Annotated in this window: 53 protein-coding genes, 1 rRNA gene and 1 pseudogene (1 of these 55 running past the window's edge); 18 read left to right on the top strand and 37 right to left on the bottom strand. The window is 68.7% G+C overall.

The genetic code is table 11. The features are described 5' to 3' along the window. From ACLJPX_RS31450 to ligD (ACLJPX_RS31440), 3 genes are all read right to left on the bottom strand, one after another. Nucleotides 1-221: the 5' end (the start) of a pyridoxal phosphate-dependent decarboxylase family protein gene (locus ACLJPX_RS31450; RefSeq protein ID WP_410604109.1), read on the bottom strand. The gene continues 1,144 nt to the left of window position 1, outside the view; the window shows 221 of its 1,365 coding nt (coding positions 1-221); it begins with the start codon at nt 219-221; the stop codon falls past the left edge of the window. 78 nt (nt 222-299) lie between these two features. Further along, nucleotides 300-845 (bottom strand): MarR family winged helix-turn-helix transcriptional regulator, encoded by a 546-nt coding sequence (locus ACLJPX_RS31445; protein WP_410604108.1) that lies wholly within the window; start codon nt 843-845, stop codon nt 300-302. A gap of 132 nt (nt 846-977) precedes the next feature. Next, nucleotides 978-1,895: a non-homologous end-joining DNA ligase gene (gene ligD / locus ACLJPX_RS31440; RefSeq protein ID WP_101605899.1), complete on the bottom strand. Its 918-nt coding sequence runs from the start codon at nt 1,893-1,895 to the stop codon at nt 978-980. Between the two features lie 46 nt (nt 1,896-1,941). Between ligD (ACLJPX_RS31440) and ligD (ACLJPX_RS31435) the strand changes: the two genes are divergently transcribed. The 4 genes from ligD (ACLJPX_RS31435) (at nt 1,942) to ACLJPX_RS31420 (ending at nt 5,884) form a co-directional block, all read left to right on the top strand. Then, nucleotides 1,942-2,898, top strand: a complete 957-nt coding sequence (ligD, locus tag ACLJPX_RS31435; protein WP_410604107.1) for a non-homologous end-joining DNA ligase — start codon at nt 1,942-1,944, stop codon at nt 2,896-2,898. A 142-nt stretch (nt 2,899-3,040) separates the two neighbouring features. Further along, nucleotides 3,041-3,862 (top strand): DUF4097 family beta strand repeat-containing protein, encoded by an 822-nt coding sequence (locus ACLJPX_RS31430; protein WP_410604106.1) that lies wholly within the window; start codon nt 3,041-3,043, stop codon nt 3,860-3,862. A gap of 53 nt (nt 3,863-3,915) precedes the next feature. After that, nucleotides 3,916-4,494: a DUF2625 family protein gene (locus ACLJPX_RS31425; RefSeq protein WP_410604105.1), complete on the top strand. Its 579-nt coding sequence runs from the start codon at nt 3,916-3,918 to the stop codon at nt 4,492-4,494. Nucleotides 4,495-4,627: 133 nt separating this feature from the next. After that, complete coding sequence (locus ACLJPX_RS31420; RefSeq protein WP_410604104.1) at nt 4,628-5,884, top strand: DUF222 domain-containing protein; 1,257 nt, start codon at nt 4,628-4,630, stop codon at nt 5,882-5,884. 393 nt (nt 5,885-6,277) lie between these two features. Here ACLJPX_RS31420 and pip read toward each other — a convergent pair whose 3' ends face one another. Beyond that, nucleotides 6,278-7,222 carry a prolyl aminopeptidase gene (gene pip, locus ACLJPX_RS31415; protein WP_410604103.1) on the bottom strand — a complete coding sequence of 315 codons (945 nt, stop codon included), beginning with the start codon at nt 7,220-7,222 and terminating at the stop codon, nt 6,278-6,280. 134 nt (nt 7,223-7,356) lie between these two features. Between pip and ACLJPX_RS31410 the strand changes: the two genes are divergently transcribed. Beyond that, on the top strand, nt 7,357-8,454 hold the full coding sequence (locus ACLJPX_RS31410; protein ID WP_410604102.1) for a glutamate--cysteine ligase: 1,098 nt from the start codon (nt 7,357-7,359) through the stop codon (nt 8,452-8,454). A gap of 12 nt (nt 8,455-8,466) precedes the next feature. Here ACLJPX_RS31410 and ACLJPX_RS31405 read toward each other — a convergent pair whose 3' ends face one another. Continuing rightward, nucleotides 8,467-9,072, bottom strand: a complete 606-nt coding sequence (locus tag ACLJPX_RS31405; protein ID WP_101605894.1) for a DNA-binding response regulator — start codon at nt 9,070-9,072, stop codon at nt 8,467-8,469. Between the two features lie 479 nt (nt 9,073-9,551). Between ACLJPX_RS31405 and ACLJPX_RS31400 the strand changes: the two genes are divergently transcribed. Further along, nucleotides 9,552-10,250: an AraC family transcriptional regulator gene (locus tag ACLJPX_RS31400; RefSeq protein WP_410604101.1), complete on the top strand. Its 699-nt coding sequence runs from the start codon at nt 9,552-9,554 to the stop codon at nt 10,248-10,250. A gap of 61 nt (nt 10,251-10,311) precedes the next feature. Here the strand turns inward: ACLJPX_RS31400 and ACLJPX_RS31395 are convergent, their stop codons facing one another. After that, nucleotides 10,312-11,307, bottom strand: coding sequence for a DUF1702 family protein (locus ACLJPX_RS31395; protein WP_410604100.1), 996 nt, complete (start codon nt 11,305-11,307; stop codon nt 10,312-10,314). A 446-nt stretch (nt 11,308-11,753) separates the two neighbouring features. Here ACLJPX_RS31395 and ACLJPX_RS31390 point away from each other — a divergent pair, with 446 nt between their 5' ends. From ACLJPX_RS31390 to ACLJPX_RS31380, 3 genes are all read left to right on the top strand, one after another. Next, nucleotides 11,754-12,359 carry a DNA-binding response regulator gene (locus ACLJPX_RS31390; protein ID WP_410604099.1) on the top strand — a complete coding sequence of 202 codons (606 nt, stop codon included), beginning with the start codon at nt 11,754-11,756 and terminating at the stop codon, nt 12,357-12,359. 168 nt (nt 12,360-12,527) lie between these two features. Next, complete coding sequence (locus ACLJPX_RS31385; protein ID WP_410604098.1) at nt 12,528-13,346, top strand: AfsR/SARP family transcriptional regulator; 819 nt, start codon at nt 12,528-12,530, stop codon at nt 13,344-13,346. Nucleotides 13,347-13,409: 63 nt separating this feature from the next. After that, nucleotides 13,410-14,096: a winged helix-turn-helix transcriptional regulator gene (locus ACLJPX_RS31380; protein ID WP_410604097.1), complete on the top strand. Its 687-nt coding sequence runs from the start codon at nt 13,410-13,412 to the stop codon at nt 14,094-14,096. A 71-nt stretch (nt 14,097-14,167) separates the two neighbouring features. Here ACLJPX_RS31380 and ACLJPX_RS31375 read toward each other — a convergent pair whose 3' ends face one another. After that, nucleotides 14,168-14,788: an L-threonylcarbamoyladenylate synthase gene (locus ACLJPX_RS31375; protein WP_101605888.1), complete on the bottom strand. Its 621-nt coding sequence runs from the start codon at nt 14,786-14,788 to the stop codon at nt 14,168-14,170. A gap of 286 nt (nt 14,789-15,074) precedes the next feature. Here ACLJPX_RS31375 and ACLJPX_RS31370 point away from each other — a divergent pair, with 286 nt between their 5' ends. Then, nucleotides 15,075-17,384, top strand: coding sequence for a sensor histidine kinase (locus ACLJPX_RS31370; protein WP_410604096.1), 2,310 nt, complete (start codon nt 15,075-15,077; stop codon nt 17,382-17,384). Here the strand turns inward: ACLJPX_RS31370 and ACLJPX_RS31365 are convergent. The 8 genes from ACLJPX_RS31365 to ACLJPX_RS31330 all read right to left on the bottom strand — a co-directional run bounded on the left by ACLJPX_RS31365 (nt 17,381) and on the right by ACLJPX_RS31330 (nt 22,313). Then, on the bottom strand, nt 17,381-17,989 hold the full coding sequence (locus ACLJPX_RS31365) for a DNA-binding response regulator (protein WP_410604095.1): 609 nt from the start codon (nt 17,987-17,989) through the stop codon (nt 17,381-17,383). The two genes, ACLJPX_RS31370 and ACLJPX_RS31365, sit on opposite strands and share 4 nt — an antisense overlap. A gap of 240 nt (nt 17,990-18,229) precedes the next feature. Beyond that, nucleotides 18,230-18,421, bottom strand: a complete 192-nt coding sequence (locus ACLJPX_RS31360; RefSeq protein ID WP_101605886.1) for a hypothetical protein — start codon at nt 18,419-18,421, stop codon at nt 18,230-18,232. 246 nt (nt 18,422-18,667) lie between these two features. Next, nucleotides 18,668-19,213: a carboxymuconolactone decarboxylase family protein gene (locus ACLJPX_RS31355; protein ID WP_410604094.1), complete on the bottom strand. Its 546-nt coding sequence runs from the start codon at nt 19,211-19,213 to the stop codon at nt 18,668-18,670. Continuing rightward, nucleotides 19,185-19,670 (bottom strand): DUF6187 family protein, encoded by a 486-nt coding sequence (locus ACLJPX_RS31350; protein ID WP_410604093.1) that lies wholly within the window; start codon nt 19,668-19,670, stop codon nt 19,185-19,187. The genes ACLJPX_RS31355 and ACLJPX_RS31350 overlap by 29 nt, the downstream gene beginning before the upstream one ends. Further along, nucleotides 19,654-20,973, bottom strand: a complete 1,320-nt coding sequence (locus ACLJPX_RS31345; protein ID WP_410604092.1) for an FAD-dependent oxidoreductase — start codon at nt 20,971-20,973, stop codon at nt 19,654-19,656. The genes ACLJPX_RS31350 and ACLJPX_RS31345 overlap by 17 nt, the downstream gene beginning before the upstream one ends. An 8-nt stretch (nt 20,974-20,981) precedes the next feature. Next, nucleotides 20,982-21,467, bottom strand: coding sequence for a DUF6423 family protein (locus ACLJPX_RS31340; protein ID WP_101605882.1), 486 nt, complete (start codon nt 21,465-21,467; stop codon nt 20,982-20,984). 274 nt (nt 21,468-21,741) lie between these two features. After that, nucleotides 21,742-22,050, bottom strand: a complete 309-nt coding sequence (locus ACLJPX_RS31335) for a DUF6235 family protein (RefSeq protein ID WP_410604091.1) — start codon at nt 22,048-22,050, stop codon at nt 21,742-21,744. Between the two features lie 113 nt (nt 22,051-22,163). Then, on the bottom strand, nt 22,164-22,313 hold the full coding sequence (locus ACLJPX_RS31330; protein WP_410604090.1) for a hypothetical protein: 150 nt from the start codon (nt 22,311-22,313) through the stop codon (nt 22,164-22,166). 291 nt (nt 22,314-22,604) lie between these two features. Here ACLJPX_RS31330 and ACLJPX_RS31325 point away from each other — a divergent pair, with 291 nt between their 5' ends. Then, nucleotides 22,605-22,796, top strand: coding sequence for a hypothetical protein (locus ACLJPX_RS31325; protein WP_410604089.1), 192 nt, complete (start codon nt 22,605-22,607; stop codon nt 22,794-22,796). Nucleotides 22,797-22,898: 102 nt separating this feature from the next. Here the strand turns inward: ACLJPX_RS31325 and ACLJPX_RS31320 are convergent, their stop codons facing one another. The 16 genes from ACLJPX_RS31320 to ACLJPX_RS31245 form a co-directional block, all read right to left on the bottom strand. Further along, a complete protein-coding gene (locus ACLJPX_RS31320) occupies nt 22,899-23,090 on the bottom strand; it encodes an acyl-CoA carboxylase subunit epsilon (RefSeq protein WP_410604088.1) in 192 nt (63 codons plus the stop codon). A gap of 11 nt (nt 23,091-23,101) precedes the next feature. Then, the gene (locus ACLJPX_RS31315) at nt 23,102-24,643 is read right to left on the bottom strand and encodes an acyl-CoA carboxylase subunit beta (protein WP_410604347.1); all 1,542 of its coding nucleotides are present in this window, start codon (nt 24,641-24,643) and stop codon (nt 23,102-23,104) included. Between the two features lie 158 nt (nt 24,644-24,801). Continuing rightward, a complete protein-coding gene (locus tag ACLJPX_RS31310; RefSeq protein ID WP_410604087.1) occupies nt 24,802-24,978 on the bottom strand; it encodes a DUF6222 family protein in 177 nt (58 codons plus the stop codon). Nucleotides 24,979-24,993: 15 nt separating this feature from the next. Continuing rightward, the gene (locus ACLJPX_RS31305) at nt 24,994-25,563 is read right to left on the bottom strand and encodes a flavin reductase family protein (protein WP_410604086.1); all 570 of its coding nucleotides are present in this window, start codon (nt 25,561-25,563) and stop codon (nt 24,994-24,996) included. A 22-nt stretch (nt 25,564-25,585) separates the two neighbouring features. After that, nucleotides 25,586-26,026, bottom strand: a complete 441-nt coding sequence (locus tag ACLJPX_RS31300) for an acyl-CoA thioesterase (protein WP_101605876.1) — start codon at nt 26,024-26,026, stop codon at nt 25,586-25,588. A gap of 1 nt (nt 26,027) precedes the next feature. Further along, the gene (locus ACLJPX_RS31295; RefSeq protein WP_410604085.1) at nt 26,028-31,865 is read right to left on the bottom strand and encodes an SDR family NAD(P)-dependent oxidoreductase; all 5,838 of its coding nucleotides are present in this window, start codon (nt 31,863-31,865) and stop codon (nt 26,028-26,030) included. A 489-nt stretch (nt 31,866-32,354) separates the two neighbouring features. Next, a complete protein-coding gene (locus ACLJPX_RS31290) occupies nt 32,355-33,308 on the bottom strand; it encodes a carboxymuconolactone decarboxylase family protein (RefSeq protein ID WP_410604084.1) in 954 nt (317 codons plus the stop codon). Between the two features lie 2 nt (nt 33,309-33,310). After that, nucleotides 33,311-34,963 carry a GMC family oxidoreductase N-terminal domain-containing protein gene (locus ACLJPX_RS31285; RefSeq protein WP_410604083.1) on the bottom strand — a complete coding sequence of 551 codons (1,653 nt, stop codon included), beginning with the start codon at nt 34,961-34,963 and terminating at the stop codon, nt 33,311-33,313. Next, nucleotides 34,960-35,517: a DUF5987 family protein gene (locus ACLJPX_RS31280; RefSeq protein WP_410604082.1), complete on the bottom strand. Its 558-nt coding sequence runs from the start codon at nt 35,515-35,517 to the stop codon at nt 34,960-34,962. Before ACLJPX_RS31280 ends, ACLJPX_RS31285 begins: the two co-directional genes overlap by 4 nt. A 5-nt stretch (nt 35,518-35,522) precedes the next feature. Further along, on the bottom strand, nt 35,523-36,875 hold the full coding sequence (locus ACLJPX_RS31275; RefSeq protein ID WP_410604081.1) for a cytochrome P450: 1,353 nt from the start codon (nt 36,873-36,875) through the stop codon (nt 35,523-35,525). Next, nucleotides 36,872-37,870, bottom strand: coding sequence for an enediyne biosynthesis protein (locus ACLJPX_RS31270; RefSeq protein ID WP_410604080.1), 999 nt, complete (start codon nt 37,868-37,870; stop codon nt 36,872-36,874). The genes ACLJPX_RS31275 and ACLJPX_RS31270 overlap by 4 nt, the downstream gene beginning before the upstream one ends. Further along, on the bottom strand, nt 37,867-39,834 hold the full coding sequence (locus ACLJPX_RS31265; protein ID WP_410604079.1) for a CRTAC1 family protein: 1,968 nt from the start codon (nt 39,832-39,834) through the stop codon (nt 37,867-37,869). Before ACLJPX_RS31265 ends, ACLJPX_RS31270 begins: the two co-directional genes overlap by 4 nt. Beyond that, nucleotides 39,831-40,808 carry a DUF1702 family protein gene (locus ACLJPX_RS31260; protein ID WP_101605869.1) on the bottom strand — a complete coding sequence of 326 codons (978 nt, stop codon included), beginning with the start codon at nt 40,806-40,808 and terminating at the stop codon, nt 39,831-39,833. The genes ACLJPX_RS31265 and ACLJPX_RS31260 overlap by 4 nt, the downstream gene beginning before the upstream one ends. Nucleotides 40,809-40,953: 145 nt before the next feature. Further along, on the bottom strand, nt 40,954-41,856 hold the full coding sequence (locus ACLJPX_RS31255) for a helix-turn-helix transcriptional regulator (protein WP_410604078.1): 903 nt from the start codon (nt 41,854-41,856) through the stop codon (nt 40,954-40,956). A gap of 121 nt (nt 41,857-41,977) precedes the next feature. Continuing rightward, entirely contained in the window at nt 41,978-43,423 is a 1,446-nt protein-coding gene (locus ACLJPX_RS31250) for a SagB family peptide dehydrogenase (RefSeq protein ID WP_410604346.1), read from the bottom strand. Nucleotides 43,424-43,464: 41 nt separating this feature from the next. Continuing rightward, entirely contained in the window at nt 43,465-45,741 is a 2,277-nt protein-coding gene (locus tag ACLJPX_RS31245; protein WP_410604077.1) for a TOMM precursor leader peptide-binding protein, read from the bottom strand. 221 nt (nt 45,742-45,962) lie between these two features. On the opposite strand from ACLJPX_RS31245, the gene ACLJPX_RS31240 reads away from it, so the two are divergent. The 4 genes from ACLJPX_RS31240 to ACLJPX_RS31225 all read left to right on the top strand — a co-directional run bounded on the left by ACLJPX_RS31240 (nt 45,963) and on the right by ACLJPX_RS31225 (nt 49,622). Continuing rightward, the gene (locus ACLJPX_RS31240) at nt 45,963-46,802 is read left to right on the top strand and encodes an AfsR/SARP family transcriptional regulator (RefSeq protein ID WP_410604076.1); all 840 of its coding nucleotides are present in this window, start codon (nt 45,963-45,965) and stop codon (nt 46,800-46,802) included. 43 nt (nt 46,803-46,845) lie between these two features. Then, the gene (locus ACLJPX_RS31235; protein WP_410604075.1) at nt 46,846-47,532 is read left to right on the top strand and encodes a winged helix-turn-helix transcriptional regulator; all 687 of its coding nucleotides are present in this window, start codon (nt 46,846-46,848) and stop codon (nt 47,530-47,532) included. Nucleotides 47,533-47,712: 180 nt separating this feature from the next. Further along, entirely contained in the window at nt 47,713-48,291 is a 579-nt protein-coding gene (locus ACLJPX_RS31230; RefSeq protein WP_101605864.1) for a hypothetical protein, read from the top strand. Continuing rightward, nucleotides 48,288-49,622: a copper resistance protein CopC gene (locus tag ACLJPX_RS31225; protein WP_410604074.1), complete on the top strand. Its 1,335-nt coding sequence runs from the start codon at nt 48,288-48,290 to the stop codon at nt 49,620-49,622. Before ACLJPX_RS31230 ends, ACLJPX_RS31225 begins: the two co-directional genes overlap by 4 nt. On the opposite strand, the gene ACLJPX_RS31220 is transcribed toward ACLJPX_RS31225, so the two are convergent. Next, nucleotides 49,623-50,318, bottom strand: coding sequence for a maleylpyruvate isomerase family mycothiol-dependent enzyme (locus tag ACLJPX_RS31220; protein ID WP_410604073.1), 696 nt, complete (start codon nt 50,316-50,318; stop codon nt 49,623-49,625). Between the two features lie 234 nt (nt 50,319-50,552). Here ACLJPX_RS31220 and ACLJPX_RS31215 point away from each other — a divergent pair, with 234 nt between their 5' ends. After that, a complete protein-coding gene (locus ACLJPX_RS31215) occupies nt 50,553-51,215 on the top strand; it encodes a M protein (protein WP_410604072.1) in 663 nt (220 codons plus the stop codon). Here the strand turns inward: ACLJPX_RS31215 and ACLJPX_RS31210 are convergent. Beyond that, the gene (locus ACLJPX_RS31210; protein WP_410604071.1) at nt 51,212-51,574 is read right to left on the bottom strand and encodes a YciI family protein; all 363 of its coding nucleotides are present in this window, start codon (nt 51,572-51,574) and stop codon (nt 51,212-51,214) included. The two genes, ACLJPX_RS31215 and ACLJPX_RS31210, sit on opposite strands and share 4 nt — an antisense overlap. A gap of 169 nt (nt 51,575-51,743) precedes the next feature. Between ACLJPX_RS31210 and ACLJPX_RS31205 the strand changes: the two genes are divergently transcribed. Next, the gene (locus ACLJPX_RS31205; protein ID WP_009081418.1) at nt 51,744-52,025 is read left to right on the top strand and encodes a metal-sensitive transcriptional regulator; all 282 of its coding nucleotides are present in this window, start codon (nt 51,744-51,746) and stop codon (nt 52,023-52,025) included. Here the strand turns inward: ACLJPX_RS31205 and ACLJPX_RS31200 are convergent. The 3 genes and pseudogenes from ACLJPX_RS31200 to ACLJPX_RS31190 form a co-directional block, all read right to left on the bottom strand. After that, nucleotides 52,025-54,184 (bottom strand): annotated as a pseudogene (locus tag ACLJPX_RS31200) (heavy metal translocating P-type ATPase); the annotation flags it as partial. The gene ACLJPX_RS31205 and the pseudogene ACLJPX_RS31200 sit on opposite strands and share 1 nt — an antisense overlap. Before the next feature lie 41 nt (nt 54,185-54,225). After that, nucleotides 54,226-54,402 carry a hypothetical protein gene (locus ACLJPX_RS31195; RefSeq protein ID WP_410604070.1) on the bottom strand — a complete coding sequence of 59 codons (177 nt, stop codon included), beginning with the start codon at nt 54,400-54,402 and terminating at the stop codon, nt 54,226-54,228. Next, nucleotides 54,399-54,605, bottom strand: a complete 207-nt coding sequence (locus tag ACLJPX_RS31190; RefSeq protein ID WP_101605859.1) for a heavy-metal-associated domain-containing protein — start codon at nt 54,603-54,605, stop codon at nt 54,399-54,401. Before ACLJPX_RS31190 ends, ACLJPX_RS31195 begins: the two co-directional genes overlap by 4 nt. Before the next feature lie 96 nt (nt 54,606-54,701). Here ACLJPX_RS31190 and cobF point away from each other — a divergent pair, with 96 nt between their 5' ends. Further along, the gene (gene cobF / locus ACLJPX_RS31185; protein WP_410604069.1) at nt 54,702-55,472 is read left to right on the top strand and encodes a precorrin-6A synthase (deacetylating); all 771 of its coding nucleotides are present in this window, start codon (nt 54,702-54,704) and stop codon (nt 55,470-55,472) included. A 281-nt stretch (nt 55,473-55,753) separates the two neighbouring features. Here the strand turns inward: cobF and rrf are convergent. Then, a 5S ribosomal RNA gene (rrf, locus tag ACLJPX_RS31180) occupies nt 55,754-55,870 on the bottom strand. Nucleotides 55,871-55,877 lie beyond the last annotated feature (7 nt).

Below are 55,877 nucleotides of genomic sequence, written 5' to 3'. Positions count from 1 at the left end.
CCCACCACCGCGGCCGGATGCGGCGGTTTGAGCATCTGGCCGGCGTACGACGGGTGGAAGAACGGGTAGTTGTCCTTCAACCGCTCGGTGAACTCCTCGAAGGCGGTCTCGAACCGGCTGTCGGAGATCTCCAGCGACGGATGCGGCCGCACGGGGGTGAACGTCTCCGCCCACGCCTCGTGCGACGTCAACGCCTGACCCAGCCAGTACCGGAAGTCCATCAAGGGCGCCCTTCGATCGTTCGGCTCCAAAAAACGTAGGAGTCGTCGGAGGTCTGGCGCAACCGTCTTCGGTAGGGCTCAGCGCCCCCGGGTCACCGCCGCCTGGCGCCGTTCCTCGCCTTTGTCCTCCAGTTGCTTGACGATCTCCCGAAGCGATACCGCCAACTCGGTGCACTCGGCCGGGCTGAGGCGATCGGTGACGAACGCTTCCTCCTGGTTGAACTCCGGGAAGAGCTCCCGCATCAGCCGTTCGCCTTCGGCCGTCAGCGCGAGCAGCACCAGTCGTCCGTCGACGGGATGTTTGCGCCGGGTGACCAGACCGTGCGCCTCCAGGGTCTTCATCACCCCGGTCAGCGTGCCCTTGGTGATCCCGGACTCCGCGGCGACGTGCCGGGTCTCCTTCTCACCGAAGATCCACACCACCCAGAGCACCACGAACGCGGTCCAGGTGAGCCCCGCGGTGCGCAGGACCGAGTTCTCGAAGTGCAGCCGCACCGCCGTGGCGGCACGGTGGAGGTTGGCCATCGCCTCCATCCGCTCCCACAACAGGGGAATTCCGCCCAGCTTCGCCCGTACGGCGTTTTCGGTTTCGGCAAGCGTGTGATATCCGGTCAACAGCCACATCCTCACCGGCACCGAGGGCGCCAGTACGGTGGGCGCGCACCCCCGCGCGCCCGATCCGCCGATGGTATGCGGAACGGACAGGAGTCCACAGTGGTCTTTCGGAGCGCCTGTCCTGTTTCTGACAATTTCGCCTCATCGGGCGGGAACGGCGGCGCGGTGCTCCGCGATGTCGCCGAACAGGTCGCCCATCTCCTCGACGCGCTCGATCACCTGGTCGGCGGTGAACAGCAGGTCGGCGGCCTTGCGGCAGGCCTCGACCTCCTCCCAGGTCACCGGGGTGGACACGGTCGGGATGGCGCGGCCGCGCAGGGAGTAGGGCGCGATGGTGGTCTTGGCGGTGTTGTTCTGGCTCCAGTCGATGAACACGCGACCGGGGCGGATCGCCTTCGTCATGCGGGCGACCACGGTTTCCGGTGACCGGCGCGCGAGCTCCTCCGCGACCGCCTTGGCGTACTCGGAAGTCCGTTCGTCGGACCGCGTGCGCACCGGGCAGTACAGCTGCATTCCCTTGTTGCCACTGGTCTTCGCGTAGACGGTCAGCCCGTCCTCGGTGAGCAGCTCGCTGAGCGTCTCGGCGACCCGGCAGCAGTCGACGACGTCCGCGGGCGGGCCGGGATCGAGGTCGAACACCAGCAGATCGGGCGATTTCCGCGCGCCACGCGGTCCGACGGTCCACTGTGGAACGTGCAGTTCCAGCGCGGCGAGGTTGGCCGCCCACATCAGCGTCGGGAGATCGCCGACCACCGGGTAGTCGAGCGTCTCCTCACCGCCCCGGCGGCCGCGGTTGGTGAGCCGCGCGGTGCGCACCCAGTCGGGCGCGTGCCGGGAAACGTTCTTCTCGTAGAACGGTTCGCCGTCGACACCGTCCGGGAAACGGCGGAACGTGGCTGCCCGGTCTCGCAGATGCGGGAGCAGAGCGGGGGCGATCCGGCGGTAGTAGTCGAGCACCTCGCGTTTGGTGAAACCGTGCGCCGGGTAGAGCACCTTGTCCAAATTGGACAGCCCGAGCCGCCGCCCCTCGACCTCGACCGTTATCCGCTCTTCAGGCACCCTTCGACGATAGATCACGGGCGGGGTTTTCGGGGTACCGTGAGGCATGAGTACCGTGCCGGACGCGATCGCCCCGATGCTGGCGACCGACGGCGACCTGCCCACCGGCGGGTGGGGGTACGAATACAAATGGGACGGCTACCGCTGCTGCCTGCGCGTCGCCCGCGACGGCGAGACGCGCCTGACCAGCCGTCGCGGCCTCGACATCACGGCGACGTACCCCGATGTGACCGGCGAAGCCCTCGATGGCCGCGAAGCCGTCCTCGACGGCGAGATCGTCGTCCTCGACGACCAGGGGCGGCCGAGCTTCCCGCTGCTGCAGACGCGGCATCTGCGTACGCCGGACGCGTCGCTGCTGGAGCGCAGCCCGGTGCACTTTTTCGCCTTCGACGTGCTGGTTCTCGACGGCACCGCCCTGCTCGACGAGCCCTACGCCGCCCGTCGCGAACTCCTGACGTCCCTGGGTGGCGGTGGCCGCTTGGTCATCCCACCGGGTTACACCGACGAGGACATCTCGCCTGACCAGCTGCTCGAGGTCGTCCGGCAGCACGGGCTCGAAGGACTGATCGCGAAGAAGCTCGACAGCCGGTATTACCCCGGCAAGCGGACCAGGCAGTGGATCAAACGGGCGCTGTGGCACAGCCAGGAGGTCGTGATCGGCGGCTGGCGCCCCGGTGAGGGACGGCGCTCGGGGACGCTCGGCGCGCTGCTGCTGGGCGCGCATGACGAGTCCGGCGGACTGCGGTACGTCGGCGATGTCGGGACCGGGTTCAGCGACAAGGTCCTCGAAGACCTGCATGCCCGGCTCACCCCGCTGGAGCGGAAGACACCGCCCTTCACCTCGGAGGTCCCGCGCGATCGGGCGCGGCGGGTGCACTGGGTGGCGCCGGAGCTCGTCGGGGAGGTCGTCCACCGGAACTGGACCCCGGACGGACGGCTGCGGCACACGACCTGGCGGGGACTGCGGGCGGACAAGACTCCCGAGGACGTCAAGGTGCCTTGAACGCACCATCGCGGGCACGGCGGAGGTGCGGGCTGACGCGATGTCCTCGGCGGGTGTCAGCGCCGTGGCGGTCCGGTGTCAGGCCGGTCGGTGATCGTTGCTTCACCAACGCAGAATCACCACCACCGAGGGAGTTTCCACCATGTCTGTTTTCACCACTCCGGAACCGATCACCGCCACGCTGACCACCGCGGGTGCCCGGGTGCGCCTCGTCGCGAGCGAGCGCGCGGACACGGTGGTGCGCGTCGAGCCGATCGACGCCGCCAGCAAGTCGGACGTGAAGGTCGCCGAGAAGACCAAGGTCGGCTTCACCGGCGGGGAGCTGTCGATCGAGACGAAGAAGGCGGGCGGCAAGGAGGGTTCGGTCTCGATCACGATCGAACTGCCCGCTGGATCGCGGCTGGCGCTGAACACCGCGTGGTCGGACGTGCGCGGCGAAGGGCTGTTCGGCGAATGTGTGCTGGAGGTGGGGTCGGGCCGCATCCAGGTGGACCGCGTCGCGGCGGTCCGGGGAAACCTGGCGGCGGGCGAGGTCGAGATCGGGCACGTCGCCGGGACCGTCGACATCGAAGGCGGCAGCGCCGGGGTGCGGATCGGCGAGGCCGCGGGCACCATCAGGTACGTCGGTTCGAGCGGGAAGGTCTGGATCGGGCACGCCCTCTCCGACGTCGACCTCTCCGGCGCGAGCGGGAGCTTCGACATCGACCGCGCTGACGGCGCCGTCGCCGCGAAGGCGGCCAACTGCCCGATCCGGGTCGGACGCCTGTCGCGCGGCCAGGCCGAGCTGGTGAACGCGTCCGGAGGCATCGCCGTCGGCATCGACGGGGACACCGCGTCGGTGGACGCCAAAAGCACTAAGGGCTCGGTGCGCAGCGCCTTCACGACCGACGGTGGCGAGAGCGGTGTCAAGATCTACGCCCGCACACGCCTCGACGACATCGTCATCCACCGCGCGGCCGCCTGAGCTCCGGCCGCGGTGGCGCCATCGAAGGTGCTACCGCGGCCTAGAGTGCCGAGATGACGACCGCCTGGGACGAGTTGTCCGAAACCATCGCCGCCGCGCCCTGCCCGGTCGACGTTCTCCCGCCGGGCCCGCGCGCGGCGGAATGCCTCGACGGGCTGGGCGTCACGACGGCCTCGTGGCTCGGCGCCGTCGTCGACAACTCCGGCGGGCTCTTGGTGGACCACGGCTGGCTGCGCGTCCTCGGCGGCGGGACGGACACGCTTCCCGACATCCTCACCGCCCAATCCTTTGACACCGAACACTTTCTCGTCGCCTACGACGTGCTGGGCGGGAAATTCGCGTGGTCTCCCGCCACCATGCGGTACTTCGCTCCGGACGTCCTGGAGTGGGAAGACCTCGATCTTGGTTACAGCGCCTGGCTGCATGCGATGCTCGGCGGTGCGCTCGAAGGGCTTTACGAGACGCTTCGGTGGCCGGGCTGGCAGGACGAGGTCGCCGCGGCCAGGGCAGATCAGGGCATTCATCTGTTCCCTCCGCCTTGGAGTGCCGAAGGGAAGGACGTTTCGCGAGTGTCGCGGAAGGTCGTTCCGATGGGGGAGCTTCTTTCACCGCATGGGAATCAGGGGTCGTAACAGAACATCGCTCCGACTCAAGACCCACTCACTCCACTCGAAGCCATTAGTCGACTACTTGCGATTCTTCTGGTCGAAGTGTCACATAAACGTGTGATAGCACAGGTGTTCGACTGAGAGTATTGTTGATCCCGTGGCCAGCGACGATGCATCCCGGACGACACCCGCCGAGTGGTGGCGTGTCGATACCGCTGTGCTGCATGCCCGCAAGCAGGAACTTGAAGTTCTGAAGCGGCAATTGGATGCGGAGCAGAACGCGATTCTCGCGGAAATCAATATCCGCGGTGTTCGTGGGTGTTCGGGTCATGCGACGTTGTCGGCGATGATTTTCGAGGACTTCCACGTCACTGCCAAGGAAGCGGATGCTCGTGCTGATCGGGTACTGGCGTTGCATGCGGGCGTGGCGGTGGGTGGTGATCGAGTGCCGCCGCTGGCTCCGTTGACCGCTGACGCTGCCCGTGAGGGTGTGATCGGTGGTTCGCAGATCGATGCGATCATCCGCACCCTGGCGCGTATCCCGTCGTTTGTTCCGGAAGAGGAGGTGCGGGGTGGGGAGAAGATTCTTGTGGATCTGGCTAGGCATGCCGGGCCTCGCACGATCGCCCAAGCTGGACGGAGACTCCTGGACAAGCTCGATCCCGATGGGAAAGAGCCCCGGGACGAGAACCCGAAGGACGCGCGGCCGGAGTTGCGGTTCGTCAAGCACCGCAACGGCACCCTGGGTTTGAAGGGCACTCTGGATCTGGAGACCTACGCACGGTTGAAGTCCGACCTGGACCCGATGGCCAAACCCCACAAGGCCATCGACGGAATCCGCGACTCCCGCACTCAGGACGAACGGTACGGGGATGCCTTCACCGACTATGTGCGGTTGAAGACCACGAGCCGGAACCTTCCCGGGCAAGCAGGCGAGGCCACGCACATCCTCGTCACCATGTCGTATGAGGACCTGATCAGTGACCTCGGTGAGGCTCACCTCGATCTGGTCGGGCCGATCAGCGCCACCGACGCAAGGATCCTCGCCTGTGATGCCCGCGTCCGGCCCGGAGTCCTCGGCACCGCAGGGGAACCCCTCGACATCGGCCGCTCCAAACGAACGGTCTCGCTGGCACAAAAGTACGCGTTGACCATCCGCGATGGTGGCTGCGCCTTTCCAGGCTGTGACATGCCCGTGCCCCGTTGCACGGCTCACCATATTGTTTTCTGGCGGCACCACGGCGAAACCAAAATCGACAACCTCGTCCTGCTCTGCACCAAACACCACCGGCTGATCCACCACAGCGAATGGAAAGTCGCCATCGCACAGGACGGCCTGCCGGAGTTCACCGCACCCGCCTACCTCGACCCCACCGGCCAACCCCAACGCAACACCATGCACCTCAGGACATAGGCCGAACCCACGGTATTCGCCACCTACACCGCCACGAGCTCACCCATCGATGAGCTCGGTAGCTCCGGCTACCGTGATGGCGGGAGGCTTCAACCAATGGTTGTTCACCGCGGCCTCGATCGGTGCGCGTGATCGTGTCCTCGACATTGGTTGCGGGACCGGGCAGACCACCCTGCTCGCGAGCGACGGCCTCGCTGCGCCCCTTCCGCGACAGTTATCGTCGGCACAGCACGGCGTTGGCTCCCTCAACGAAGCTGGCTTCGCCGAGATAAGGCGCTGTCTCGGTCGAGGTACCCCTTTGCTCGGCCAAGCCGCCGCCGACGCCACGGACTTCCTCTTCGCCACCGGCCCTGTCCGGTGCAATTTCGGTTGGCCACGGCGTCCAGGAGTCACTCACGACACGCGTGAGCAGAAGCGGTCCAGCGCCTCCATCTTCCAGGCTCGTTTCACCTCACTCGACCGGTGCCCCGAATCGTCGTCGATCAGCAACTCAGCGCCGGGCCAGGCGCGGGCGAGTTCCCAGGCGGTGTCCACCGGGCAGCTCAGGTCACGGCGCCCGTGGATCAGCACGCCAGGGATCTCCCGCAACAGACCGGCGTCGCGGATCAGTGCGCCGGGTTCCAGCCAGGCCGCGTGGGAGTAGTAGTGCGTGACGAGGCGCGCGAACGCGAGCTCCCCTTCGCCGATCGGACCATTGTGGACGGTCGCGCCGGGCTCCAGGGACAGCACGGTGTCCTCCCAGGTGCACCATGAACGGGCGGCCTCGGTCCGCACTGCCGGATCGGGATCCCCCATGAGCCGTGCGTAGGCGGCGACCAGATCGCCGGAGAGATCACCGCGGAAGCGGGACCACTCTTCGGGGAAGAACCGGCCGACGCCGCGATACAACCAGTCGATCTCGGCGGGACGTGTCGTGCTGATGGCACTGACGATGATCTCCGTGACCCGCTCCGGAAAACGTTCGGCGTAGGCGAGCGCGAGCGTCGTGCCCCACGAGCCACCGGTGACGAGCCAGCGTTCGACGCCCAGGTGTTCCCGCAACCGTTCCATGTCGGCGACCAGGTGGTCCGTCGTGTTGTACCGCAGGTCGGTCGCCGGGTCGCTCGTGTGCGGGGTGCTGCGGCCGCAACCGCGCTGGTCGAACAGCACCGCGCGGTAGCGGGCCGGGTCGAACATCCGCCGCATCCCCGGCGTGCACCCCTGCCCGGGTCCGCCGTGGAGCACGACCGCCGGCTTTCCGGCCGGGTTCCCGCAGGTCTCCCAGTAGACGGCGTGGCCGTCACCTACATCGAGCAGTCCTTTGTCATAGGGCTCGGCGGGTGGATACAACTCGATCATGAAATCAGCCTAGACCGTCCGTGAGGCACGAATCACCTTCGCCGCAACGAAGTTCAGCACACCGGCCCTTTCCTCGCCGCGCCGGAAGGGGGAGATTCATTGGTGTCGGCGAAAATCACCAGAGACGGAGCGTCATGGCGGTTGACGGCACGAACTTCACCCTTGGCGTGGAAGAAGAATTCGTCCTGCTCGACCCGCTGGACGGTTCGGTCGCGTTGCGCGCACCGGATCTTCTCGAGCACCTCGCCCCCGAGCCGGACGTCACCGGCGAGCTGATGCGGTTCCAGATCGAGACCGCGACAGGCATCTGTCGCAGCCTGGACGAGGTGCGCGCCGAACTGAGCCGGCTGCGGCAGATCGTCGCGAAGGCGGCGGAGGCGGACGGCTGTCTGATGGTGGCGGCGGGGATTCCGCCCTGTGGCCTGCGGGAAGACGCGATCATGCCCGAACCCCGCTACCGGCGGATGGCCGAGGCGTTCCCCGAACTGATCGACGACGCGGGAACGTGCGCATGCCACGTGCACGTCGGCTTGCCGTCGCGGGATCTCGGCGCGCGGGTCCTCGCCGGACTGCGGCCGTGGCTCGCCCCGTTGCTGGCGCTCAGTGTCAACTCGCCGGTCGAGAACGGCATCGATTCGGGCTGGTCGAGCAGGCGCTTCCCGCTCTGGGACCGGTGGCCGACGGCGAGACCGCCCGAAGAATGGCCCGGTGCGGCCGCGTACGACCAGAGCATCGGGGACGCCCTGACGCGCGGCGCCGCGCTCGATCTGGCGGGCGTGTACTTCTACGCCCGGCTTTCCCCCAGTTACCCCACGGTCGAGGTGCGGATCGCCGACGTCTGCCTGGCCGTCGACGACGCCGCGCTCCTCGCGGCGCTGGTGCGGGGACTGGTCGTGACCTGCGCCGGGACGACCGAGGTTCCGCGAGCCCGCGGCGCCCGCATCGGCTCGGCGCTGACGGCCGCCGCGCGCCGTGGCCTCGATGGGCCGGGCATCGACGTCTTCACCGGCAGGGAGGCCGATCAGCGCGACCTTCTCGGCGAGCTCGTCGACTTCGTCCGGCCGGCGCTCAAGGCCGCCGGCGACCTCGACGACGTCGAACAGGGGCTGGATTCGCTGTTCGAGCACGGGACCGGCGCGGCCCGGCAACGCCGGTTGCTCGCGGAGGCGGCATCCCCGGGCGAGTTCGCCGCGGATCTGGCCCTCGCCACGATGAGCGTCCCGACCCGGTGAACCGGGCGGGCGTCACAGCCAGCCGGACTCCCGCGCGATCCGCACCGCGTCGACCCGGTTGCGGGCGCTGAGCTTCGACACGATCGTCGTCAGGTAGTTCCGCACGGTCCCGGCGGACAGGAACAGCTCGGCCGCGATCTCGGTCGGCTCGGAGCCGACCGACGCCATCCGGAGCACCTCGATCTCCCGCGCGGTGAGCGGGCACTCCTCGCTGTCCCACGCGGCGAGCGCCAGATCGCCGTCGACGACACGCCGTCCGGCGGCGACCCCGCGGACCGCGTTGGCCAGCCTGTCGGCGGGCGCGTCCTTGCGCAGGAAGCCGTTGACCTTCGCGGCCAGCGCCCGCCGGAGGGTGCCGGGGCTGCCGAGCGAGGTGAGGATCAGCGTGCGCACCCCGGGCAGTTGTTCGTGCAGTTCGGCGGCCGCGGTGAGCCCGTCCTTGCCCGGCAGGTCGATGTCGATGAGCGCGATGTCGGGGCGCGAGGACTTGGCGAGCGGGAGGATCTCGTCACCGCTGGCGCATTCGGCGACGACCTCGATGTCGGCTTCCAGTCCGAGCAGCGCGACCAGGGCCCCACGGACAATGTGCATGTCCTCCGCGACCAGGACCTTGATCATCGACCCCAACTGCCTTTCGCCTGCGCCTCGCCCCACGAGCCGACAACACTATCCTCACACACCCGTCCCGCGAAATGGAAACCGACCCTTGACCGCCGCGGGGGGACGCGGTCAAGGGCCGGTTCTGTGTTGCCGCGGGAATAGGTTCTTCGGACCGCGCCAACACGGCCGGGGTGGTTCCGGCGTGAATGCGCTACCAGGAATTTTGCGACCATCGGCCGCGGAGATCCAGTGTGGGCACCATCGGCGACATGTGGTTTTCGCATGCCCGGCCCGTGATCCCCGGCTGCCCGCGGTCACCGTGAAATTTTCACGTCGCCGCACACATGAATCCATATCCGGCGGTGAATCAAGCACTTCAGGAGAAGTGGCGGCGAACACTAGTGTCGAAACAGCAAAGCACGCCAGAATTTCTCGAGCGAAAGGACGGTACAATGGATGAGACTGTCCGGCGAGCCGTGGAGCGAGCCATTGGGGCCATGAACGAGAAACTGGGCGAAGAGCTCACTATCGACGACATCGCCCGCGCCGCCACCTTCAGCAAATTCCATTTCACCAGGGTGTTCCAGCAGGCCACCGGCGTCTCGCCCGGCCGGTTCCTGTCCGCGCTGCGGCTCGACGAAGCCAAGCGCCTGCTGCTGACGACCTCGATCACGGTCGCCGACATCAGCCACCGAGTGGGCTACAACAGCGTCGGCACCTTCAGCACGCGGTTCAGCAGCCGCGTGGGCCTCTCCCCCTCCGCGTACCGCCAGCAGCGCGGTTTCCAGCACCGTCTGGCAGGCGCCCCCCTTCCCGGCGCGAAGCAGGCGACCGTCCGCGGTTTCGTTTCGGCGCCGCCGGAGATCTCGCCCGGCCTCGTCTTCGCCGGCCTCTTCCCGACGCGCATCCCCGAGGGCGCTCCCGTGTGCTACACGGTCATCGACGTCCCCGGCCCCTACCAGCTGACCGACGTCCCGGAAGGCACCTGGCACCTCGTCGCGCACTGCGTGACCGGGCCGCTCACCCGCCGGGGCACCGGGTACACCGGCTATCACGGCCCGATCACCGTCGAACCGGGCGTCACCGCGCGGCTGGCTGACCTGCGGGTGCGCCCCAAGCGCCTGTTCGACCCGCCGGTCCTGCTCGCGCTGCCCGATCTGCGGTACCGGCCCGCACCGTTCAAGCACGCGGCCTGACCCGGTCGCCGGAAAGGGGCCTTCGAGACGCGATCCGTCTCGAAGGCCCCTTTCTCGCTGTCTACGCGGACAGGCGGCCCGCCGACGGGGCGAAACCGTCGCGGATGTTCCGCCGCCAGAGTTCGTAAGCGGGTGTCCCGTCCGAGGCGTTCTCGACGACCTCGGTCGAGTCGGCCAGGTCGACGGCCTCTTCGATGCTCAGCCCGGCGAGCGCCCGCGCGGCGCGGCGCGTGTGCGGCGGGACGAACGAGGAGAACGTCCTCGCCTTCACCGCGAACACGACGCCGAGGCCGAGGTGGTCCTGGTGCTCCCCCGCCGCCTCGCGCAGCCTGATCAGCCCCGGCTGATCGCAGCCGCCCGCGAAGGTCGCCGCCAGCCCGACCCCGCTCCACAGGTCCGGACGGCGGTCGGCCGGGAACCGGCCGACCGCCGCGGCGACCTTGACCGGGTCGGCGCCGTTGATGAACCACAGCGCCCGCCCGATGCCCTGGTCGCAGGCGCGCGGGAAGTACGCGGGCGCGCCCGCCCACGGGTACGGCTTGGGGACGAACTGCTCGTCGACCCACTTGCGGGTGTCGAAGTAGGCGCGGTCGAAGGCGTAGCCGTCGACGGCCAGCCAGCTCATCGTCGGGTGGAACGGGACGCCGTCGAGATCCGGCAGCACCTTCTTCCACAGTGGCCGGGGCAGCCGGGCCATCGCGAAACCGATGCCGATGTAGGTCAAGAACACATGCGGGAGACCGGGGCCGCTCATCAGCTCGGCCGTGCGGTCCTTCCGCCCGCCGGGCATGACGTCGAGGATGGTGAACGCCATCGCCGCGCCCTCGTAGGCGAACCCTCGCATCTCCGGCTCGACCATGTCCAGCCGCCGCTCGGCCTCCCACAGCGCCGGAGCTTCGATCCCCCACTCGAACCCGCACACCACCGCCTGCGGGATCGACTCCAGCCGGGCGGTCGCCGGCGTCGGCGGGATCCCGAAGCCTCGTCCCTCGAAGCCGACCGAAGCCAGCGAGGGTGCGAACAAGACCTTGCGTAGGGCACCCAGCAATGAGCTCATGATACGTCCTTTGTGGATAGTGTCGGCTTCGCGCGCGAACTCGGCTCTTGCCGAGGAGACCACGCCCCGATCGCCGCCCGCTCGACGGCCGGTCGAGGGGTCGCACGAGGTGACGGCCGATACCGCCGAACAGTCCAGCCGCCGTCATTGACAATGGTTAATTCACCCGTTCGCCGAGCGAATTCACCGGTTTGGAACGTACTCAGCGGGTAATGCAAGGCACCTTTGACGGCATTTTGCCGCTTATTATCCTGACACTCGGTAATCGATCGGTAGCGTTTTCAGTATCTGCGAACCTTTGACATCGTCGCAGCTCACCAAGGCCCTGATCACTTCAAGAGGCGCCCGGAAGCCGCTCGAACTCAAATCGTGCGATTTAGATTCACTCTTCCGGGGTTGCTATGTACACTGAGAGTTATCACCTTTGGGGGATAGAGGAGGTCGGAGTGATCCGAGTCCTGTTGGCCGAGGATATGCACATGGTCCGCGGCGCCTTGGTCGCATTACTGAACCTCGAACAGGACATCGAGGTCGTCGCGGAGGTCTGCTCCGGCGACAAGATCCTCCCGGCGGCCGCGGAGTACCTCCCGGACGTCGCGATCATCGACATCGACCTGCCCGCCAAGGACGGACTCGCCGCCGCTTCCGAGCTCTACCAGCAACTGCCCAGCGTCCGCACGCTGATCCTCACCTCGCTCGGCCGTCCGGGCACCGTACGCCGCGCGCTCGACGCGAAGGTCAACGGCTTCCTGCTCAAGGACGCGCCCGCCGACAAGCTCGCCAACGCCGTCCGCTCGGTCGCCATCGGCCGCCGCGTCATCGACAGCGAACTCGCGTTGTCGGCCTGGGAAACGGAAGATTGCCCGCTGACGCCGCGCGAGGTCGAGATCCTCCGGCTGGCCGCGAACGGGCGCACGGTCGCCGACATCGCGGCGGAACTGTTCCTGTCACCGGGAACCGTGCGGAACTATCTCGCCACGGTGGTCACGAAACTCAACGCCCGCAACCGGGTCGACGCCATCCGGATCGCCACCGATTCCGACTGGCTCTGACCCGCTCGCGCGTCTTCTGTTCTGCCATAACCGGTTCCGCGCTCCAGGTCGTGACGATCGCATATAGGGCAACGAAGAAATCTAGGTCCGCTGGGTGTCTCCGGCACTGTTCCGCGGGTTCCGCCTCTGTCACTGTCGCAGAGGGGGAGTCCGCCGGAGGGGCAGGGGATGCACGCGATGACCATCGAACCGGGAGACACGGCCGCCGGGCACCGGGTTCCGGACGCGGTGCGCGCGCGACTCCTCGGCCCGGTCGAACTGCACGCCGGCGGGGCCGATCGAGCGCCGACCACGCCGAAGCTCCTGCAACTGCTGGCGATGCTGCTCATCCGTCCCGGCAAGACGGTCCGCGTCGACTCGCTGGTCCACGAGCTCTGGAACGACGCGCCCCCGCGCAGCGTCCGCCGGACTCTGCACACCTACGTTCACCACCTCCGCCGTCACCTCGACCCCGACGGTGACCGCGGGGAAGGTCTGCTGGTCACCAGCGCGCCCGGCTACCGGCTGGAGATCGATCCGGCCGTGGTCGACGTGTCCGAGTTCGCCCGGCTGCACCGCCTCGGCCGCGACCTGCTGACCGGAGGCGACCACGCGGCGGCCGCCCACGCGTTCCGTACCGCGCTGGACCTGTGGTCCGGTCCCCCGCTGGCCAACATCCACTGTGGACCGACACTGGCGGCCTACACCGTCTATCTGCTGGAGCACCGCCGCAACGCCCGTGACCTGTGGATCGAAGCCGAGATCCTCGCCGGTCAGCACCGGGAGATGCTCGGCGTGCTGCGGTCGCTGACCACCGCGGACCCGCTCGACGAGACCCTCCACGGCCAGCTGATCCGCGCGCTGGGGCTGAGCGGCCGCCGCAGCGACGCGCTGGCGGCCTACCAGCGGCTGCGGACGCGGCTCGACGAGGAACTGGGGGTGGAACCCTGCGCCGAACTGCGAGAGCTGCACCGCGAACTGCTCTCCGAGCGACACCCGATCCGCTGATCGCCGTCCCGGCGAACCAGAACCACCCCGTCACCAGAGATCCAGGAAGTTGAGGAGTCAAGCATGACCGCTCGCACCTACGGCCAGTTCTGCGGCCTCGCCCGCGCGCTCGAGATCATCGGGGAACGATGGTCCATGCTCGTGATCCGCGACCTCGTGCTCGGCCCGAAGCGCTACGACGAGCTTCAGCAGGGCCTGCCGAAGATCCCGACGAGCATCCTTTCGACCCGGCTCAACGAACTCGAACGGCACGGCGTCGTCCAGCGCCGGGTGCTCTCGCAGCTCGACGCCGGGGTGGTCTACGAGCTGACCGAATACGGCAACGACCTCGACCAGATCCTGCTGCAGCTGGGCCTGTGGGGCGCCCGTTCGCTCACCGACCCGGCGGCGGACGACCTGTTCACCCTGGACGCGGCCATCCTGTCGCTGTACACGACGTTCCAGCCGGACGCGGCCCGCGGCGTCCAGTGCTCGTTCGAACTGCATTACGGCGACCAGATGATCGTCCACGCGGTGGTCGAGGACGGCGCGATGACGGCGGGCGAGGGCCCGCATCCGGACCCGGACATCGTCATCGAGCCGCGCGGCCCGGTCATGCTCAAGCTGCTGAACGGCGAGCTGGCCGCGGCGAACGCGCTCACCTGCGGCGCGGTGGCCGTCAAGGGCGACCCGGCGCGGCTGGAGCTCTTCACGCGGCTGTTCCACATCCCCTCGGCCCCCTCGAAGGCCGAAGGGCTCGTCACGCACTGAAGACGGTCTCGCGATTCGGCATCTGCTTGCTTTCCTCGTGTGCGACCAGCAGGAGCAGGTGCCGAATCGCGTCATTCGAAGCGGGTGGTGTCGCCGGCGCCACGCCGGACGATCTCCGGCTCACCCGACGAGAAATCGATGACCGTGGTGGGCTCGACCCCGCACTCGCCGGAGTCGATCACCGCGTCCACCACGTGCTCGAGCCGCTCCTTGATGTCCCAGCCCTGGGTCATCGGCTCCTCCTGGTCCGGCAGCAGCAGCGTGCTCGACAGCAGCGGTTCACCGAGCTCGCCCAGCAGCGCCTGCGTGACCACGTGGTCCGGGATGCGCACGCCCACCGTCTTCTTCTTGGCGTGCAGCAGACGGCGCGGAACCTCCTTCGTGGCCGGGAGGATGAACGTGTAACTGCCCGGAGTGGACGCTTTGACCGCGCGGAAGACCGCGTTGTCCACGTGCACGAACTGGCCCAGCTGGGCGAAATCCTGGCAGACCAGGGTGAAATGGTGGCGGTCGTCCAGCTTGCGGATGCTCCGGATGCGGTCGATGCCCTGTTTGTTCCCCAGCTGGCAGCCGAGGGCGAAGCAGGAGTCCGTCGGGTACGCGATGAGACCGTCTTCGCGCAGGATGTCGACGACCTGTCCGATCGCGCGCCGTTGCGGATTTTCCGGATGTACGTCGAAATACCTGGCCATGCGCAGAGCTTAGGGCCACCCGCGCCACCGCGCCGCGAGAGCCCGCCCCGGCGTGGTGCGAACGACCGACACCCGCGAGGGTGAGCGGCGGGGTTTTCCTGTCTCCGGCCGGGAAAACGTCACCTGCCGGGCAGGTATCCCTTATCCTCGAAGACCAATGCGGGTAACACGCATGGGATAGGATCCGAATATACCGCAATGGAGGGTGGTGCGACGCCCGGACCCGACCGTCGCGAGGGCGAAGCACAACCGAAAAGAGACTTCTTCTGTTACCACTGGGGTGCCTGTGCCGGACCAGCTCGCGGTGACCGCCGAACCAGCGGGGATCGACCGGCGGCCCCGGCGGGCGCTGTTCCTCGCCGGGCTGATCATCACGGTCGTCTTCGTCAACTCGTGCCTCTTCGGTCTCCTCGCGGTCCTGCTCCAGCCCGGGGTGGACTTCTGGCAGGGCGTGCTGGCGGTGCTGTACGTCGGGCCCGTACTGGCGATCCAGCTGCTGTACTTCTCCCGTCCGGCGGTCCGGCTGGACACCCGGCTGGCCAAGGGCGTCCTGGTCGTCCAGGCCTGCCTCGCCTACCTGCCGACCCTGCACTTCGACGCCGCGTTGACCTCGCTGACCACCCTCGCGGCGGGCAGCGCGCTGCTGCTCTTCCGGCCGCGGACGGGCTGGACGGTGTTCACCGTCTTCATGGCGGCCACGACGTGGATCCTGTGGGCCTACGACGACACCTGGCTCGGGGCGCTGTTCGACAGCATCACCGCGATCTTCTACGCGCTGGTCGTTTACCTGCTGACCTGGCTCGCGCGGCTGGTGACCGAACTGCACCAGGCCAGGACCGAACTGGCCCGGCGTGCGGTGGCCGAGCAGCGGCTGGCCTTCGCGAGGGACCTGCACGACCTGCTCGGGCTCAGCCTTTCCGCGATCGCGCTCAAGGGCGAACTGGTGCACCGGCTGCTGCGCAAGTCGCTGGACCGGGCACGCGAAGAACTCGCCGAGATCACCGGGATCGCCCAGCGGACGCTGTCCGACGTGCGGTCGGTGGCCAGGGGCTACCGGGAGCTTTCGCTCGACAAGGAATCACGGACCGCGGTCTCGCTGCTCTCGGCGTCGAACGTCGCGGTGCGGGTCGACCTCGAACAGGTCGAGCTGCCGGTGAAGCTGCGCACCCTGCTGGCGAAGGTGCTGCGGGAGGGTGTCACGAACGTGCTCCGCTACACCGGCGTCGAGCACTGCGAGATCACCGTGCGCGCGCACGAAGGCCGGGTCGCGCTGGAGATCGTCCACGACGGAACGGCGCACGAGGACGTCCCGGAGGAAACGGCCGAGAGCCTGCGTGAGGTCACCGCGGAGGTCTCCAGGCACGGCGGCACGCTGAGCGCCGGCCCCGAAGCGGCGGGCAAGTGGCGGCTGCACGCCGAACTCCCGGTACCCGACCAGGTCGAACCCGCCGACACGGCGCTGGAGCAGGGGCCGGGCCACTGGTCCGTGATCGACGCCAGGAACGTCCAGTGGACGCTGACGGTGGTCTTCATCCTCTTCGGTCTCTCCGCGATGACACGGGCCTTCATGCTGACCGACGACGGCTGGTACATCGCGCTCATCGCCGGTTACCTCACCGCGCTGATCACGCTGCAACTGTCCTATTTCGCCCGCCCGAACGTCCGGTTGCGCTCGCGGCAGAGTCTCGCGCTGCTGGTCGTCCAGGCCTGCCTGATCTTCCTGCCGCTGATCCCACTCGGGCACGCCTGGGTGAGCCTGCCCAGCCTGTTCGCGGGCACCGCCTTGCTGGTGCTGCCGCCGCTGGCGGGGTGGACGGCGTTCGCCGCGACCGCCGTCGGCGTGGTGCTGATCCGGATCGGGTACGGCACCGACTTCATCGGCGGCTTCTACAGCTTCGCGTCCATCCTGAACACCGGGCTGATGGTGTTCGGCCTCATCTGGCTGCTCCGGCTGGTGACCGAACTCGGCGAGACCAGGAAACGCCTCGCCGAGGTCGCGGTCGCGGAGGAGCGGCTGCGGTTCGCCCGCGATCTGCACGACCTGCTCGGCATGAGCCTGTCCGCGATCGCGCTGAAGAGCGAGCTGACCAGCCGGATCATGGACATCGACACGAAGAGGGCCTCCGACGAGCTGCTGGAGATCCTCGGGCTGACCCGGCAGGCGCTGGGCGACGTCCGGTCGGTCGCGAGCGGCTACCGGGAACTGTCGCTGGATCAGGAGTCCCGGTCGGCGCAGGCGGTGCTGGTGGCCGCCGACGTCCAGGTGCGGCTGGAGATCGAGCACGAGGACCTGCCGGCGACGGTGCGCACGGTGCTGGCCGTGGTGCTGCGTGAGGGCGTGACGAATGTGTTGCGGCACAGCAGGGTCGAACGCTGCGAGATCGCCGTGCGGCGGATCGGCAACGGTGTCGCGCTGGACATCGTCAACGACGGCGTCGAAAACGGGCGGCCGCGGGCGGAGAAACCGGTGAGGGTCGAGGCGCCGGGCAGTGGCATCACGAACATGTCCGACCGTGTCGCCGGGCTCGGCGGCGAACTGACCGCCGGTGTCGAACCCGACGGGCGGTTCCGGCTGCGCGCCGTGGTCCCGGTCTAGATCCAGCCCGCTTCTTTGGCGATGCGGATCGCGTCGACCCGGTTGCGCGCGTTGAGCTTCGAAACGATGGTGGTCAGGTAGTTCCGGACGGTTCCGGTGGAGAGAAAGGCCTTCGCCGCGACCTCCAGGGTGTCGCGGCCTTCCGCGGTCAGCCGCAGGACGTCGATCTGGCGCGGGGTCAGCGGGCAGTCCGCGGTGTCCCAGGCGGCGAGCGCCAGATCGCCGTCGACCATCCGCCGTCCGGCCGCCACGCCGCGGACGGCGTTGGCGAGTTTCTCCGCCGGGGCGTCCTTCAGCATGAAGCCGTTCACTTTGGCCGCCAAGGCCCGGCGGAGCGTGCCCGGCCTGCCGAGGCTGGTCAAGATGAGCGTCCTGACCTCGGGAAGCTGCTCGTGCAGTTCGGTCGCCGCGGTGAGTCCGTCCTTGCCCGGCAGATCGATGTCGATGATGGCGACCTGGGCGCGCGAAGTCCGCGCGGCGGGGAGGATCTCGTCGCCGGACGCCACTTCCGACACCACTTCGATGTCCGGCTCCAACCGCAGCAACGCCACGAGCGCACCTCTGACGATGTGCATGTCTTCGGCCACCAGAACCCTGATCACCATCGCACCGCCCCCCATGCACCGCCCCCGTGCCCACAAGATAAACACGCCCGGGCGGAACGCGTTCCACCGTTCGAGTGGTGAGTCCGGTGGGGCCGCCGCGGGTGGCCCGCCGGCAAAAGCGTTATGAGGCTACAAATCCGATAGTCGGTCGGTGACTTTCCGCCGTCACCGCCGGGAATCCGGCACACGAACCGGCCGCCCCTCGCGTCCGGATGCGAGAGGCGGCCGTCGAAAATGCACTCAACTCGCCTCGGCCATGGGCGGAGCCGTACAACAGGCGCCGGTGAAACAGTCGAAAACCTGACCACCCGGCCGGTTGGTCCAGTTGTCGAACCGGTCGATCACCAGGTCGACCTGATCGCCGGCGGCGCCGGTGTCGATTCCCCTGACGGCGAAGAGCGAACGGACGTTGTCGAGCACAGCGTTCTGCATCGCATGTCTCCCAGGCGTTTCAGTGGTTTCCTTCGATGAGGAAATCCTGCTGCCAGGGGTGGGTGCGCAACCAGTGCCAGGCATCATCGCACGGATGTGCTTTTCGCCTACGCCGGAAGGTTCTCCTCGACTGCTCCACTTCGGCGATCGCGACTACCGGATGGAGCAAGCGAGGTGGTTCCGGGCGCGGAGCGCGACAGTCCGGTCACCATCGGAGACAGTGTCCGGAGTGGACGGCCGGCGGCGTCAGGATTCGAGCAGCCGCGCCAGACCGGCGTAGCCGCCCTCCTTGAGCCGTACGCCCGAGGTCTTCGCGTACCCGGCGTCCGCCCGGATCCCGAGTCCCTCGACCATCCGGTTCATGAAGTTGAACAGGGCGCACACGAGTACGGCGTCGTGCAGCGCCGCCTCGTCCCAGCCCGCCGCGAAGACAGCCTCGGCGTCCTCCTCGGTCACCCGGGACGGCGTCCGCGTCAGCTTGCCCACGTAGGCCAGCACGGGCTTCATCCGGTCGTCCACGGGTGAGGAGTCCAGATCGGCCAGCGCGGCCGTCAGAAGCCCCTCCGGCACGCCGAAAGCCTCCGCGGTGACGGTGTGGACGCCGTGGCAGTACCGGCAATCGTTGACACCGGAGACGTAGGCCGCGATCAGTTCCCGCTCACCGGGGCCGAACGCCGACGGCGCCCGCATGACGAGTTCGTGGAAGTCCAGCAGCTTCGACGCCGGAGCGGGGAACTTCTGGAAGACCTGCAGCAAGGTGGCGTCAGTCGGCAAAGACCCGAGATAGGACATCGTGCGTGCCACTCCCCTTTTCCGGCGTCCGCCCGTGTTCGGCGAACTCGTCGATGTCGTCGCGGCGCAGCCAGCACGCCGCGAGGCAGGCCACCGACGCCGGTCCGAGCCCGGTCACCGTGGCGGTGACCCGCTTGGTGGTGTGTTCCCATTCTTTGCGCAGGGAACCGGCCGCCGTCATCTCCTGACCGGCTTCGATCAGCGGGCGGACCGCGCGCCAGCGAGCGATACCGGCTTCGATCAGCGCGTCGGTGTCCAGGTCGAGCGCGTCGTGCCGGGCCTGGTCCACGGCGAGGGCGACCAGCGCGGGCTCGTCGGCGATCCGCGCGAGCCCGACACCGGCGAGCAGCCGTCCGGCATCGAGTCCCATCAGGATCACCCCGGCCTCGGTCGCCGGGGCGTCGTCGATCGAGGGCAGGGTGAACCGCGAGTCGTAGGGCTCAGACACGGGCGACATCCTTCGCCGTCGCCCGCAGCGGGGCGTCCCGGCGCAGGTTCTCGGCGACGGCGGCCGCGACCCGCGCGGTGGCGACACGGTGGCCGTCGATGTTGCGGGCGGCCGGGCCCAGCGCCATCCCCGCGGCCGCGCCGACGGCGAAAACGCGGGGCGCGCCGACGTAGGCGAAGGTGCGCTCGTCCAGCCGAGGCCAGCCGCCCTGGTCGAGTACGGCGTCGTCCGGCATCAGGCCGTCGCCGATCGAGGGTGTCGTGCCGAGCGCCAGTACGGCGTGGTCCACGGAGACGCGCGAACCGTCTTCGAGGTGGAGGCCGACCCCCGGCGTCACCTTCGTGATCGCCTTGCCGCGATGCACGACCAGGCGCCCTTCGGCTTCGGCCGCCTCGAGCATCGGCCGGAACTCGAACATGATCGACGCGCGCCGGAAACGGCCCATCAGTTCGAGCCTGTCGGACCAGCTCACGCCGTCGAAGCGGGCACGGCCCTCGGGACGGAAGAACGACGAGTTGACGTCTGCGCATTGGTAGCGCTCGCCTGCTTCGCGGACGACCCAATGCACCTCGCGGCCCTGGGCGAGCCCGTTGGAGATCAGATGGGCGGCGGTGAGGCCCGCGCCGACGACGGCGAGCCGCTTCCCGACGGTGGGAACGGGTTCGTCCCAGTAGCTCACGCCGCGCGGCGGATAGCCCCCGCCCCACCAGGTGTCCGGGGCGGATCGGCGTTCCTCGCCGAGGCACAGGACCGCGTGGCGCGCGGTGACGGAGAACCGGTCGGCGCGCACGGTGACCGCGTCCGACGTCGGCAGCACCTCGCGGACCGAACCGCGCCAGGTCCGTTCGGTGACGTGATGGCTCGCGGCCAGATGACGGCAGTAGGCCTCGAAGACGTCGACGGGGACGACCGAGCGGTGCCCCGCCTGCGCCATGCGGATCTCGCGGCGCTCCACCGGGGTCAGCACCGACCAGTGCAGCCGGGCGAAGTCCAGCAGTTCGCAGTCGCGGTACCCCTCGACGCCGGGGTGGTGCTCGTACGGCGAACGCAGCACGCGCTGGCCTAGGAGGTCGACGCGGTCGAAGAACCGCCCGCAGGGGCGGCCGTCGCGGTCGACGATGACGAGGTCCCGGACGCCGTGGTGCCACAACGCGGAGGCGACCGCGAGCCCGGCGGGGCCGGCGCCGACGATGACCACGTCGGCACCGGACGGCGGTTCGGGGGTGACGGCCGAGCGGTTGGCGGGCAGGACCGGCCACTCCCGTCCGCGCGGCGATTCGAGCAGGTGGGGTTCGGGGACGAAGGTGATCACCGGCGTACTCAGCCGATCACGGTCACCGGGACGATCAGCTCGATCACCGGGCGCTGCCGCATCCCGTTGCTGATCAGCTCGTCCAGCGTCTGCCGGGACTTCTCGGCGGTGTCGGTCGCGATCGGGCTGTACCGGGAGTACGAGTAGGTCGGCTTCCGCCCGCCCGCGTCCAGCGAGTACACCTTCAGCACGGCCTCGCCGGGCCGGACTTCACCGTCGTAGAAGGTGAGGCGGCGCAGGTCCGGCGTCATGAAGGACTTCGAAAACTGACGGGAGAGCACGAGGGTCTCGGCGTCGTCGACGAAGGTCGAATCCTCGTCGGTGACGACCTGCATCGCGACCCAGGTCTTGTCGGTCAGGTTGGTCTCGGACTTGATCACCTGCCAGCGGCCCGGCTCCGGCAGGTTGACACTGACCGAAACGTCGTGCTCGGTGGTGTCGATCGCACCGGAGATCATCAGCACCCGGCGGCGGACGTCGGCCACCCCGGCCATCTGAATGTCACGCGCGCGTACCCGCGTGGAAACGTCCAATCCCGGAAATTCGGGTGATGACATCTTTCCCGCCTCCAGACCTCGACAACCGCAATTTCGCCCACAGAAATTCTTTATCCGCAAACACCCGAAGAATTTCATGCCCAAGTGGACGATGTCAAGATGAGGAAAGCATGATCCACTGGTGCGAAAGGCCGCCACCGCCGGTCTCGACACTGGGCCGTTCGGCGGTATGAATCCTGAAATCTCAGGCCTCACGCACCCGCTTGCCAGGTCAGGGGCTGTCGGAGTCCTCGGCCCAAGCCGCGGCGGGCGTACCCTGCTCCAGTGCGCCGATATAGACGATCTCGAATGAGGAATCGGTACGCCGGAGCCCTATTTTGATGACGAGGTCGTGTTTCACCAGAATGATGAACTGATGCGGATCCCGGCCATCTCCGAAAATGTCGTAGATGAGAAAAGCGGATCCATCGGCTACCGCGAAGAGGGCTTCGTAGATAACATTGCGGTCGGCCTGCGGTGCGTTCACCGCCCATTCTTCGAGCACCTGCAAACCCGACGTGAGCTGGAGGCGCATAGCCATCCGAAGGCCTCCTCGAGGTCTTGCCGGGTCGCGGACGATCTTCATTCTCCCGCGCGCGATACCCGGTGGTCTTCTCTGTCCGTGCTGTCCACGCTGGTCGCGGCTCATGTTCTTCAGTTGTAACCGAGGATGATGTGCTCGGCCGCGAAATCGTTTTCGACGGGCCGTCTCTGCTCCGGAACGAACACCGTGTCCTCGTTCTCGGCGCTCCCGCGCGGGTCGGAATCATCGGTCGCGACCCAAATTCGCACCTGTGCCGTCATGACGTTCCTCCTGGGCCGGGATGAAGAGCTCACTTGACAAACCCAGGATGGACCCCTCCGGTCGGAAGCCGATCGTGGTGCGCTCGAAGGTGACCGGAGCTCCCGATGAGCAAATAACGAGTCGCCGGTGAGGGGGTACCGGTAGTGCTCTTGTGGTACCCGGAAATCCAAGGAGCGCGCCATGACCGAACGCCTCGACCCGTACGAGATCTACGCCGACGACGAACTGGACGTCGACCTGCTTGGCCTGTCGTGGTCCGAGCCGGCCGTCCCGGAGCAACGGGACCGGCCATGAGCGCCGCGGAGCGTCAGCGGACCTGCGCGGCCTGCGGGGGCCCGTTCGCGCCGGAAGAGCGAACGGGGCTGGAGACCGTGATCGACGGCGAGGTCCGCTACGTCGCCGTCCACACGCGCCACAGCACGTATCCCCCGTTGCGGGACACCGAGGCGCACCGGCCCACGGACGCTGCGGCCGCCGCGTGAACGCTCACAAGCCCAAGTACGTGAAGGCCCCCTTCACTGCGTCTAGCGCAGTGAAGGGGGCCTTCACGTACTTGGGCTCAGCGGGCAGCGCTCGGTGACGTTTCAGCGCAGGATCGACGTGCGCCAGGTCGCCGGGGTCCGCGGTGACCAGGCCGACCGCGCGGGAGCGACGGGCGGGGGCGCCGCCGACGCGAGCGCGGTGAAGACGGCGACGAGCGCCGCCAGTTCGGCGTCTTCCGGGTCCCCCCGCAGGACCCGGAAGACCGGCGCACTGTCCTTTTCGGACGGTGACATGGTTCCCCCGTTCAGATCGGGTGGTTGCCGTGCTTGCGCTGGGGCGCCGCCTTCCGCTTGTCCTGCAGCATGGCCAGTGCCCTGGCGACGGCGGAGCGGGTGTCGGCCGGATCGATGATGTCGTCGACGAGCCCCCGTTCGGCGGCGTACTGCGGGTTCATGAACTCCTCGGTGTACTCGGCGACCAGGTGGGCGCGCAACGCGTCCGGGTCGGGAGCGGCGGCGAGATCCTTGCGGAACAGCACGTTGACCGCGCCCTCGGCGCCCATCACGGCGATCTGGTTGGTCGGCCAGGCCAGCGACAGGTCGGTCCCGATGGACCGCGAGTCCATCACGATGTACGCGCCGCCGTAGGCCTTGCGCAGGATGACCTGGATCCGCGGCACGGTCGCCTCGCAGTAGGCGTGCAGCAACTGCGCCCCGTGCCGGATGATCCCGGAGTGCTCCTGTTCGACTCCCGGCAGGAAGCCGGGAACGTCCACGAGCGTCACCAGCGGGATGCTGAACGCGTCACAGAACCGCACGAACCGCGCCGCCTTCTGCGAGGCCGGGCCGTCGAGGACGCCGGCGAACACCACCGGCTGGTTGCCGACCAGGCCGACCACGCGCCCGTCGATCCGCGCGAGCGCGCACAGCACGTTCCGCGCCCACCGCTCGTGCAGCTCGAAGAATTCGCCGTCGTCGGTGAGTTCGGCGAACACGTCCCGCATGTCGTAGGGCTTGTTCGGCTCCACGGGGACGAGTTCGGCGAACCGGGGCCGCCGGTCCTTGCCCGCGTCCCGCGACGGCTCGCCGGGCGCGGGTTCCAGGTAGTTCGACGGCAGCAGCGACACCAGGTAGCGGACGTCGGCGAGGCAGCTCTCCTCGTCGTCGTGCACCACGGTCGCCACGCCGGACGACGCGCCGTGCACGTCCGCGCCACCGAGTTCGTCGTGGCTGACGCGTTCCCCGGTCACGGTCTCGACGACGTCCGGCCCGGTCAGGTACATGCGGGCGGTGTCGCGCACCATGAAGACGAAGTCCGCCAGCGCGGGCGAGTACGCCGCCCCGCCGGCGCACGGCCCCAGCACCACGCTGATCTGCGGGATGACGCCGGACGCTTCGACCTGGCGGCGGAAGATGCCGCCGTAGCCGTTGAGCGCCATGACGCCTTCCTGGATCCGCGCTCCGCCGCTGTCGTTGAGCCCGATCAGCGGTGAGCCGGTGGCGATCGCCAGATCCATCACCTTGTGGATCTTCGCCGCGTGCGCCTCGCCGAGCGAACCGCCGAAGACGGTGAAGTCCTGCGCGTAGACGAACACGCGCCTGCCGTCGATGGTGCCCGAACCCGCGATGACGCCGTCGGTGTACGGCCGGTTCTCCGCCAGCCCGAGTCCGCTCGCCTGATGCCGCCGGTACAGCTCGACCTCGGTGAAGGAATCGGGATCCAGCAACAGATCCAGCCGCTCGCGCGCGGTGTGCTTGCCGAGCGAGTGCTGCCGCCGGACGCCGTCGAGCCGTCCGTCGACGATGTGCTCGCGCAGCTCGTCGCGCTGGGTGCGCAGCAACGGCATCGTCGGTTCCGGCGGGTGCACCGGTTCGGCGCCGCGGGCGAGCGGGATCACCTGCCCGTCCTTGCCCCTCGGGATCCGCGGGCGCCGCAGCCGGTCTTCCGGCAGCGGCACCACCTCGGAGTCCTCCGTGCGCTGAGCGCCCGGATCACCTTGCAGGGTCACGCCGCCTCCTTCATGCGGGCTTCGCGCTCGAGCTCGTCGAGTTCGATCTCGCGCACGATGTCGCGCCAGCACACCCCCCGTCCGAGCCGAGGCATCGTGGTCACCACCGGCGGACGGGGCGCCGGGGCGGGCGTCCCGTCCGGCCGGACGGTGGCGGATTCGTTGATGGTCATGACGATTCCTTTCTCTCAGGCGGATGCACGGACCCTGCCGTCGATCTGGTGGTAGCCGCCGCCGTAGAAGACCAGCGAGTCCTGGGCGGTGCCGCGGCTCGAGGCGACCACCTTGCCGAGGAAGATCGAGTGGTCACCGCCTTCGTAGACCTCGGCGAGCTCGCATTCCAGCCACGCCAGCGCGCCGTTGAGCAGCGGGGCGCCGGTCTGCGGGCCCGCCGTCCAGTCCACCGAGTCGAATTGCGCGAGCCCGGCGGGCCGTCGCCAATCCGCGAAGTACTTCGCCAGGTCCTTCTGGTCCGAAGCCAGCACCGTGACCGCGTACGAGCCCGCCGTCACGATCGCCTCGTGCATCCGGGCCGCGCGGGAAACGCAGCACAGCACCATCGGCGGTTCGAGGGACACCGAGGTGACCGCGTTGGCGGTCATCCCGTGGGCCCGCTCGCCGCCGGCGGTCAGCACGGTGACCCCGGTGGCGAACTGGCCCATCACCTCCCGCAGCCCGGCCTGCGCGGACAACCGGCGTCGTGTCGCGGGCGTCGGCAGGCGTTTCAGCACCGGCCGCGCGGGTTCCTGAGATCCCACCGCAGGGTCCACCGCGCCCACGTCACTCCCCCTTGCCGTTGACCGTGTACGGGGCCAGTGCCTCACGCAACTGCTCCGGGACCCGGCTGGGCACCGTCGCCGTGTTGGGCCCGCGCATGCACGCGATCCGCTGGCGTCCCCGCGCGACCAGCCGCTCACCCTCGTCGGTGAGGTGGACGTAGTCGAAGGTGAACTGGATCTGGGTCTGGGTCAGCTCTTCCAGCCGCAGCCGGATGGACAGCTCGTCGAACGCGGTGATCTCCGCGTAGAACTCGCAATCCACCTTGAGTGTGAACAGCTTGAGGTCGTGGCGGACCTCTTCGAGCACCGCGGGGGCCTTGTCCTTCAGGAACATCTCGCGGCACCGGCCCTGCCAGCGCACGTAGTTCACGTAGTAGACGTTGCCCACCAGGTTGGTCTCTTCGAACCCGACCGTATGGAGGATCTCGTAGTAGTCGGCCATGTCAGTCTTCCTCTCCCTGGAGCACCGCGAAGACGACGGGATCGGTCCGGTCGTTGACGGTCGTCACCCAGGTGGCGATGCGGGCACTGCCGTGGGAAAGCACCGCCCAGCCGTCCGGATCGACCCGGTGCACGGTGAGCGCCTGTGTCATGTCTCCGGTCTTGCGCACGCATTCCAGCGCGCTCCAGACCCTGGTGTGCGCGACCGAAAGCGGCTCGCGGGCGTCCGCGGCAAGCAGTTCGCCCACCGCGAGCAGATCCTCGCCGAGCAGACCGGCCCAGTCCTCGGGTGTCCGTTCGATCGCCGTCTCGACGTCGCACGCGACCTGGCCGGAGCCCGCGATCGCCAGGGTGAGGTCGGCGCTGTGCGACGCGCTCACCTCGACCCCGTCGGCCTCCGGTTTCCCGTCCGGGCGGTAGCGGATCTCGAGCGGGGCGTCGACGGCGCGGCCGGCGGCCAAGGCCGTCTGCGCCCGCCGTTCGGGCGTGGTCTCCACGGAAACGCCCACCGGATCCGGTTCGACGACGATCGCGCGGGACGAACCGAGCAGCCGTTCGACGGAACGCTCCAAATAGGACCCGAGCATCGACGGGACCCAAGGCCCTTCACCGTCACGCTTGCGCACCGCGCGCAGCTTCAGCCCTTCCCACCGCTCGACGAGCGTCCCGTCCGGGTTGCGGACGTCGAGGTCGTAGACGTAGCTGTCGCCGTCCTGCGAACGCTCGCGGGCGTCGAGGAGCACGTACTCCGGGTCCTGCTCGCCGGGCTCGGCGAGGTACAGCCGCTCGATTCCTTGCGGCAGCAGGGTCGCGTCCGGGACACAGCACTGGATGGCGTGCATCATCGCGTCGCGGGTGCCCGGGTCGGCCAGGAGCTGTTCCTGCGGGAGGAACGGCGCGAACCAGTCGACCTCGGCGCCGGTCGCGATCTCCGCGACCGCGTGCCGCGCGCTGGCCCGCCGGTATCCGGTGACGCGCTGGAATCGCTTGCCCTGGAAGAGAACCGTGCCGTACAGCTCGGTCGTCGGGTCGACCGGGACCGGCGGCAGCGCGACGTCGCGGAGCACCGTCTCGCCGAGCGGATCCGGCCGGGAGAACCGCAGCCTGGCGCGGAAGTGGTCGGCGCTGAACCCGGTCTCCCCGCTGCGCAGCACCACGTCCACCGTTTCGGCGTCCCTGGCCAGCGCGGCGAGCCGGATCGTGGTCGACCCGCCCGGCGAGACGATGATCGGGCGCAGGAACTCGACGTCGGAGAACACCGGTGCCGGCAGGCTTTCCACGGCCAGCGCGGCCTTGGCGACCTGGGTCATCGCCTCCATGCCGATCACCGCGGGGAACAGCAGCTGACCGTCGAGCAGGTGGTCGGCCAGATACGGGTCGCTGCCCGCCGAAAGGTCGGCCTCGGTGATCAGCTCGACCCCCGGATAGTGCACGACGGCGCGGTCGACGAAGCGGGTCAGCGGCAGTTCGCGCTTCTCCACCGGCAGGGTGGCCAGCCCCGCGGTACGGCCGCAGACGACCAGTACCGACGGGGCGGCCGGATCGCCGACGACCTGGCGGAGGATCTCGATGCCCTCCTCGGTCGGGATCGGGGTGATGCCGTCGCGCATCAGAGCGCTGACCACACCGAGCTTTTCGCCCATCCCGGTCCCGGACCAGACCGACCATTCGAGTGCGATCGCCCGCGCTCGGGGGTGTTCGCGGCCGAACCGCACGGTCAGTTCGGTCATCCAGTCGTTGGCCGTGGCGTAGTGCGCCTCACCGCGCAGGCCCGCCCGTCCGATGATGCTGCCGAAGGTGACCAGCAGCTTGATCTTGTCCTGGTCGACGGCGTCGAGGACGGCGTTGAGGCCGCCGATCTTCGGCGCCAGCGTCTTGCGGAAGGTCTCCTCGGTCAAGGAGAACAGCGCCGCGGGCTCGTTGCGGCCCGCGCCGTGCAGGACCGCGGTGACCGGGCCGAACTCGGCCTGGATCCGGCCGATGGCGTCCGCCACCTGCTGGGCCGCGGTGACGTCGGCGCGCTCGTAGCGGTAGTCGATACCCGCCGCCGCCATCCGCCTGAGGTTCTCCGAAAGCTCGGTGTCGTCGGCGGGATCGCTCCGGCCCAGCAACGCCAGCTTCGCACCGGAATCCTTGGCCAGCGCCAAAGCGCTTTCCGCGGTGATGCCCTTGCCGCCACCGGTGACGAGCAGGACGTCTTCGGTGCCCAGCGGGGTCCCTTCGGCCTCGGACGGTTTGAGGGCGCCCAGTTTCGGCACCGTGCGGACGCCGGCCGGGTCGTAGCGGACTTCGCTGAAGTCGTTGGTCGCCGCGACTTCGGTGACCACGGTGGACACCGCGATGCCGAGGGCCTCGGGGTCGACCGGGTTCACGTCGGCGAGATCGACGATCGTGGTCCGCGCGGACGGGTCCTCCAGGCGAAGCGTCTTCGCCAGGCCGGAGGCGCCGAGTCCGTGCTGCACCACGACGAACCGCGTGCCGTTGGGCGCGGCCAGCACCGCGCGGCCCGCGTCCAGGAACAACCCGACGTCGTCCGCGTCGCTGTCCTCGTTCAAGCAGAGGAGGACACCGTCGCCGACACCCGCGGTGGACAGCGCCGCACGCAGCGGCTCCGCCAGCGGATGGCCGTCCGGGGCGAACGCCGTCCACTCCGCCCTGGCGAGACCGGCGGTGGAGATGCCCGGGGTGAAGTCGGGCGCCGGCTTCGGCGCGACGACGTACTCGACCGCGAACGGCCGGACCCACGGGCCGACCCCGGCGACCTCGGCCTGGTTGCTGTCGGCGGGTTTGGCGGTCTGTGCCAGTTCGTCGATCATCTCGGCGAGTTCGCCGAGACAGACGGTGGCGAAGTTCGGCATGCCCTCGAGTGCCGGGCGGCCGAGCGCGCGGGTCACGTCGTTGACCAGCTGGCCGACGGTGATCGACGAAAGGTGCAGGTCGTCGAGCGGGTGCGTGTCGGCGGTGACCGCTTCGAGCGGCAGTTCGACGCGTTCGGAAGCGAGCTTGCGCAACAGGTCGAGCGTGCTGCTGCCGCCGCTTTCGGAGGCCTCCCCCGCCGGTGCCGCCTCTTCCGGCGCGGCGACGCGGTCGCGAGTCAGTACCGCGCCGATGGACGGCGCCGCCTCGCACGGGCTGGCCAGGAAGTTGAAGACACCGTCGGCGGGCAGTGCCCGGACGACGCGGCCGGCGAAGAGCGCGGAGGTCTCCAGCGGGGCCCCGAAGGCGAACGCGGCACCGGCGACCTTGAGCACCGCGGCCAGTGTCGGGCTGTCGGTGTCGAGCGGGAGCACCGGGGTGCCGGGCGCGATCTGGCGGAACAGGCCGGTGAGCACCCGGCCGGGACCGACCTCGATCACCAGGTCGCTGCGCTCGGCGACCTTCGCGGCCGCCTCACGGAAGCGCACCGGCAGGACCACCTGGTCGCGCAGGAGATCGCGCAGGTCTTCGGCGGCGTGCAGGACGTCACCGGTCACCGTGGAGACGACGGGCCGGTCGAGCCTGGTGAAGTCGAACGCGGCGAGTTCCTCGGTCATCGCCTCGGCGGCCGGGACGACCGCGGGTGAGTGGAACGCGTGCGAGACGTTGATGCGAGCGGCGGTGACACCCTCGGCGCGAGCGCGGGCGACCACCCGGTCGATCGCCTCCGCCGGTCCGGAAAGGACGGTCTGTTCGGGCGCGTTGTAGCCCGCGATGACGACTTCTTCGCCCTCCGCGAGCCGCTCGGCGACACCCGGTGTGGCGGAGATCGCCGCCATGGCACCGTTTCCGTCGCTCGCGGTCGCCATCACCCTGCCGCGGATCTTGGCCAGCGCGAGGACTTCGCGTTCGGTGAGCGCGCCGCCCCAGTGCAGCGAGGTGAGCTCTCCGAGGCTGTGGCCCGCGACGGTCTGGGCCTCGATGCCGAGGCTCTTCAGGACCCGGAGCCCGGCGAGAGAACCGGTGACGATCCGGGGCTGGGCGACGTCGGTGGCGACCTGGTCGGCGCCGGTGGACAGGCCCGCGGCGCGGTAGATGTCGTCGGCGTGGGCGAAGCGTTTGCGCACCGCGCCGACCGTGCCCTGCCCGGAACCCTGACCGGGGAACAGGAAGCCGATCTTCGGCCCCTTGGAGCGCGAGCTCGCGAAGATGCCCTCGCTTGAGGAAAATACTTCCGGCTCACCCTCACCGAGGAGGTCGAGGAGTTTCGAGAGCTTGCGCTCGGCGTCCTCCGGGTTGGTCGCGACGATCGCGGCTCGCACGGGCTTTCCGGACAGTTCCGCGGAAAGCGTGCCGGCGAGGTCCGCCAGCTCGGCGAGTGAAAGCTTGGGCACGACCTCCAGCAGCCCGGTCACCTGACCGCGCAGCGAGGCCGCGTCGTCGGCGTCGAGCAGCAGCAGTTCGCTGTCCTGCCGTCCGGCGACCAGCGACCGGGTCTTCTCGTCGAGTTCCTTGCGGCGCGCGGCGCCGGGGGCCTCGGTGACGGTGACGTGCGAGTTGATCCCGCCGAAGCCCATCGCCGAGACACCCGCGCGGACCGGGTGGTCCGAGGGCCACAGCCCGGCCTCGGCCGGGACGTACATCCGCGCGGAGTCGCCGACGAGCGACTCGTGCGGGTCGAAGTGGCCGGTGGCGGGCGGGATGACCTGGTGGTAGACCGCCAGGGTCGCCTTGATCAGCCCGGCGACCCCGGCCGCGGCCTTGGTGTGGCCGATGTTGCCCTTGATCGTGCTCAGCGCGGCACGTTCGGCGAGCGGGTCGGCGTCGCGGCGGGCGGTGGAGAGCGCCTCGATCTCGGTGGCGTCGCCCAAAGCGGTGCCGGTGCCGTGGCCCTCGAAGTAGGAGACGGTCTCGACGCCGTAGCCGGCCTTGTCGTAGGCCCGCTTCAACGCCAGGCGGTGACCCGACGCCTCGGGGCGGGTGATCCCACCCTTGCCGTCGGACGAGACACCCCAGCCGCCGATCGAGGCGTAGATCCGCTTGCCCTGCGCGATCGCGTCGTCCTCGCGCATCAGGACGAGCATGCCGGAGCCCTCACCGGGCCAGAAACCGTTGGAGTCGGCGTCGTAGACCTTCATCTCGCGTTTGGCGAGCGCGCCGGTCTTGGCGAAACCGATCACCTCGAACGGGTCGATCGACAAGTCGACCCCGCCCGCGATGGCGACGTCGAGGTCGCCTTCCGAGAGCGCGTTCGCCGCGGTGACCACGGAAAGCAGCGACGACGAACAGGCACCGTCCACGGTGAACCCGCCACCGCCGAAGTCGAAGAAGTTGCAGACGCGGCCGGCGATCGTGTTCGCCAGCCCGCCCGCGAGCGAGTCCTCGTCGATCTCGGGGAACGGCGCCTTGTACTGCGCCTCGAGGTCGTGGAGGAACTCGGCGGTGTCGCCCTCGGCCCAGCCGCGCTCGGCGAGCGCCGCCGCGACCGTGCGGCGCACGTACGGCCAGCGCAGCCGCATGATGTTGGCGCGCGAGAACTCACCGGTGAGACTGTTGCCGATGACCACGCCGGTCGCGGGCCTCGGCAGCCCGTCACCCTCGGGGAAACCCGCGTCCGCCAAGGCCTGCGCGGCGACGTCGAGGGCGAGCCAGTGCGTGGTGTCGGTCGAACGGAACGTGCTGCCCGCGACCTTGTACTTGATCCGGTCGAACTCGTAGTCGCGGAGGACCGCGGCCTTCTGGGCGTAGAAACGGTCCGAAGCCTCAGGGTCCGGCGAGTAGTAGTCCTCGCGGTTCATCCGCTCGTCGGGCAGTCTCCGGAACGCCCGGCGGCCGGCGAGGACGTTCTCCCACAGTTCATCCGGGGACCCGGCGTCCGGGTATCGAAGACCGATACCGACAATCGAAATCCGCTCAACGCTCATGCCACCGCACTCCCCTAGCTCTCAACCACTCAAGTCACGGAATCCGGTCTCGGCGCCCGCTCTGTCCCCAGAAACGCGGGTGCCGCCCGCATCTGCAGTCCCGTCAAGCATGACCCTGAGCGGGGCCGGCAGTCTTCTCTCATGTTGTTGAAGCCGGGCCAACGAATCCGGCGGCCGCCACGGGAATCTGCTCCCCGTGACGGCCGCCGTGATCGTCCGGACCGTTTCGTGCGCCTGGAAGCCGGCTCCGGGCGACGCAGGTGCTCCCGGCTCGCTTCCTTCGGTGCTCGATCCGTCCACTCAGGATCGCCCGCGACGGTGCACGCGGTCTTCTCCTGAACCCGCGCGATCGGTCGCCTGCTCGCGGCCGCCGAAGTCCTTGCCGAGGCCCGCACCGATGCTATGAAAGGCCCGTTACTTGCAAATTTTGCAAGTAACGGGCCTTTCATAGCGTCCCTGAACCCGAAGGCGGCCGCTGAACCCGCGCGATCAGTCGGCTACTGGCGCGGAGACGGCGACGCATCGTTGCGCGGCGGCGAAAGCCGACCACCCCACGAGCTCGATCAGCTCTCGATCGGCCAGGCCCGCGGCGGCGACCAAAGCGTCGTCCACCTGATAGGCCGCCTTCGCGACCACCAGGGCCAGCCGGGCGACCGGATCATCGACGGAATCCACCCAAGACCGGCTCAGCCCCGGCGGCGAACCGTCCCAAGTGGACAGCTCCCGGAGGACGACATCCCGCACGGCAGGAGAGATCGTCAGCGATGCGAAGGCCGACGAGGCACGCGAGAACGCATCCTCGACGACCGGATTTCCCGCGGCCCAAGCGAAATCCTGCGACCCGGCGGGCAGGAAGTCCAAAGAGAGTCCTGGAGAAGCGCCCGAGACCGGCTTCAGGAACCGGCCGAGCATGGACTTCGCCTTGGAACGCGCGGAATCCGGCACGGACGGAGGCAGCGGCGACGGCCCGAGGAACACGCTCACCACCCGGTTCAGGTAGTGGAACGAGAACGCGACCGCGGTCAGCTCGGCCCGCGCCGCGGCGGAGGACGCCGTTGCCCGCGGATCCGCCACCGGGCGGCCCGCCTCGATCGCCTCGGTCACCGAAGACCGCCCGAGCGAGTCCAGCGCCATCCCGTGGACTTCGACGCAATAGGGGCACGAATTCCCCTGCGACACCAGGGTCGCGACGATCTCCCGGTCCGCCCGGCTCGTCGCCCCGTCCGCCACCAGTGATTCCCGCAGCATCGACCAGACGGCCGCGAGCACGGGAGGGGACGGCGAATGCAGCGCGACCGGCGGCGCCAGCATGCCGAAGTCCCGTTCCACCTGGCGGTAGACGTCGCGCACGAGCCCGGTCGCCCGGCCGGCCGGAACCGGCCGGACGTGCCGGACCTCGCGCAGAGACCGCCTCAAGGCGAGTTGCACCACTTTCGGTGTCATGATCAGCTCCCGGCGACCAGCGACAGCTTGCTGACCGCTCGCCGCCCGGTGATGGAACCGTCCGGGGCCGGGGCGCCGTAGGTGACGTCGACGCCGCGAGCCTGCAGTGCCCGCACGATGCCCGGCACCGAACGTTCGGCCAGCGCCGCGATCGTCATCGCCGGGTTCACCGTCAGCGCGCCCGGCACGGAAGCGCTGTCGGTCACGAAGATCCCGGGGTGATTGCGGAGTTCGTGGTTCGGGTGCAGCGCCGAGGTCTCCGGGTCGTCACCGATCCGGCAGGACGCCAGCGGGTGCACGGTGTACGCGCCGACGACGTCGTTGGTCCACGGCGCCACCTTCGCCAGGCCGTCCTTCTCGAGGATCTCCTTGCACTCCGCGTCGGCCAGCGCCCAGCCGTGCAGGGTGTTCGGCGTCGGGTCGTACTTCAGCGGGCCGCGGCCGAGCATCTGCTGTGAGATGCGGTAGGCGTTGCCGGTGGGCGGCGGCGCGCCGAAGACGCCCTCGTTGTCGTCCTCGGTCATCAGGAAGATGGTCAGCCAGGAGGCCCACTGCTTGAGGATCTCCTTCTTCTGCGTACCGAACCAGCGCGGTTCGTCTCCGTCCGGCACCTGCGCGAGGATCGTGCCGAGCCCGGGCGGGAAGTACAGCTGCTCCAGCGAGTATCGCTCGTACTCCGGCAGCGAACCGTCGAGTTTGTCCCAGTTCGCCACGGTCGGGCCCTTGCCGATGTGGTTGGCCTCGTAGACCTTCCCGTCCTCACGGGACAGGCCGAGCACCTCGCGGACCCGCTCCTCGTCGATGATCGCGGTGTTGAGCCGCTCACCGTTGCCCGAGAAGTACCGGCCGACCGCGTGCGGCATGGTGCCCAGCGCCGACTCGGACCGCTGCAGGATCACCGGGGTCGCCCCGGCGCCCGCCGCGATGATGACGACCTTCGCGTCGATCGTCCCGCTGCCGGTCTGCGCCCGGTAGTCCGTGTCGTCGACGATGTTGAAGTGCACGCGGTAGTCGCCGTCGTCGATCCGCTCGATCCGCTGGACCTCGTGCAGCGGCCGGATCTTCGCGCCGTGCGCGAGCGCGGCGGGCAGGTAGTTGGTCAGCAGCGAGCGTTTCGCGTCGAACCGGCAGCCCGCCATCATGAAGTTGCAGTTCACACAGCGGTCGTTGTCCACCGCGACCGGCGCCGGGTTGGCGGTCCGCCCCGAGTGGTCGCAGAACGCGGCCCACAGGCCGCCGGCGTACGAGACGTCGTTCCAGTCCTGTTTGGACACCGGAAGCGAATCCGAAACCCGGTCGTACCAAGGTTCCAGCGAGTCCCTCGTCAGCGCCGACGGCCACATGCGCCTGCCGATGCTGCCGTGCCGCTCGAAGACGAACTTCGGTGCCCGAGGCATCGCGGCGAAGTACACCACGCTGCCACCGCCGACGCAGTTCCCGCCCAGCACGCTCATCCCGTCGCCGACGACGAAGTCGAACGCGCGGGTGTAGGACGAACCGAGCAGGTAGTCGTGCTCGAAATCCTTCGTCTCCAGCCACGGTCCCCGTTCCAGCACGGTGACCTTCGCCCCGCCCGCGGCCAAGTGGTAGGCGGGGATCGAGCCACCGAACCCGCTGCCGACGATGACGACGTCGGTCTTGTCGTACGCGTTCATGCGGGGCTCCCGGAGGGCGTGGTGTCAGGGTGGAGTTGCGCGAGTTCACGACGGTAGGAGAACTTCGGGAACCGCCACAGGCCGTCCTCGTCGGGCGCGGTGTATCCCATCGCCAGCAGGCCGGGGTGGCCTTCGGCGATGGCTTCGGCGGTGTGCTTGTGCGCCGCGCTGTCGAAGGACATGTTGCAGAACAACGCGAGGCTGACCCAGCCGTCCTTTTCCGGATGGCCCGGCGCGGTCAGCGACCGCACCAGCGCCGTCCTGTCCACGAAGGACAGTGCGACGAACGACGGCAGCGTCTCGTCCAGGGTGAGATCGTGTTCCTTGGCGTAGACCTTCGCGTGATCGTTGAGGGCCTGCGCCAGATAGGGCAGTCCGACGGTCACCCCGGTCGCCTCGGTGTGCAGCAGTTCGAGCGCGCCCGCGACGACCGCGCCCGCCCCCGCCGAAGCGCCGGCGATCGCGTGGTCGTCGGGGAACCGCTTCTCCCCCGGCACGATCGTGTCCGCGTAGGCCTCCAAAGTGGACACCTTGACCTGTTCGTCCGAATCCACGGAACCTACCTCCTGTTCCTGGTGTGCACGGTCATCGGCAGGCCGCCGCGCACCCGCAACGACAGCATCGCCTCGGGAACGACTTCGTAACCCGGCAGCTTCTTGAGCTCGAGGTCCCGCAAGACCATCGTCAGTACGAAAACGGCCTCCATCACGCCGAGGCTGTTGCCGATGCAGAACCGCGGCCCGGCGCCGAACGGGATGTAGGCGTACCGGGGCCGCCCGCTCGGCCGGTCCGGATCGAACCGGTCCGGGTCGAACTTCTCCGGATCCGGCCAGAAGTCCGGGTGGCGGTGCAGCGTGTAGGGCACGACGACGACGTCGGAGCCGGCGGGGATGTGATAGCCGCCGATCTCGTCGTCGGCCTGCGCCACCCGCGGCAGCAGCCACACCGGCGGGTACAGCCGCATGACCTCCTCGACCACCCGTGCCGTGTAGGGCAACCGGTGCAGGTCGTCATGCGTCGGCAACTGGTCGCCGAGGACCTCGTCCGCCTCGGCGCGCAGTTTCGCCGCGACGTCGGGATGTTCGTCGAGCAGGTGGAACGCCCAGCCCAGCGTGCTCGCCGTCGTCTCGTGCCCGGCCAGCAGCAGGGTGATGAGCTCGTCGCGCATCTGCTCGCGCGTCCCGTCGGTGGCGATGAGACGCGAAAGCACGTCCTCACCGCCCGCGACCGGATTCGCCAGCCGCTGCTCGACGAGTTCCTCGGCGATCCGGCGGAGATCGTTCCGCGATTCCTTGAACCGCAGTTGTTTCTTCAGCGGGGCCCACTGCGGGACCATGCTCAGGGTCACCGCTTCGAACATCGCCTGGTCCTGCACGGCTTCGAACGAGTGCCCCAGCGAGGTGAACCCGCCGAGGTCCGCGTCGAGCAGTGTCTTGCCGAGCACCCCGAGCGTCAGCCCGGTCATCTCGTGCAGGATCTCCACCGGTCCCTTGGTGTCCCGCAGGTGTTTCACGAGACCTTCGACCTCGTTCGCGACGACCGAGGCCTGCCGCGCGATCCGCTTGGGCTGGAACACCGGCTGGATCGTCCTGCGCTGCTTCTTCCAGACGTCGCCGTCGCTGGTGAGCAGCCCGTCGCCGAGGGCCCGCCGCGCCTCCTGAAGGCCGATTCCCTTGTGGTAGTTGGCCGCGTTGTCCGCGAGCACGTGTTTCGCCAGCTCGGGGTGGTTCACCAGGTACATCGTCTTGGGACCGATCGCGATCCGGACGACGTCGCCGTAGTTCCCCGCCGAGTCCGACATGAGCGCCAGCCGGTCGGTGAAGAGCTTCTTCAACAGACCGAAGGTCGCCCGGCGCGGCGGCCCGGGGGGCGCGAGACGCGCCCCCCGGGTGGTTTCCGCACCGGTGGTCATGCCGCCACGGCCCCGGTTTCTTCGGTTTCCGGCTTCTCGGCCGGCTTGGGCAGGCTCGTGACCTCGGCCGACTTCGCCTGCTCGGCCTCCCACTTCGCGGTGGCCTTCTGCGAGAAGTGCAGGCCCCACAGGAACAGGCCGCGGATCAGGCAGACCCCCGCGGTGGCGAGGAACAGGCCGTACGAAACGTGGACGATCATGAAGAACCCGTAGGCCAGCGCCACCCCCGAACCGAACAGGACCTGCGACGCGGGCTTCGACGGCGTCGTACCGGGGTCGGTGACCATGTAGTTCGTGTAGAGCACGAACGCCACCCCGGTCATCATCCCGAGCGCGCCGGGGATCGCGGTGTCGAACACCAGGCCACGGATGATCGCCTGCAGCGCGAACGTGATCAGCCAGGCGCCGATCAGCCACATCCGCTGGGTCAGCATCGCGTTGAGCACGGTGCCCGAGATCATGATGATGCCGACGATCAGCCAGCCGACCCACGAGTCGACCTGCTCGGTGAAGTGGTAGGGCGGCGCGATGCTCGCCCAGGGGAACACCAGCAGGATGATCGTGATGCCGAAGTTCGACGGGTTCATGTAGTGCCGGAGCCTGCCGCGCACCGGGGCCTGGAGGACCCACTTGGCGCCGACGGCCACCACCACGCCGAAGATCATCACGAGGACCTGGTCGTTGACGTAGGTCAGCATGTTCAGCGCGAGACCGGTGATGTGCGCGGGGAACAGGAACTCCACCAGTCCCTTGAACCCGTTGCCGCGGAAGCGGACGTCACGGCCCTGTACTCGTGCGCCGATGATCTCCAGCAGGATTTCCGTGGTGTAGGCGGTGCCGAGGGCGATGAACGGATAGACCCACGGCTGCTCGAAACCGAGCACGGTGTAGCCGATGATGTTGAAGATCGAGATCGAGATCGCGAACCGGCGAAGGGCCGTGATCGTCTTGTTGCTCTTCGGTGCGGTGAGTGTCTGCTCAGCCATGACGGTCATTTCTCCTTCACCTGGGAGCCGAGCTGCAGCGTGTGGCTACCCGGGGCCAGCTGGATCTCCTGCATGCGGATCTGCCCGGTCAGGTCGCGCCACTGCACGCAGACCTTCACCGGCCCGGTGACCTTGCCGAGGCCGATCTGCACCTCGTGGCTGCGCTTGCCGGAGTGGCCGCTGCCGCCGTCGACGCGGTCGATGTACTTCTTGCCGTCGGGGGTGATGACGGTGACCTGGGCGCCGATGGCCGCGGTGCCACCCGCCTTCAGCGCGCCCGCCGCGGCGGGGATGTCGTGCAGCAGCTTCAGGTTCAGGTACGAACCCGAGTCGGGGCTGACGTTGTGGTAGAAGATCGGCTGCTCCCACTGGCGGGCCACGGCGAAGTCGAGCTTGCCGTCACCGTCGGCGTCGCCGGTGGCGATACCGCGGGTGGGCACCGGGACCGCGAGACCGAGGCGCGGGGCCAGGTCGGTGTAGCGGCCGTCGGAGCTCTTGGCCCAGAAGTGCAGGGTGTGGTCGCCACCGACGTCGTCACCGGCCCGCATGTTCGGCCAGAAGGTGGGGTGCTTGAGCAGTTCGTCGTTGGACGTCGCCAGTTCCTGCAGCTGCGGCCAGCGGTTGACGTCGCCCTTGACGAAGCCGGTCGCCTGGGTGATCACCGATTCGCCGCTGTTGTTGTAGTCGGCGATCTTGACGTCCCAGCCCCAGCCGGACCACGCGGTGCCCGCCTGTGCGCTGCGGTCCACCCACGGCGCCTCGCCGCCCTGCAGACGGCCGCGCAGATCCGCGGTGTCCTTGGCGGTGTTCATGAACTGGAAGTGGCTTTCCTCGATGCCCCAAGACGTCGTGATGTTGCTGACGTACATGTCGTAGAGGCCGTCGTGGTTCAGGTCGCCGAAGTCGACGCCCATGCCCTTGAAGGAGTCGTTGCCGACGACCTTCGACTTGGGTTCGGTGGCGCCGCGGACGCCCTTCACTTCGGCGAAGGAGGTCTTGCCCGCCGTGGACTTGTTGTACAGCAGGCGGTCGTGACCGAAGTCGTTGCCGATGTAGAGCTCCGGCAGGTTGTCCCCGTCGACGTCGGTCGCGCTGACGGCCAGTGCCCAGCCACCGCGGGCGTCGGCCGGGATGGCCTGGTCGTCGCATTCGAAGGTGACCGAGGGCTGGTCGCCCTTCGGGGCGGCGCCGGTGAAGCGGAAGATGTACTTGCCGCCCGCGTTGTCGGCGTGCGACATCGACTTGTTCATCTCGACCCCGCCCTCGACCCGGTCGTCGAGGACCGCGCTGTCGGGGAAGTAGTTGCCGATGAAGATGTCCTGGTGGCCGTCGCCGTCGAAGTCACCGACGGTCGCGGCGTTGGTGTTCCACAGTGGACCGGAGTACTCGCCGTTCTTGACGTTGTTGCCCGGCACCAGTTCCACCGGCACGTAGGACTTCGCGGCGAGCGTGGTCGCGGAAGGCTTGGCGAGGAACACGATCGGCGTGCGGCCCCAGTAGTAGGCCAGCAGGTCGACCCGGCCGTCCTCGTTGAAGTCGCCCGGCACACAGCCCATCGGGGCGATGTACTTGCCCATCGGCAACGGCGCCGCGTCGAGCGCGAACGGCGCGTACCGGTCGCCGCCCTTGCCCGGCGTCGGGGTGACGACCACCTGGTCGCTGCGCGGGTCCACGAAGCACAGGTCGTTGGCGAGCTTGTCCCCGTCGAGATCGTTGACCGCGATCGCGGCGCCGACCGACGAGATCCAGGCGCGGATGTGTTCGTATTCCTTGTTCACCGTGCGGATCGACTGGCTCTTCGCCGCTTCCGGCAGGGCGATCGTCAAGGGTTCGAACGCGTACTTGGAGGCCATGGTGTCCGCCTCGGCGGTGGAGACCGTCGGCAGCTGCGCCACCACGAAGAGTCCCGCCATCAGCAAGAGCGCCACGATGCCCGCAAGCTGCTTGCGGAGCCAGCCCAGGGTCGACCTCATTTGCCTGCACCTCCAGAAGTGAGTACCTCGGCGGCGATGTGCTGTCGCCAGGTTTCGAAATGCGGGAGCTCACCGTCGCGGACCACGGCGGGGCGAACTTCCTGGGTGATGGCCGCGGCGCGTTCGGCCGGCAGCCCGCAGATCGCCTGCGTGGCGACCTCGGTCTCGGGGATCAGCAGCCCGGCCCGGACGCGGGCCTCGGCGGCGAAAGCGCTGCCCTGTGCCAGGTTTCCCCGGTGTTCACCGGCGAACTCGGCCAGCTTCAGCAGCTCGTCGGAGGTGACACCGCACGCGTAGGTCGAGGCGAGCCCGACACCGGCGTAGAGATCCCCGTGACGCCGCTCGGGGAATCTCGCGATCGCCTCGGTGACCAGATCGACGTCGGTACCGCAGATGAACCACAGCGCCCGGCCGATGCCCTGGTCGATCGCCCGCAACGAATACCCGTTGTTGCCGGCGGGCCAGTTGAAGTCCGGGTCCTGGAACTGGCCGTCGATGTACTTGGCGGTCTTGAAGTAGGCCTGGTGGAAGCCGTACCCGTCGAGCACCAGCCAGCGCAGCAACGGGTCGAAGTCCTCGGCGGACGGCCAGCGGAAACGCGGCAGCCGCGCCATCGCCCAGCCGACACCGACGTAGATGATGTAGTCGTGTTTCTCGCCGGGACCGGCGAGGAAGTCCGCGATGTGCCCGCGGCCGCCTCCCGGCAGCCCGTCCAGCATTCCGTACCCCATTCCCGCGCCCTCGTAGGCGAAGCCGCGGTATTTCACCGGAATACTTTCGAGCCATTCTTCCGCCTGCTCGACGGTGCGCGCTTCGACAGCGTGCGCGTAGCCGAGCAGGAATTTCTCACCGACGGTCTCCAGCAATTCTTGAGCGGCTGGGCTTTTCTTGTGGAAACCCCGCTTGTCCAGCGACGTCTCGGAGACATCCGGTGTGATCATGCGACGTCTGAACGTGCGCCAACCATTGCCCAACGCACTCTCCCCCTAACGGGTGGATTCGGATTCAAAAAGGACTGGTTAAAGGCTCACATGTGCGGCGATGGAGCAGCTACTCCACGGTTGCGCCCGCGTTCTCCCGTTTTGCGTGACCGGGAGAACGCGGGAACAAAGCGTTCAGTCAGGCCACCGCACGGAGGTAGCCGGGAGCGGGCATGGTCATCCGGTTGCCGGACGAAGCGGGCCCGCCCGCCAGGGTGATCGCCATCGGGGCGTCGGTCGGCAGCGGGGTGCGCATCGGCATCCGCAGGTGGACCCGGCCGAACCGGGTGATGTCGACGCGAGCGGGAAGGGTGCCCACGGAGAACGAAGAGGCCGCCGTCCCCGCGGCGTGCTCGGCGACCGCGATGACGGTCCACCGGCCTTCAGGGACGTTCTGGATCTCGATGTCCGCGGACAGGACGTTGGCCCTGCCGCCGAACGCGACCGGGCCGCACTGCGGGATCGACTCGGCGAACAGTCCGATGAGGACACTCGCCGGGCCGGCCCCGCGCGGGGTTTCGACGCGCACGCTGATCGTGCCGGTACCGCTGCGCATCGTGGCGCAGCCCATTCCGGCGCTGTGCAACGCCTCCAGCGTGGGGAGGCGCTGGAAATGCGGGGCCAGCGCCACGAGCAGCTTGCCGACCTCGGGGTCGCGGTACTGGGTCGGGGTCATCCCGACCGCACGGGTGAAGCGGCTGGTGAACGTGCCGACGCTGCTGTAGCCGACGCTGCACACGATGTCCGACACCGTCAGCGAAGTCGTCAGCAGCAGTCGTTTCGCTTCGAAGAGCCGGATCGCGGTGAGGTACCGGCCGGGGGTCACCCCGGTCGCCTTGGTGAAGATCCGCGAGAAGTGGAACGGGCTGACGAAGACTTCGGATGCCAGGTCACCCAAGGTGATCGGGTCGAAATACCTCGCGTGCATCGCTGAGATGGCCTGCAGCACCGCGGGTTGCAAGGGGGACGCCGGCTCGATGAGCCGACCGGATTCGATGACGCCTTTCTCGTTCGCCGCCGTGGCGACTGTTCGTAGCTGCATCAGACCAACCTCGGATTCGCCGTCGCTTTTCCTCTGTGGTCAGCAAACGCGTCACCGATTTCGGAGCACTCGACACGCGATCGAGATGGGGTCTGCGCAGGCGTTATCCGGGCCCGCGCGATCAAGCCGGGAGGTCGAGCGCGCACTCCCCGACGCCCACTTCGGCGGGCCATTCGAGTTTGAGGGCACGGTCGACGCGGTCGCCGGCGTCCACCGGGACGGCGTGCGCGGCCAGCCCCATGGCGCGGGCGACGAGGTAGAGCGTCTGTTGCAACGCGCCGACATGCGCGAGGGTCGTGGCGTACGCGCCACCGCCGAGTACCGACGCCATCCGCGGCATCCGCGCGGTCACCGTGATCAGCGCCGAGGGACGCCGGTGGTTGCCGCCGCCGATCATCGCCATGTCGAGCATCGCGTCGAGATCGGCCTCGTCGTCGTTGACCAGGCTGAGCCGGTGGTCGAGCGGGTCGTAGTGGTAGATCCCGCGATCCAGCCCCGAACAGCGGTTCACCGAGACGTACAGCTCGAGCTCGTACAGGCAGGCGACGCTGAAGTACGGCCGCTGCGAAGCACTGTGGCTGGGCCCGTTGGGCATGTGGGCCGGCCCGATCGACCGGATCCGCGCGCCGCGGAACAGGAATTCGCCGAGCTGTTCCGCGGACACCACGCTTTCGGTGAATTCGGGGCAGGTGTGGTCGTTCTCCAGCAAAGCCGTCAGCGTCGGATCGGTTTCCGCGCGGTCGGCCAGATCCGGCCGGTAGAGCGCGTACACGGGTCCCTCGCCACTGGCGGCCTTGACCACCGGTGGTTTTCCCAGCCCGGGAAGATCGGCCGGGCCACCCGGCCGCCAGGTCCGGCTCGTGGTGTGGAACAGCAGTTCGTCCGGGGACCACAGGCTCAGCTCGGGGTCCTCGTCCTCGGCGAACCGGCCTTGCTCCCCGGCGAGCTGGACGACACCCGCCGCGACCAGATAGGACACGATCGCGCCGACCACCCCGGGCTCGATCCCCGTCATGGTGACGATCTCCCCCGTCGACTTCGCCGTCGCCAAGGTCGCGGCGACGTGCACCGCCCACGGTTGGTACAGGACGACGCGGTACCGCGCGGACGGTGACTCCAGCCCCATCCCTTCGGCGTCGGAGCGCAGGGAACAGAAGCGGGACAGGCGGATCGGGCGCGCGGCCGGGATCCCCGCCGGTTCGAACACGGGCGCGAGCGCCACCGGGATCACCGACAGCAGCGGGCCCTTCCCGTCGGCGAGACCGAGCGAGTGCACCACCGAACCGCCGAGTTCCTTGAGCGCCTGGCGCAGCGCGTCGGCGCCCTCGGCCGTCCAGCTCAGCTCGCCTTCGAGATCGGGCTCACGCTCGACCGGCTCCCACGACGACGTCACGTTCGCCAGGGAGACCGGCCCCAAAGCCATCCGCCGCAACGATTCCCGGACCAGCGGCTCCGCACGGTCGAAGTCGTACTCCCCCCACCGGGTGACGACCACCAGTGAGCCGTCCTCACCGATCTCGACAAGACTGTCGTCGGTGAGCGACCACAAGGGGATCGTCTCGGCCACGCCGGTGGGGGGATCAGTCGACACCAGTTGCTCCAGCGGATCTACAAGAACATGGGGAAGGGGTTCAGCCGGTCGTACGACGTGGGTTCGGCGAGCCTGCCGAGCCGCACCGGCACGTCGAACAGCCGCCCGGGGGCGAAGCGGCTCCAGAAGGGCCGCAGCCCCGGAACGACCACTCTGACCACCGGAAGGTCGATGTCGGGTCTGGTCTGATCGAGCACCAGCGTCTCCATCCCCAGCGCGGACAGCTTGCGTACCAGTGATTCCACGTCGTCCCGTACGTCGGGCCGCCGGACGAACTTGAAGTCCGCGGCCCGTCTCGCCGACCGTCCAGGCGCCGGCAGCAGATACGGCTGGTTGGCGACCGTAGCGTGCCGGAGCCACTGCGCCGCGTCGGGATCGTCGAGTTCGACGTCGTTCGCGAGCACCGCCGGGATCATCTGGTTGAGCTCGCTGACCGCCCTCCGCAACGCCGTCCTGGGGTCCAGGTGGGCGCCGAATCCCATCATGACGTTCTCGCGCGGCCCGGCGATACTCCTGGACAGCGCGACCATCACCGGGACACCGAGGTCCGCGGTCAGGTCGAGGACCCACAGTTCCCGGCCCGCCCGCGCGTACTGCCCGACCATCTCCTCGGCCCACGGGTCGTCGAACGAGGCGATGTCGACGCCGGGCAGGGGAAGCCGGTTGTACCACCACATCGCGACGGCGTCGCGTTCGACGAGCTCGAGAAGTCCTTGCAGGATCGCGTCTTCGAGGCTGCTGCCCGCCGCGCAGCCGTTGGAGTCCGCGCGCATCCCGGTGATCCCGCACTCCGGCGGCACGCCGTAGTAGAGGTACGCCGTCGGCATCAGCTTCCGGCGCTGCTGCGAAAGCGACCACAGTGGCGTCCAGTCGACGGCGGCCGATTCGTCGAAGCGTTCGGGGACGTGCTGGAAGATCGCGTGCTTGGCGTTCCATTCGTCGCGAGCGGCGTATTGACGCTCGTCGAAGAGCATGCACGAGTTCGGGTGGACGGCTTCCTCGCCGAGCGCCCGGAAGGTGTCGCGGATCCGCAGTTCGTCGCCCTGGTAGTTCGCCGAGAACCGCTCGATCGCTTCGCACAGCGCGCCGACCTCGGCGTCGAGCGGGCTCGCGCCCTTTCCACCGTTGTCCCCGCGCAGTCCGGCCTGCAGCCCCGCCTCACCGCGCACGCGGCGCGCGACGTTGAGCCCGGAGCGGTAGGCGTTCACGAACGCCGGCGCCCTCGGGTCGCGGGCGACCTCCTTGATGATGCCGGTGACCGGGCTGACCAGGTGGCCGTAGCGGTCGAGCACCTCGACCGGGGTGAGCGTCCGGTGCCCGCCGCCGCCCGACGTCGCCTTCTTGGCTTCCCGCAGCACGATCGGCTCGGCCGTCCGCGCGGCGACGATCCCTTCGTCGCCGCATTCCGGGCACTGCGGACGCCGCCGCAGTTCGTGCAGCCGCCCCTGCAGATCGAGGGTGTCGAGGATCCAGACGGCCTGCTGACCCGGATACCGGTGTCCCGCCAGCCATTTGGACGCTTCGAGGGAGATCAGATGCGACGCGGCCGCGGTCAGCGGCGGCACGGCGGGCATCGGGAACGAGGCGGGACCGTCGTGCCCGAGCACCTCCTGCACACAGGCTTCCGCGTGCCGGTGCCCCCACAGCCGGTTGGTCAGGCAGTGCCAGCAGCCGGACCGGCCGGGCTGCATGATCGGGCCGATCCACACCTGCGACCCCGACGGCCGGGCCAGCAACCAGGGCCTGCCGGTGCGCCGGTGCTCGGCGTCGATCTCGGCCAGCCTCGGGTCGAGATAGTCGTCGCACAGCACGATGGCCAGTTCGGAGGCGGTGCCGACCACCTCGATACCGCTCGCGAGGAGCGCGTTCTCCACCTGGGAGGTGTCCACACCGCGGCCGATCGCGGTCAGGCTCGCCGTCGCGGGCTTCTGCCGGGAGGCCACCGCGGACGCGTCGAGGCCGCACGCGTCCCAGTACGCGAGCGCGCGCTCGTCCCCGCTGAGCTCGTCGGGGACCCGGACGGTGACCAGACCCGCTTCCACCAGGCGCGCCAGCACCCCGGTGACCTGCTCGGCGCTCATCCCCGCCGGGCAGGCGGACAGGACGGCGTCGAGGTCACGAGTGCCGTCGAGCAGGGCCGCCACCGAAGCGACCTGCGCGCCGCGCATCGCGATCACTCCCTGCTCCGAAAACAGGTAGGCGCCGTTGCCCTCGCTGATTTCCGCACGTAGATGCCGTTTGAATCCCAAACCGCCGGTGATGGAGCCGGACCCGTTCAACACGGTCTCGTGCATGGGAACCCCCCTAGGTCGGTGTGGTCACCGAATCCTGCTGCCAGAGAGCACATACCGGCCAGTGCGCGATTCACGGCTCGGATGTGAAAAACCCATGTTTTCCCGGGAGACACGCACGCGGGACCTGGTGGACGGCTCACTGGCCCGGTGACAGGGCGCTCTGTCACTGTCGGTGCACTGGGAAAACGACACGACGCGTATCGAGCTGGAGGGCGCTTGCGATGTACCCCGGATCACGAGTATCGGACACGCACCACGGCTCGGCACCCAACCCGATTCGAACGCTGTCCGCAAGTCCACTCCGCTTCACGCTCCTCGGCCCGCTCGAACTCCTGCGGGACGGGATCGACTACGCGCCGACGACACCGAAGCTGCTGCAGGTGCTCGCCATGCTGGTGATGAGCCCGGGCAAGATCGTGCACATCGACACGATCGTCCAGGAACTGTGGGCCAACGACCCGCCGCGCAGTGTGCGCACCACGATGCACACCTACGTCTACCAGCTGCGCAAGTGCATCGACGAGAACGACCTCGCCCCGTACGGCGAGACCATGCTGGCGACGAAACCGCCGGGTTACGTGTTCCGGATCGACCGCGAGCAGGTGGACGTCTTCGAGTTCCAGGCACTGCAGAAAAAGGGCCGGGAGCTGCAGCTACGCGGCGAGCACGCCGAAGCGGCGAAGTCCTTCCGGGAGGCGCTGGACCTGTGGGCGGGCCCACCGCTGGCGAACGTCCATTGTGGACCGGTGTTGTCTGCGTACGCCGTCGACCTCGTCGAGCAGCGGCGCAGCACCCTGCACCTGCGGATCGAGGCGGACATCGCGGCCGGGATGCGGCACGAGCTGATCGGCGAACTGCGTTCCCTGGTCACCGCGAACCCGCTGGACGAAGCCCTGCACGGCCAGCTCATCCGCGTACTCGGCCGCAGCGGGCGGCGCTCCGACGCGCTCGCGACCTACCGCCAGGTGCGCGCGAGGCTCAACAATGAACTGGGCGTGGAACCCTGCGACGAGCTGCAGATCCTGCACCATGACCTGCTCTCCGAGGGTGAACCCGCGTGATGATCGGCTCCTGCCACGAGAAACGCAAAGTGAGGATCGACGGATGAGCACTCGCACCTATGGACAGTTCTGTGGTCTCGCCAGGGCACTGGAGATCATCGGCGAACGCTGGTCGCTGCTGATCGTCCGTGACCTCGTCCTCGGCCCGAAGCGGTTCACCGAACTGCAGGCGGGCCTGCCCAAGATCCCGGCGAGCACGCTGTCCGCGCGGCTCAACGAGCTCGAGCAGTCCGGGGTGCTGCGGCGCCGCCTGCTCCCCCAGCTCGACGCCGCGGTGGTCTACGAACTCACCGAGTACGGCAGTGAACTCGACCAGATCGTGCTGGACCTCGGCCTGTGGGGCGCGCGGTCGCTCGGGCAGCCCGCTCCCGAGGACGTCTTCACCTTGGACGCGGCGATCCTCTCGCTCTACACGACCTTCCAGAGCGAGCAGGCCAAGGGCACCCACGCCACCTACGAACTGCGCTATCCGGGCGAAATGGTCCTGCACGCGATCATCGAGGACGGCGCGCTCAAGGTGGCGGACGGCGCGCACCCCGGCGCCGACGCGACGATCGAGCCGCTCGGACCGTTCATCAAGGATCTGCTCAGCGGGGAACTCAGCGCCGCCGACGCGGTCCGGACCGGCAAGATCCGGATCGACGGCGCCTTCGAATACCTGGAACTGTTCACCCGGCTGTTCCACATTCCCGCCGCGCCTCAGGTGTCCCACGGAATCGTCATCCACTGACCAACCGGGAAGCCATTCCGTGACCCACGGTGCTTTTCACTGAGCCATTCGTGGTTACCGGCGACCGAACGGCGTAACACCACAGGTCAGATCAGCAATCCGGAGTAACGGAAACGGCCGGTTCGCGAGATATCGTCGATATCCGTCACCGGCCGGTCTTTTCGCCCTAGGAGCCTCTTCATGGCCTCACTCGATTCGCCACGTCCAGGCCTACTCGCCTCGCTCAATGGGAAATACCACCGCGCGGCGCTCAACGTCTTCGCGCTCGTCGTGCTGGCGCACTGGGCGGAACACCTCGTGCAGGCGTTCCAGATCTACGTCCTGGGCTGGAAGACCCCGGACGCCCGCGGCGTGCTCGGCATCCCGTTCCCCAAGCTGATCAGCTCCGAATGGCTGCACTACGGCTACGCCATCGTCATGCTGATCGCGCTGTTCGCCCTGCGCAAGGGCTTCGCCGGCCGCTCGCGGCAGTGGTGGAACCTGGCGCTCGGCCTGCAGTTCTGGCACCACATCGAGCATCTGCTCCTGCTGATCCAGGCGCAGACCGGCTGGCGCCTCGGCGGCGGCACCGCGCCGAGCAGCATCATCCAGCTGTTCATCCCGCGGGTGGAGCTGCACCTGTTCTACAACACGATCGTCACCATCCCGATGATCATCGCGATGCTCGTGCACCGGAAGGCCTCCGCCGTCGAACGGCAGCTGACGGGCTGTATGTGCGCGCCCGAAAGCCGGCGTGAGCTGGCATCTACGGCCTCGTGACCAGGAGACTCTTCGCACTCCTGGCCCTGGTGGCCGCGTGGTTCGGGGTCGCGGTGCTCGCCGCGGCCCCTGCCTCGGCCCACGTCGAACTCCTCGCCTCGAACCCCGCCGACGGCGCCCGGCTCACCTCGGCGCCCGCGCTGGTCTCGATCACCCTGTCGGAGAACATCGGCATCCAGCCCAACTCGATCAAGGTCGTCGATCAGCAGGGCACGAACGTCGTCAGCGGACCGGTGTTCCAGCCCGGTGACGTCGCCGAGCAGGTCGCCGTCAAACTCGAGCCCGATCTCCCCGATGGCAGTTATCTCGTCGAGTACGCCTTCGTCTCGACGGACTCCCATCCGGTGCGCGGCACGATCGCGTTCGTGATCGGCACCGGGCCGCTCATCACCTCGGCGGGCGCGGTGTCCGCGTCCACCGGGACCGATCCGGTGACCGACGCGCTGTTCACCACCTTCCGCTGGGGCTCGTTCGGCGGTGTCGCCCTGCTCGGCGGCCTGGTGTTCGTGCTGGTCTGCCGTCCGGCGGGCCGGACCGACCCGGCGGCGCGGAAGCTGATCACCACGGGCGTGTGGCTCTCCGCCGTGACAGCCGTGGCCGGGTTCCTGCTGCAAGGCCCCTACGTCGCGGGCCGGGGCGTCGGCTCGGTCTTCGACCCCGCGCTGATCGAGGCGACCCTGCGGGTGGCGTACGGGAAGCTGCTGCTCCTGCGCCTGGCCGCGATCGTCGCACTCGCCGTGATCGCGCGGAAGCTGCTGGCCGCCGACCAGCCGGAACGTCTCCGATCGCGGTACGAGAACCTCGGCATGGCGGCCGCGTTCATCGTGATGCTGAGCTTCTCCGCGACCGGGCACGCGGTGGCCGACAAGATCATGTTCCTCTCGGTCAGCGCCGACCTCGCGCACTTCGGCGCGATGGCCGTCTGGGTGGGCGGGCTGATCCAGCTGGCCGTGCTCCTGCGCGGCAGGTATTCGGCGGACGAGGCCGAACCGGCGTTGGCACGGTTCCACCCGATCGCCACCTGGTCGATCGTGATCATGGTGGTCAGCGGCGCCTATCTGGGCTTCCGGCTCGTCCCGTCGGTGGAAGCGCTCTGGACGTCGGCCTACGGCATCGTCTTCCTGCTGAAACTGACCGGATTCGCCGCGTTGCTGCTGGTGGCGAACCTGAGCCGCAACGCGGTGCGCCGCGGGATCGCCGGTCGCGGAGGCACCGGTGTGGTGACCGCCGACCTGCGGAAACTGCGGGTCAGCGTCGGCGTCGAGGTGCTGATCGTGGCCGTGGTCCTCGCGCTGGCCGCGGCGCTGTCGTCGATGTCCCCGACCGGCTGATCAGCGCTCGGTCACCTCGTCCGGCGGGACGAACGGCCCCCAGGTGAAGGCCCGGAGCCACGGTTCCGGATCGCCCAGCCAGTCCAAGGCGGCGATCTGGGCCGGGCTCCGGCGCCCGGCGAGCGTCCGGTACAGGTCAACGGGCGGCCCCGAGAGCACCGCGGCGACCGGTTCGGTGCCGGCGATCCAGGTCGCGCCCTCGATCTCGATCCGCATCCCGGGCAGCCCGTGGCTTCCCAGCGAAGAGGCGAGGCCGCTGACGAGCACTTCGAAACCACGAAGCCAGGCCGCGTGCGCCTCCGGCGGCGGAACGCCGAGCGCGTACCGGAGATCGAGTTCGTGGGTGAAGGCGTCCATCACCATGATGTCGCCGCGGCTCTTTCCTTCGCCGTCCGCGGCGAGGAGGGCGTCGGCCTCGGGTCCGCGTTCGAGCCAGAGCCGCAGCAGTTCGGCCGCCGACGCCCGCTCCGGGACCGGGCACGGTTCTCCCCCGAACCGGGTGATCACCCGATCGCAGATTTCGGTCAGATGCGCGAGCAGGTCCCGCACGGTCCACTGTGGACAAGCCGGTACGGTACGGCCGCCCGCGCCCGCGTGATCGGTGAGCAAGATCGCGATGTTCTCTCTGACCTGCCGATACCCTTCGGCCGCGGTCGCCGTATTCCAGCCAGGGACCCGAATTCGGCTACTCGTCACGCGGCCACCTCCATGGGGCGTCTAGCGCTGATCGTCCATTCTCCCACCGGTTCCAGGATCACCCTTCTTCCCGCTTGCGCGGACCGCTCGGCGCAAAGATCACCCACCAGTGACGCGTGTCGACGCGGCTTCAGGCACACTGGTCGAAGAAAGCCCCGTGCTGCAACGACTCTGCCGTTCGCAAGAAGTCGCGCACCGGTGACGGATCGCCCACCGTGGAGGTGACCAATGGAAATGCCCGGCTTCGATCTGGCGTGGCGTGGTTTCAACCGTGCCCAGGTCCGGGAATTCGTTCGCGAGGTGGAAACCGAGCTACGGCGCGTGGCCGCCGAGCGCGACGAAGCGATTCGCCGCGGGGAGGCTCTCGCCGCCAGACTCACCGCCGCGCAAGAAGAAAACCGCGAGCTGAAGGCCAGCGTCGACCGGATCAGCCGCGTGCCGATCGCACCGGACGCACTGCAGGAGCGATCGCGCCGGATGCTCGAACTCACCCGCGAAGAGGCCGACGACATCACCGCGCGCGCCACCGAGAAGGCCGCCGAGGCCGAGGCGGAGCGGAGGCGGATCACCGAAGACTTCGAACGCGCCATGACGCTGCGCCGGGCGGAGGCGATGCGCGCCCTCGCCGCACAGGACGAAGCCGCGCAAGCGAGGGCACGAAAGCTGCTCGAAGACGCCGCCGAAGAGGGCGAGCGCCTGGTCGCCGAAGCGCGACAGCAGGCCGATGTGGCCCTCGGCCTGCGCGCTGACGTGCTGAAACAGTTGGTCGGCTGCCGCGAACTGCTCACCGAGGCCGATTCGGTCCTGGCGATCACCGTCGACCCGAAACCGGAAGTGCCCGTTCAGCGCCGGAGCAGGTCAGAGACCCGCGCCGGCACCGAAGCGGCCGCCACTTAAGCGTTGTCCCCCGACGAATAGACCACCGGCCGGATCTCCATCGCGTTGATGTGCGCGTCCGGGATCTGGCCCGCGATCTCGATCGCGCGCTCCTTGCTGTCGCATTCGACCAGGTAGAAGCCGGCCAGGTACTCCTTCGACTCCGCGAACGGGCCATCGGTGACCACCGGGACGCCGTCACGCACTCGGACCACCGTGCTCTCCTTCGGCTCCCCCAGCGCCTGCGTCCCGAGCAGCTCGCCGCTCTCGGTCAGCTTCTTCATGAAAGGGTCGATGCGGGCGACCACCTCGTCGCGCTCGGCCTCGGGCAGGGCGTCCCACGCGGTGGGGTTCATCGTGATCATGATCATGTACTTCATCGGTGTTCCTCCTGGTCGTCCGGCCGGGTGCCCGGCCGTTCACGCTTGAGTCGGAGCCGCCGGATCCTCCTCGACATCCTGGCACCCGCGAATTTCGCCCGCCCGGGGCGGATACGTGGGGAGGGTATACTCGGCGACGGCTGGGGAACGACGAGAGAACGGGTGCGGAATGACGGGCTACGGCAGCGAGCGGGAGGCCTACCTCAAGCGCCTGCGCCGGATCGAGGGGCAGATCCGCGGATTGCAGCGGATGGTCGAAGAGGACAAGTACTGCATCGACATCCTCACGCAGGTGTCCGCGGCCACCAAGGCGCTGCAGTCGTTCTCCCTCGAACTGCTGGACGAGCATCTCGCCACCTGCGTGGTCCAGGCCGCCGCCGCGGGCGGTGAAGAGGCCGACCTCAAGGTCCGGGAGGCGTCCGACGCCATCGCCCGGCTGGTCCGCTCCTAAGCGATCCCGCGGAACCCGCGCAGCCTCAAGCTGTTGGAGACGACGAAGACCGAGGAGAACGCCATCGCGGCCCCGGCGATCATGGGGTTGAGCAGGCCGAGCGCGGCCAGTGGCAGCGCGGCGACGTTGTAGGCGAACGCCCAGAACAGGTTGCCCTTGATCGTGCCGAGCGTCCGGCGCGAAAGGCGGATGGCGTCCACGGCCGAGCGCAGGTCACCGCGCACCAGGGTCAGGTCACCCGCTTCGATCGCGGCGTCCGTCCCGGTGCCCATCGACAGGCCGAGGTCGGCCTGCGCGAGCGCGGCCGCGTCGTTGACGCCGTCACCGACCATGGCGACCACCCGGCCCTCGGCCTGCAGCCGCTTGACGACGTCGACCTTGTCCGCGGGCAGTACCTCGGCGACGACCTCGTCGATTCCCACTTCGGCGGCGACGGCGTTCGCGGATCCGGTGTTGTCGCCGGTCAGCAGGACCGGCCGGAGCCCGAGCGCCCGGAGCTCCTTCACGGCCTGCTTCGAGGTCGGCTTGACCGTGTCGGCGACCACGAGCACACCGCGTGCCTCGCCGTCCCAGGCGATCACGATCGCTGTCGCGCCACGCTCTTCAGCCGCGGCTTTGACCTGCGCGAACTCGTCTCCGACGGTGATGTCGCGCTGCTCGAGGAGGGCCGTGCGGCCCGCCAAGACCGTCTTGCCTTCGACCTCGCCGACAACACCCAGGCCCTCGACGTTGCGGAACCCTTCGACCGGCGGCAACTCGCCCAGCCGCTCTTCGGCGGCCGCGACGATCGCACGGGCGATCGGATGTTCGGAAGCGTGCTCGACCGCGGCGGCGAGCCGGAGGACCTCGTCGGCGCCATGCAGGTCGGTGAGGCTCATCTTCCCGGCGGTCACCGTCCCGGTCTTGTCCAGGACGACGGTGTCGACCGCGCGAGTGGACTCGAGTACCTCGGGACCCTTGATGAGGATGCCCAGTTGCGCGCCGCGGCCGGTGCCGACGAGCAGCGCCGTCGGCGTGGCCAGGCCGAGCGCGCACGGACAGGCGATGATCAGCACCGCGACGGCGGCGGTGAAGGCGGCGTCCGCGCCGCTGCCCGCCCCGAGCCAGAAACCGAGCGTGCCGACCGCGAGCGCGATCACCACCGGGACGAACACGGCGGAGACGCGGTCCGCGAGCCGCTGGACCCGCGCCTTGCCGTTCTGCGCGTCCTCGACCAGCCGCGCCATCCGCGCGAGCTGGGTGCCGGCGCCGATCCGGGTGGCACGGACGACGAGCCTGCCGCCCGCGTTGACCGTCCCGCCGACGACGGCGTCGCCGATGGTCACCTCGACCGGGACGGCTTCCCCCGTCAGCATGCTCAGGTCGACCGCCGATCCACCGTCGGTCACGACGCCGTCGGTGGCGATCTTCTCCCCCGGCCGCGCGACGAACTCGTCACCGGTCTTCAGCTCACCGATCGGGACGCGGCTCTCGACCCCGCTTCTGAGGACGGCGACGTCCTTCGCGCCGAGTTCGAGCAGGGCACGGAGGGCGGCGCCGGAGCGGCGCTTGGACCGGGCCTCGAAGTAGCGGCCTGCCAGCAGGAAAGTGGTGACCCCGGCGGCGACCTCGAGGTAGAGGTTGCCGGAGCCGGAGCCGCGTTCCATGGTCAGCTCGAAGCCGTGACGCATGCCGGGCACCCCGGCGGTACCGAAGAGCAGCGCGTACAGCGACCAGAGCGTGGCGGCGACGACGCCGAGGGAGATCAGGGTGTCCATGGTGGCGGCGCCGTGCCGGAAGTTCGTCCAGGCGGGGCGATGGAACGGCCACGCGCCCCAGGTGACGACGGGCGCGGCCAGAAGGAGTGAGACCCACTGCCAGTAGGTGAACTGCCAGGCCGGGACCATCGCCAGCACGATCACCGGAACAGCGAGCGCGGCGGAGACCCAGAGCCGCCGACGGAGACCGTCCGTGTTGTCCGTGCTGTCTTCGTCAGGCTCTGGTTTCGGCGGCTCGGCCGTGTACCCCGCGGACTCGACGACACCGACGAGGTCGTCGACCGACACCGCGGCCGGGAAGTCGACCTGCGCCTTCTCGGTGGCGTAATTGACCGTGGCGGAGACGCCGTCGACCTTGTTCAGCTTGCGTTCGACCCGGGCGGCGCAGGAAGCGCAGGTCATCCCCCCGATGACCAGCTCGACGCGCTGCGATGTCTCGACGCTCACGGCGTGCCTCCCGTGTGCCCCTCGTGATGCCCTTCGTGCACGCTGGTCGGCGCGGGCGGGACCGGCGCCGGCGCCTCGTCCAGCGGCCCGACGGCCGAACCGATCGCCCAGGCGACGACGAACACCGCGGCCAGAGCCGCGGCGAACGCCGACACCTTGACGGCTGTACTCACGAGACGAGCTGGTAACCGGCCTCGGTGACGGCCGCGTCCACAGTGTGGACATCGAGCGCGGTATCGCTGGTGACGGTTACTTTGCCACTGGCCACGTCCACGTTCACGGCGCTGACGCCCGCGATGCCGCTGACCTCCTCGGTGACGGAGGAGGCGCAGTGCCCGCAGGACATGCCCTTGACGGTGTAGGTGGTTTCGGCCATCGGTACGAACTCCTCTACAGGACTAACGAAGCGATCACTTCCTTTATACCCCATGGGGGTAGGGGTGTGCATCGAGGGGGCGGGCACACTGCGGCGATGAGGAAGATCTCCGCCATCGGCATCGGCGCCGGCGACCCGGAACACCTGACCGTCCAGGCCGTCCGGCTGCTGAACGAGACCGATGTGTTCTTCGTTCTCGACAAGGGTTCAGAGAAGCAGGACCTGGTGGGCCTGCGCCAGGAGATCCTCGACCGGTTCGTCGAGCGGCCCGGGTACCGCGTCGTGCGGGCACCGGACCCCGAACGCGACCGCACTCCGGGCGACTACCGGAAGGCCGTCGCCGACTGGCACCGGCTCCGCACCGACGTCTACGAGACCATGATCGGTTCCCTGGGTCCCGACGAGCGGGGCGCGTTCCTCGTCTGGGGCGACCCGGCGCTGTACGACTCGACCCTGACCTTGCTGGACGCCGTGCTGGAACGGGGCAACGTCGAGTTCGAGTACGAGGTCGTCCCCGGGGTCAGCAGTGTGGCCGCGCTGACGTCCCGGCACCGGACCACGATGAACCAGATCGGACGGCCGGTGCTGATCACGACCGGCCGCCGGCTCGAGGCGGGCTGGCCCGCGGACGTCGACGACGTGTTCGTGATGCTGGACGCGGGGTGCACGTTCACGAAGTTTGTGGATGCGGGCTTGGAGATCTACTGGGGCGCGTACCTCGGGACTCCCGACGAGCTCCTGCTCTCAGGACCCCTGACCGCCGAACTCGCCGCGGAGATCCGCTCCGTCCGCACTTCGGCGCGCTCGCGGAAGGGCTGGATCATGGACATCTACCACCTACGCCGCCCCGCCCCTCGTGAGCGGTAAAGGCGGTTAGAACCGTCCTTGCCACTCACGAGGCTGCGCGAGGGTGTCGTGTCCGCTGTCGGTGGGCCGAAGGGGCCCTTCGGTCTAGTCGGAAGTACGTGAAGGCCCCCTTCCTTGCGTTAGACGCAGTGAAGGGGGCCTTCATGTACTTCCCGCGGTCCAGGAACCGTATGGGGTGCGGGTCTCGTGAGGCTCTGGGTCTGGGCATGAAAGAGGGTCCAGGCCCCGGGAGAACTCGTGGTTCTCGACCGGGGCCTGGACCCTCTTCTTTTTCAATTTTAGTCCGGCGGTGTCCTACTCTCCCACAACCCTTCGGTTGCAGTACCATCGGCGCTGTCAGGCTTAGCTTCCGGGTTCGGAATGGGACCGGGCGTTTCCCTGACGCTATAACCACCGAAACACTGT

Source organism: Amycolatopsis sp. lyj-90, assembly GCF_046549035.1.
Taxonomy (GTDB): domain Bacteria; phylum Actinomycetota; class Actinomycetes; order Mycobacteriales; family Pseudonocardiaceae; genus Amycolatopsis.
This window is presented reverse-complemented; position numbering and strand designations above follow the sequence as displayed.

Excerpts from the sequence above, each read along its gene's own strand:
- ACLJPX_RS31445 (WP_410604108.1), bottom strand. The coding sequence starts at position 845 with ATGTGGCTGTTGACCGGATATCACACGCTTGCCGAAACCGAAAACGCC.
- ligD (WP_410604107.1), top strand. The coding sequence starts at position 1,942 with ATGAGTACCGTGCCGGACGCGATCGCCCCGATGCTGGCGACCGACGGC.
- ACLJPX_RS31430 (WP_410604106.1), top strand. The coding sequence starts at position 3,041 with ATGTCTGTTTTCACCACTCCGGAACCGATCACCGCCACGCTGACCACC.
- ACLJPX_RS31425 (WP_410604105.1), top strand. The coding sequence starts at position 3,916 with ATGACGACCGCCTGGGACGAGTTGTCCGAAACCATCGCCGCCGCGCCC.
- pip (WP_410604103.1), bottom strand. The coding sequence starts at position 7,222 with ATGATCGAGTTGTATCCACCCGCCGAGCCCTATGACAAAGGACTGCTC.
- ACLJPX_RS31410 (WP_410604102.1), top strand. The coding sequence starts at position 7,357 with ATGGCGGTTGACGGCACGAACTTCACCCTTGGCGTGGAAGAAGAATTC.
- ACLJPX_RS31405 (WP_101605894.1), bottom strand. The coding sequence starts at position 9,072 with ATGATCAAGGTCCTGGTCGCGGAGGACATGCACATTGTCCGTGGGGCC.
- ACLJPX_RS31400 (WP_410604101.1), top strand. The coding sequence starts at position 9,552 with ATGAACGAGAAACTGGGCGAAGAGCTCACTATCGACGACATCGCCCGC.
- ACLJPX_RS31395 (WP_410604100.1), bottom strand. The coding sequence starts at position 11,307 with ATGAGCTCATTGCTGGGTGCCCTACGCAAGGTCTTGTTCGCACCCTCG.
- ACLJPX_RS31385 (WP_410604098.1), top strand. The coding sequence starts at position 12,528 with ATGCACGCGATGACCATCGAACCGGGAGACACGGCCGCCGGGCACCGG.
- ACLJPX_RS31380 (WP_410604097.1), top strand. The coding sequence starts at position 13,410 with ATGACCGCTCGCACCTACGGCCAGTTCTGCGGCCTCGCCCGCGCGCTC.
- ACLJPX_RS31375 (WP_101605888.1), bottom strand. The coding sequence starts at position 14,788 with ATGGCCAGGTATTTCGACGTACATCCGGAAAATCCGCAACGGCGCGCG.
- ACLJPX_RS31365 (WP_410604095.1), bottom strand. The coding sequence starts at position 17,989 with ATGGTGATCAGGGTTCTGGTGGCCGAAGACATGCACATCGTCAGAGGT.
- ACLJPX_RS31360 (WP_101605886.1), bottom strand. The coding sequence starts at position 18,421 with ATGCAGAACGCTGTGCTCGACAACGTCCGTTCGCTCTTCGCCGTCAGG.
- ACLJPX_RS31355 (WP_410604094.1), bottom strand. The coding sequence starts at position 19,213 with ATGTCCTATCTCGGGTCTTTGCCGACTGACGCCACCTTGCTGCAGGTC.
- ACLJPX_RS31350 (WP_410604093.1), bottom strand. The coding sequence starts at position 19,670 with ATGTCGCCCGTGTCTGAGCCCTACGACTCGCGGTTCACCCTGCCCTCG.
- ACLJPX_RS31340 (WP_101605882.1), bottom strand. The coding sequence starts at position 21,467 with ATGGCCGGGGTGGCCGACGTCCGCCGCCGGGTGCTGATGATCTCCGGT.
- ACLJPX_RS31335 (WP_410604091.1), bottom strand. The coding sequence starts at position 22,050 with ATGGCTATGCGCCTCCAGCTCACGTCGGGTTTGCAGGTGCTCGAAGAA.
- ACLJPX_RS31330 (WP_410604090.1), bottom strand. The coding sequence starts at position 22,313 with ATGACGGCACAGGTGCGAATTTGGGTCGCGACCGATGATTCCGACCCG.
- ACLJPX_RS31325 (WP_410604089.1), top strand. The coding sequence starts at position 22,605 with ATGAGCGCCGCGGAGCGTCAGCGGACCTGCGCGGCCTGCGGGGGCCCG.
- ACLJPX_RS31320 (WP_410604088.1), bottom strand. The coding sequence starts at position 23,090 with ATGTCACCGTCCGAAAAGGACAGTGCGCCGGTCTTCCGGGTCCTGCGG.
- ACLJPX_RS31315 (WP_410604347.1), bottom strand. The coding sequence starts at position 24,643 with ATGCCGTTGCTGCGCACCCAGCGCGACGAGCTGCGCGAGCACATCGTC.
- ACLJPX_RS31310 (WP_410604087.1), bottom strand. The coding sequence starts at position 24,978 with ATGACCATCAACGAATCCGCCACCGTCCGGCCGGACGGGACGCCCGCC.
- ACLJPX_RS31300 (WP_101605876.1), bottom strand. The coding sequence starts at position 26,026 with ATGGCCGACTACTACGAGATCCTCCATACGGTCGGGTTCGAAGAGACC.
- ACLJPX_RS31295 (WP_410604085.1), bottom strand. The coding sequence starts at position 31,865 with ATGAGCGTTGAGCGGATTTCGATTGTCGGTATCGGTCTTCGATACCCG.
- ACLJPX_RS31290 (WP_410604084.1), bottom strand. The coding sequence starts at position 33,308 with ATGACACCGAAAGTGGTGCAACTCGCCTTGAGGCGGTCTCTGCGCGAG.
- ACLJPX_RS31285 (WP_410604083.1), bottom strand. The coding sequence starts at position 34,963 with ATGAACGCGTACGACAAGACCGACGTCGTCATCGTCGGCAGCGGGTTC.
- ACLJPX_RS31275 (WP_410604081.1), bottom strand. The coding sequence starts at position 36,875 with ATGACCACCGGTGCGGAAACCACCCGGGGGGCGCGTCTCGCGCCCCCC.
- ACLJPX_RS31270 (WP_410604080.1), bottom strand. The coding sequence starts at position 37,870 with ATGACCGTCATGGCTGAGCAGACACTCACCGCACCGAAGAGCAACAAG.
- ACLJPX_RS31265 (WP_410604079.1), bottom strand. The coding sequence starts at position 39,834 with ATGAGGTCGACCCTGGGCTGGCTCCGCAAGCAGCTTGCGGGCATCGTG.
- ACLJPX_RS31255 (WP_410604078.1), bottom strand. The coding sequence starts at position 41,856 with ATGCAGCTACGAACAGTCGCCACGGCGGCGAACGAGAAAGGCGTCATC.
- ACLJPX_RS31245 (WP_410604077.1), bottom strand. The coding sequence starts at position 45,741 with ATGCACGAGACCGTGTTGAACGGGTCCGGCTCCATCACCGGCGGTTTG.
- ACLJPX_RS31240 (WP_410604076.1), top strand. The coding sequence starts at position 45,963 with ATGTACCCCGGATCACGAGTATCGGACACGCACCACGGCTCGGCACCC.
- ACLJPX_RS31235 (WP_410604075.1), top strand. The coding sequence starts at position 46,846 with ATGAGCACTCGCACCTATGGACAGTTCTGTGGTCTCGCCAGGGCACTG.
- ACLJPX_RS31230 (WP_101605864.1), top strand. The coding sequence starts at position 47,713 with ATGGCCTCACTCGATTCGCCACGTCCAGGCCTACTCGCCTCGCTCAAT.
- ACLJPX_RS31215 (WP_410604072.1), top strand. The coding sequence starts at position 50,553 with ATGCCCGGCTTCGATCTGGCGTGGCGTGGTTTCAACCGTGCCCAGGTC.
- ACLJPX_RS31210 (WP_410604071.1), bottom strand. The coding sequence starts at position 51,574 with ATGAAGTACATGATCATGATCACGATGAACCCCACCGCGTGGGACGCC.
- ACLJPX_RS31205 (WP_009081418.1), top strand. The coding sequence starts at position 51,744 with ATGACGGGCTACGGCAGCGAGCGGGAGGCCTACCTCAAGCGCCTGCGC.
- ACLJPX_RS31190 (WP_101605859.1), bottom strand. The coding sequence starts at position 54,605 with ATGGCCGAAACCACCTACACCGTCAAGGGCATGTCCTGCGGGCACTGC.
- cobF (WP_410604069.1), top strand. The coding sequence starts at position 54,702 with ATGAGGAAGATCTCCGCCATCGGCATCGGCGCCGGCGACCCGGAACAC.